The organism is Lysinibacillus sp. BSL11, from assembly GCF_052928325.1.
The window spans coordinates 230,687-281,395 of record NZ_JAVGCX010000003.1 but is presented as its reverse complement, the minus strand read 5'-3'; the positions used below and the strand labels follow the sequence as shown (position 1 = coordinate 281,395).

Annotated in this window: 56 protein-coding genes and 1 pseudogene; 26 read left to right on the top strand and 31 right to left on the bottom strand. The window is 37.3% G+C overall.

Annotated elements, in window-relative coordinates:
• Nucleotides 1–1,069 (bottom strand): aldehyde dehydrogenase family protein (locus RCJ95_RS05660; protein ID WP_446722011.1); only part of this gene is annotated, 1,069 nt, incomplete at its 3' end.
• A 145-nt stretch (nt 1,070–1,214) separates the two neighbouring features.
• Here RCJ95_RS05660 and RCJ95_RS05655 point away from each other — a divergent pair.
• Nucleotides 1,215–2,522: a sigma 54-interacting transcriptional regulator gene (locus RCJ95_RS05655; protein WP_221681303.1), complete on the top strand. Its 1,308-nt coding sequence runs from the start codon at nt 1,215–1,217 to the stop codon at nt 2,520–2,522.
• Between the two features lie 41 nt (nt 2,523–2,563).
• On the opposite strand, the gene yugI is transcribed toward RCJ95_RS05655, so the two are convergent.
• The 3 genes from yugI to RCJ95_RS05640 all read right to left on the bottom strand — a co-directional run bounded on the left by yugI (nt 2,564) and on the right by RCJ95_RS05640 (nt 5,197).
• On the bottom strand, nt 2,564–2,941 hold the full coding sequence (gene yugI, locus RCJ95_RS05650; RefSeq protein ID WP_004228409.1) for a S1 domain-containing post-transcriptional regulator GSP13: 378 nt from the start codon (nt 2,939–2,941) through the stop codon (nt 2,564–2,566).
• 83 nt (nt 2,942–3,024) lie between these two features.
• On the bottom strand, nt 3,025–4,656 hold the full coding sequence (locus RCJ95_RS05645; RefSeq protein ID WP_257520406.1) for a hypothetical protein: 1,632 nt from the start codon (nt 4,654–4,656) through the stop codon (nt 3,025–3,027).
• The gene (locus RCJ95_RS05640) at nt 4,649–5,197 is read right to left on the bottom strand and encodes an RNA polymerase sigma factor (protein WP_004228406.1); all 549 of its coding nucleotides are present in this window, start codon (nt 5,195–5,197) and stop codon (nt 4,649–4,651) included. The genes RCJ95_RS05645 and RCJ95_RS05640 overlap by 8 nt, the downstream gene beginning before the upstream one ends.
• Before the next feature lie 199 nt (nt 5,198–5,396).
• Between RCJ95_RS05640 and RCJ95_RS05635 the strand changes: the two genes are divergently transcribed.
• Nucleotides 5,397–6,737 carry a sodium-dependent transporter gene (locus tag RCJ95_RS05635; RefSeq protein ID WP_274770016.1) on the top strand — a complete coding sequence of 447 codons (1,341 nt, stop codon included), beginning with the start codon at nt 5,397–5,399 and terminating at the stop codon, nt 6,735–6,737.
• Between the two features lie 76 nt (nt 6,738–6,813).
• Here the strand turns inward: RCJ95_RS05635 and RCJ95_RS05630 are convergent, their stop codons facing one another.
• A complete protein-coding gene (locus tag RCJ95_RS05630; RefSeq protein ID WP_004228396.1) occupies nt 6,814–7,074 on the bottom strand; it encodes a DUF1871 family protein in 261 nt (86 codons plus the stop codon).
• A gap of 73 nt (nt 7,075–7,147) precedes the next feature.
• On the opposite strand from RCJ95_RS05630, the gene RCJ95_RS05625 reads away from it, so the two are divergent.
• Together RCJ95_RS05625 and RCJ95_RS05620 are read left to right on the top strand one after the other, a co-directional pair.
• On the top strand, nt 7,148–8,320 hold the full coding sequence (locus RCJ95_RS05625) for a MalY/PatB family protein (RefSeq protein WP_257520408.1): 1,173 nt from the start codon (nt 7,148–7,150) through the stop codon (nt 8,318–8,320).
• A gap of 109 nt (nt 8,321–8,429) precedes the next feature.
• Nucleotides 8,430–9,857 carry a hypothetical protein gene (locus RCJ95_RS05620; protein WP_446722010.1) on the top strand — a complete coding sequence of 476 codons (1,428 nt, stop codon included), beginning with the start codon at nt 8,430–8,432 and terminating at the stop codon, nt 9,855–9,857.
• A gap of 50 nt (nt 9,858–9,907) precedes the next feature.
• Here the strand turns inward: RCJ95_RS05620 and RCJ95_RS05615 are convergent, their stop codons facing one another.
• Nucleotides 9,908–10,120 (bottom strand): hypothetical protein, encoded by a 213-nt coding sequence (locus RCJ95_RS05615; RefSeq protein ID WP_004228391.1) that lies wholly within the window; start codon nt 10,118–10,120, stop codon nt 9,908–9,910.
• 22 nt (nt 10,121–10,142) lie between these two features.
• The gene (locus tag RCJ95_RS05610; protein WP_004228389.1) at nt 10,143–10,730 is read right to left on the bottom strand and encodes a peptidylprolyl isomerase; all 588 of its coding nucleotides are present in this window, start codon (nt 10,728–10,730) and stop codon (nt 10,143–10,145) included.
• A 237-nt stretch (nt 10,731–10,967) separates the two neighbouring features.
• Between RCJ95_RS05610 and RCJ95_RS05605 the strand changes: the two genes are divergently transcribed.
• Nucleotides 10,968–12,818, top strand: a complete 1,851-nt coding sequence (locus RCJ95_RS05605) for a transglycosylase domain-containing protein (protein WP_446722009.1) — start codon at nt 10,968–10,970, stop codon at nt 12,816–12,818.
• Nucleotides 12,819–13,124: 306 nt separating this feature from the next.
• Here the strand turns inward: RCJ95_RS05605 and RCJ95_RS05600 are convergent, their stop codons facing one another.
• Nucleotides 13,125–13,688 carry a DUF5366 family protein gene (locus RCJ95_RS05600; protein ID WP_004228386.1) on the bottom strand — a complete coding sequence of 188 codons (564 nt, stop codon included), beginning with the start codon at nt 13,686–13,688 and terminating at the stop codon, nt 13,125–13,127.
• A 155-nt stretch (nt 13,689–13,843) separates the two neighbouring features.
• Between RCJ95_RS05600 and RCJ95_RS05595 the strand changes: the two genes are divergently transcribed.
• Genes RCJ95_RS05595 through mnhG form a run of 7 tightly spaced genes read left to right on the top strand, consistent with a single transcriptional unit; the run spans nt 13,844 to nt 19,602 of the window.
• Nucleotides 13,844–16,258, top strand: coding sequence for a Na+/H+ antiporter subunit A (locus RCJ95_RS05595; RefSeq protein ID WP_274770024.1), 2,415 nt, complete (start codon nt 13,844–13,846; stop codon nt 16,256–16,258).
• Nucleotides 16,245–16,667: a Na(+)/H(+) antiporter subunit B gene (locus RCJ95_RS05590; protein ID WP_004228380.1), complete on the top strand. Its 423-nt coding sequence runs from the start codon at nt 16,245–16,247 to the stop codon at nt 16,665–16,667. Before RCJ95_RS05595 ends, RCJ95_RS05590 begins: the two co-directional genes overlap by 14 nt.
• The gene (locus RCJ95_RS05585; protein WP_004228379.1) at nt 16,667–17,008 is read left to right on the top strand and encodes a Na(+)/H(+) antiporter subunit C; all 342 of its coding nucleotides are present in this window, start codon (nt 16,667–16,669) and stop codon (nt 17,006–17,008) included. Before RCJ95_RS05590 ends, RCJ95_RS05585 begins: the two co-directional genes overlap by 1 nt.
• Nucleotides 17,001–18,488 carry a Na+/H+ antiporter subunit D gene (locus RCJ95_RS05580; RefSeq protein ID WP_274770028.1) on the top strand — a complete coding sequence of 496 codons (1,488 nt, stop codon included), beginning with the start codon at nt 17,001–17,003 and terminating at the stop codon, nt 18,486–18,488. Before RCJ95_RS05585 ends, RCJ95_RS05580 begins: the two co-directional genes overlap by 8 nt.
• Nucleotides 18,489–18,492: 4 nt before the next feature.
• On the top strand, nt 18,493–18,972 hold the full coding sequence (locus RCJ95_RS05575; protein WP_004228376.1) for a Na+/H+ antiporter subunit E: 480 nt from the start codon (nt 18,493–18,495) through the stop codon (nt 18,970–18,972).
• Nucleotides 18,969–19,250 carry a Na(+)/H(+) antiporter subunit F1 gene (locus RCJ95_RS05570; protein ID WP_004228375.1) on the top strand — a complete coding sequence of 94 codons (282 nt, stop codon included), beginning with the start codon at nt 18,969–18,971 and terminating at the stop codon, nt 19,248–19,250. Before RCJ95_RS05575 ends, RCJ95_RS05570 begins: the two co-directional genes overlap by 4 nt.
• Nucleotides 19,234–19,602, top strand: a complete 369-nt coding sequence (mnhG, locus tag RCJ95_RS05565; protein ID WP_004228373.1) for a monovalent cation/H(+) antiporter subunit G — start codon at nt 19,234–19,236, stop codon at nt 19,600–19,602. Before RCJ95_RS05570 ends, mnhG begins: the two co-directional genes overlap by 17 nt.
• Nucleotides 19,603–19,646: 44 nt before the next feature.
• Here mnhG and cysC read toward each other — a convergent pair whose 3' ends face one another.
• The 4 genes from cysC to RCJ95_RS05545 all read right to left on the bottom strand — a co-directional run bounded on the left by cysC (nt 19,647) and on the right by RCJ95_RS05545 (nt 23,225).
• Nucleotides 19,647–20,240, bottom strand: coding sequence for an adenylyl-sulfate kinase (cysC, locus tag RCJ95_RS05560; protein ID WP_004228371.1), 594 nt, complete (start codon nt 20,238–20,240; stop codon nt 19,647–19,649).
• On the bottom strand, nt 20,237–21,376 hold the full coding sequence (sat, locus tag RCJ95_RS05555) for a sulfate adenylyltransferase (RefSeq protein WP_446722008.1): 1,140 nt from the start codon (nt 21,374–21,376) through the stop codon (nt 20,237–20,239). Before sat ends, cysC begins: the two co-directional genes overlap by 4 nt.
• Nucleotides 21,377–21,446: 70 nt before the next feature.
• Nucleotides 21,447–22,511, bottom strand: coding sequence for an anion permease (locus tag RCJ95_RS05550; protein WP_446722007.1), 1,065 nt, complete (start codon nt 22,509–22,511; stop codon nt 21,447–21,449).
• A gap of 12 nt (nt 22,512–22,523) precedes the next feature.
• The gene (locus RCJ95_RS05545; RefSeq protein WP_274770037.1) at nt 22,524–23,225 is read right to left on the bottom strand and encodes a phosphoadenylyl-sulfate reductase; all 702 of its coding nucleotides are present in this window, start codon (nt 23,223–23,225) and stop codon (nt 22,524–22,526) included.
• Nucleotides 23,226–23,692: 467 nt separating this feature from the next.
• Between RCJ95_RS05545 and RCJ95_RS05540 the strand changes: the two genes are divergently transcribed.
• From RCJ95_RS05540 to RCJ95_RS05525, 4 genes are read left to right on the top strand one after another with little or no spacing between them, the layout of a single operon-like run.
• Nucleotides 23,693–24,745 carry a sulfate ABC transporter substrate-binding protein gene (locus tag RCJ95_RS05540; RefSeq protein ID WP_446722006.1) on the top strand — a complete coding sequence of 351 codons (1,053 nt, stop codon included), beginning with the start codon at nt 23,693–23,695 and terminating at the stop codon, nt 24,743–24,745.
• Between the two features lie 11 nt (nt 24,746–24,756).
• Complete coding sequence (cysT, locus tag RCJ95_RS05535; protein WP_257520413.1) at nt 24,757–25,590, top strand: sulfate ABC transporter permease subunit CysT; 834 nt, start codon at nt 24,757–24,759, stop codon at nt 25,588–25,590.
• A 10-nt stretch (nt 25,591–25,600) separates the two neighbouring features.
• Nucleotides 25,601–26,476 (top strand): sulfate ABC transporter permease subunit CysW, encoded by an 876-nt coding sequence (gene cysW, locus RCJ95_RS05530; protein WP_446722005.1) that lies wholly within the window; start codon nt 25,601–25,603, stop codon nt 26,474–26,476.
• Between the two features lie 15 nt (nt 26,477–26,491).
• Complete coding sequence (locus RCJ95_RS05525) at nt 26,492–27,562, top strand: sulfate/molybdate ABC transporter ATP-binding protein (RefSeq protein WP_446722004.1); 1,071 nt, start codon at nt 26,492–26,494, stop codon at nt 27,560–27,562.
• A gap of 44 nt (nt 27,563–27,606) precedes the next feature.
• On the opposite strand, the gene cysI is transcribed toward RCJ95_RS05525, so the two are convergent.
• From cysI to RCJ95_RS05490, 7 genes are all read right to left on the bottom strand, one after another.
• Nucleotides 27,607–29,322: an assimilatory sulfite reductase (NADPH) hemoprotein subunit gene (gene cysI, locus RCJ95_RS05520; protein ID WP_221681288.1), complete on the bottom strand. Its 1,716-nt coding sequence runs from the start codon at nt 29,320–29,322 to the stop codon at nt 27,607–27,609.
• Between the two features lie 123 nt (nt 29,323–29,445).
• On the bottom strand, nt 29,446–31,239 hold the full coding sequence (locus RCJ95_RS05515) for an assimilatory sulfite reductase (NADPH) flavoprotein subunit (protein WP_446722003.1): 1,794 nt from the start codon (nt 31,237–31,239) through the stop codon (nt 29,446–29,448).
• Nucleotides 31,240–31,282: 43 nt separating this feature from the next.
• A complete protein-coding gene (locus RCJ95_RS05510; protein ID WP_004228347.1) occupies nt 31,283–31,432 on the bottom strand; it encodes a YezD family protein in 150 nt (49 codons plus the stop codon).
• Nucleotides 31,432–32,172: a sirohydrochlorin chelatase gene (locus RCJ95_RS05505; protein ID WP_221681286.1), complete on the bottom strand. Its 741-nt coding sequence runs from the start codon at nt 32,170–32,172 to the stop codon at nt 31,432–31,434. The genes RCJ95_RS05510 and RCJ95_RS05505 overlap by 1 nt, the downstream gene beginning before the upstream one ends.
• Nucleotides 32,173–32,184: 12 nt before the next feature.
• The gene (gene cobA, locus RCJ95_RS05500) at nt 32,185–32,958 is read right to left on the bottom strand and encodes a uroporphyrinogen-III C-methyltransferase (RefSeq protein ID WP_221681285.1); all 774 of its coding nucleotides are present in this window, start codon (nt 32,956–32,958) and stop codon (nt 32,185–32,187) included.
• A 350-nt stretch (nt 32,959–33,308) separates the two neighbouring features.
• Nucleotides 33,309–33,512 (bottom strand): hypothetical protein, encoded by a 204-nt coding sequence (locus RCJ95_RS05495; protein ID WP_016991509.1) that lies wholly within the window; start codon nt 33,510–33,512, stop codon nt 33,309–33,311.
• 135 nt (nt 33,513–33,647) lie between these two features.
• Nucleotides 33,648–35,156 (bottom strand): leucyl aminopeptidase, encoded by a 1,509-nt coding sequence (locus RCJ95_RS05490; RefSeq protein WP_221681284.1) that lies wholly within the window; start codon nt 35,154–35,156, stop codon nt 33,648–33,650.
• A gap of 123 nt (nt 35,157–35,279) precedes the next feature.
• Between RCJ95_RS05490 and RCJ95_RS05485 the strand changes: the two genes are divergently transcribed.
• On the top strand, nt 35,280–35,762 hold the full coding sequence (locus RCJ95_RS05485; RefSeq protein ID WP_221681283.1) for a divergent PAP2 family protein: 483 nt from the start codon (nt 35,280–35,282) through the stop codon (nt 35,760–35,762).
• 90 nt (nt 35,763–35,852) lie between these two features.
• Here the strand turns inward: RCJ95_RS05485 and RCJ95_RS05480 are convergent, their stop codons facing one another.
• The 5 genes from RCJ95_RS05480 to RCJ95_RS05460 all read right to left on the bottom strand — a co-directional run bounded on the left by RCJ95_RS05480 (nt 35,853) and on the right by RCJ95_RS05460 (nt 41,362).
• Nucleotides 35,853–36,182, bottom strand: a complete 330-nt coding sequence (locus RCJ95_RS05480) for a YuiB family protein (protein ID WP_004228336.1) — start codon at nt 36,180–36,182, stop codon at nt 35,853–35,855.
• 244 nt (nt 36,183–36,426) lie between these two features.
• Nucleotides 36,427–38,220, bottom strand: a complete 1,794-nt coding sequence (locus RCJ95_RS05475) for a carbon starvation CstA family protein (RefSeq protein WP_221681282.1) — start codon at nt 38,218–38,220, stop codon at nt 36,427–36,429.
• Between the two features lie 117 nt (nt 38,221–38,337).
• The gene (locus RCJ95_RS05470; protein ID WP_446722002.1) at nt 38,338–39,081 is read right to left on the bottom strand and encodes a LytR/AlgR family response regulator transcription factor; all 744 of its coding nucleotides are present in this window, start codon (nt 39,079–39,081) and stop codon (nt 38,338–38,340) included.
• A 6-nt stretch (nt 39,082–39,087) separates the two neighbouring features.
• The gene (locus RCJ95_RS05465) at nt 39,088–40,839 is read right to left on the bottom strand and encodes a LytS/YhcK type 5TM receptor domain-containing protein (RefSeq protein ID WP_369578200.1); all 1,752 of its coding nucleotides are present in this window, start codon (nt 40,837–40,839) and stop codon (nt 39,088–39,090) included.
• 25 nt (nt 40,840–40,864) lie between these two features.
• Nucleotides 40,865–41,362, bottom strand: coding sequence for an NUDIX hydrolase (locus RCJ95_RS05460; protein ID WP_446722001.1), 498 nt, complete (start codon nt 41,360–41,362; stop codon nt 40,865–40,867).
• Between the two features lie 160 nt (nt 41,363–41,522).
• Here RCJ95_RS05460 and RCJ95_RS05455 point away from each other — a divergent pair, with 160 nt between their 5' ends.
• Entirely contained in the window at nt 41,523–42,074 is a 552-nt protein-coding gene (locus RCJ95_RS05455) for a hypothetical protein (RefSeq protein ID WP_221681278.1), read from the top strand.
• On the opposite strand, the gene RCJ95_RS05450 is transcribed toward RCJ95_RS05455, so the two are convergent.
• Entirely contained in the window at nt 42,033–42,251 is a 219-nt protein-coding gene (locus tag RCJ95_RS05450) for an NUDIX hydrolase (RefSeq protein WP_082431457.1), read from the bottom strand. The genes RCJ95_RS05455 and RCJ95_RS05450 overlap by 42 nt on opposite strands.
• A gap of 178 nt (nt 42,252–42,429) precedes the next feature.
• Between RCJ95_RS05450 and RCJ95_RS05445 the strand changes: the two are divergent.
• From RCJ95_RS05445 to RCJ95_RS05430, 4 genes and pseudogenes are all read left to right on the top strand, one after another.
• Nucleotides 42,430–42,916 (top strand): annotated as a pseudogene (locus RCJ95_RS05445) (GNAT family N-acetyltransferase).
• Between the two features lie 232 nt (nt 42,917–43,148).
• The gene (locus tag RCJ95_RS05440; RefSeq protein WP_221681277.1) at nt 43,149–43,535 is read left to right on the top strand and encodes a hypothetical protein; all 387 of its coding nucleotides are present in this window, start codon (nt 43,149–43,151) and stop codon (nt 43,533–43,535) included.
• Nucleotides 43,536–43,754: 219 nt separating this feature from the next.
• Nucleotides 43,755–44,159 (top strand): NUDIX hydrolase, encoded by a 405-nt coding sequence (locus RCJ95_RS05435; RefSeq protein ID WP_221681276.1) that lies wholly within the window; start codon nt 43,755–43,757, stop codon nt 44,157–44,159.
• Nucleotides 44,160–44,598: 439 nt separating this feature from the next.
• Complete coding sequence (locus RCJ95_RS05430; RefSeq protein WP_221681275.1) at nt 44,599–45,018, top strand: DUF3139 domain-containing protein; 420 nt, start codon at nt 44,599–44,601, stop codon at nt 45,016–45,018.
• Nucleotides 45,019–45,204: 186 nt separating this feature from the next.
• Here the strand turns inward: RCJ95_RS05430 and RCJ95_RS05425 are convergent, their stop codons facing one another.
• Nucleotides 45,205–45,579, bottom strand: coding sequence for a HesB/IscA family protein (locus tag RCJ95_RS05425; RefSeq protein ID WP_009371985.1), 375 nt, complete (start codon nt 45,577–45,579; stop codon nt 45,205–45,207).
• A 186-nt stretch (nt 45,580–45,765) separates the two neighbouring features.
• Between RCJ95_RS05425 and RCJ95_RS05420 the strand changes: the two genes are divergently transcribed.
• A complete protein-coding gene (locus RCJ95_RS05420; RefSeq protein WP_004228303.1) occupies nt 45,766–46,458 on the top strand; it encodes a DUF2225 domain-containing protein in 693 nt (230 codons plus the stop codon).
• Between the two features lie 47 nt (nt 46,459–46,505).
• Here the strand turns inward: RCJ95_RS05420 and RCJ95_RS05415 are convergent, their stop codons facing one another.
• Complete coding sequence (locus RCJ95_RS05415) at nt 46,506–46,742, bottom strand: NifU family protein (RefSeq protein WP_004228295.1); 237 nt, start codon at nt 46,740–46,742, stop codon at nt 46,506–46,508.
• Nucleotides 46,743–46,825: 83 nt separating this feature from the next.
• Here RCJ95_RS05415 and RCJ95_RS05410 point away from each other — a divergent pair, with 83 nt between their 5' ends.
• The gene (locus RCJ95_RS05410; RefSeq protein WP_004228290.1) at nt 46,826–47,161 is read left to right on the top strand and encodes a YuzD family protein; all 336 of its coding nucleotides are present in this window, start codon (nt 46,826–46,828) and stop codon (nt 47,159–47,161) included.
• A gap of 54 nt (nt 47,162–47,215) precedes the next feature.
• On the opposite strand, the gene RCJ95_RS05405 is transcribed toward RCJ95_RS05410, so the two are convergent.
• A complete protein-coding gene (locus RCJ95_RS05405; RefSeq protein ID WP_004228288.1) occupies nt 47,216–48,280 on the bottom strand; it encodes an NAD(P)/FAD-dependent oxidoreductase in 1,065 nt (354 codons plus the stop codon).
• Between the two features lie 269 nt (nt 48,281–48,549).
• On the opposite strand from RCJ95_RS05405, the gene RCJ95_RS05400 reads away from it, so the two are divergent.
• Nucleotides 48,550–48,786: a YuzB family protein gene (locus RCJ95_RS05400; RefSeq protein WP_004228286.1), complete on the top strand. Its 237-nt coding sequence runs from the start codon at nt 48,550–48,552 to the stop codon at nt 48,784–48,786.
• Nucleotides 48,787–48,865: 79 nt separating this feature from the next.
• Here the strand turns inward: RCJ95_RS05400 and RCJ95_RS05395 are convergent, their stop codons facing one another.
• Together RCJ95_RS05395 and RCJ95_RS05390 are read right to left on the bottom strand one after the other, a co-directional pair.
• The gene (locus tag RCJ95_RS05395; protein ID WP_048394415.1) at nt 48,866–49,618 is read right to left on the bottom strand and encodes a TIGR01457 family HAD-type hydrolase; all 753 of its coding nucleotides are present in this window, start codon (nt 49,616–49,618) and stop codon (nt 48,866–48,868) included.
• Nucleotides 49,615–50,067: a DUF86 domain-containing protein gene (locus tag RCJ95_RS05390; protein WP_009371987.1), complete on the bottom strand. Its 453-nt coding sequence runs from the start codon at nt 50,065–50,067 to the stop codon at nt 49,615–49,617. Before RCJ95_RS05390 ends, RCJ95_RS05395 begins: the two co-directional genes overlap by 4 nt.
• 88 nt (nt 50,068–50,155) lie before the next feature.
• Here RCJ95_RS05390 and RCJ95_RS05385 point away from each other — a divergent pair, with 88 nt between their 5' ends.
• Complete coding sequence (locus tag RCJ95_RS05385) at nt 50,156–50,422, top strand: DUF3055 domain-containing protein (RefSeq protein WP_009371988.1); 267 nt, start codon at nt 50,156–50,158, stop codon at nt 50,420–50,422.
• 83 nt (nt 50,423–50,505) lie between these two features.
• Here RCJ95_RS05385 and RCJ95_RS05380 read toward each other — a convergent pair whose 3' ends face one another.
• Entirely contained in the window at nt 50,506–50,700 is a 195-nt protein-coding gene (locus tag RCJ95_RS05380; protein WP_175400780.1) for a hypothetical protein, read from the bottom strand.
• Nucleotides 50,701–50,709 lie beyond the last annotated feature (9 nt).

The window sequence follows — 50,709 nt, the reverse complement described above, 5'->3', positions numbered from 1 at the left end:
AGTTGCTGTAATCAGTTGGGTCACCCACTGTTAAAGCGTTTGTTAACTCTTCTACGCGATTTACCACTTGCTCATATACATCTTCTACGATGACAGCACGAGAACATGCTGAACATTTTTGACCTGAAAAACCAAATGCTGATTTCACGATCGATTGTGCAGCTAATTCTAAATCTGCTTCTTTATCCACTACGATTGTATCTTTACCGCCCATTTCAGCGATGACACGTTTAATCCAAATTTGGCCTTCATTTAGCACAGATGCACGTTGGTTGATACGTAAGCCGACATCACGTGAACCTGTGAAGCTGATGAAGCGTGTTTTTGGATGATCGACTAAGTAGTCACCTACTTCAGCACCAGAACCTGGTACGAAGTTTACCGCACCTGCTGGAAGACCAGCTTCTTCTAATACTTCGATAAATTTATAGGCTATAACTGGCGTCGTGGAAGCTGGTTTTAATAACACTGTGTTCCCTGTTACTAAAGCAGCTACTGTTGTACCAGCCATGATTGCAAATGGGAAGTTCCAAGGAGAAATGACAATACCGATTCCTAATGGAATGTAGTCATAACGATTGTATTCACCTGGACGGCTTTCGACTGGCTGACCGTTTTTAATGCGTAGCATTTGGCGACCATAGTATTCCATGAAGTCGATTGCTTCTGCAGTATCTGCATCAGCCTCTGCCCATGGTTTCCCAGCTTCTTTTGTTAATAAAGCTGAGAATTCATGTTTACGACGGCGGATAATCGCTGCCGCTTTGAAAAGAACGTCTGCACGAATGGCTGGATCAACTTTTTTCCACGTTTTGAATGTTTCATCTGCCGCTTGCATCGCTTTTTCAGCTAAATCTTTGCTTGCTTTCGAAACGCGACCAATGACTTCTGTTTTCTTTGCAGGATTGTACGAAACGATTTTGTCTTCTGTTGTAATACGTTCGCCACCGATAATTAGTGGGTAGTCTTGACCTAAGTAACCTTCAACTTTATTTAAAGCCTCTACATAAGCATTGTAGTTTGCCTCTTGTGAAAAATCTGTGAATGGTTCGTGTTTGTATGGAATCATACTTAATCCTCCCTTGTGAGATGTGTTTGGGTATGCAAAAAACATTGACGCAAAATATCTTTGCGTATAAAATATTCTTACACTTATTATAATGCAAAATTTCGTTGCATATTTCAAGTAAAAAATTTTTGAGGTGCACTTTTTTATGAAAAATTCTGAACCTTTACTACCTTTTTATGAGTTTATTGCAACAAATGTATCCGTTGGTATTCATGCAGTAGACCTATCTGGCAAAACGATTATTTACAATACGAAAATGAAAGAAATTGAAGGATTTCATTTTGATGAACTTGCGGATCGTTCCATTATTGAAATGTTTTCCTTCCGTCAACATGAAAGTACGTTAATGCGTGTTTTACAAACAGGAAAAAAAGAAATGAATGTTAAACAATCCTACTGGAATAAAAATGGTCATGAAATTACAACAATTAATGATACTTTTCCACTTTTTGTTGAAGGCAAACTGATTGGAGCAATCGAATTTGCACGTGATATTACTTCACTGGAAAAGCTTGTTTATCAGCCCCTTCGTAGGTACGATGAACCATTAACATTTGATATGATTAAAGCTGATTCTGAATCAATGAAGCAGGTTATTGACAACGCTAAAAAAGCAGCTGCTGTAAAATTACCAGTATTATTAATTGGTGAATCTGGCACAGGGAAAGATTTAGTAGCAGAGGGAATTCACCACGCAGCTTCACCTGATCCTGATGCCTTTGTGACACTCGTTAGTCGCCGTTCAGCTCAATCGGTGCTTGATAAATTACAGCAATTATTAGAAGAAGATAAAGATTACACCTTCTTCTTCGAACGTATAGATTTTTTAAGCTTAGACATTCAAGAGCAACTTTTAGATATACTACATTCACTTCCACAGTCCAAATATATGCTAATTGGCAGTGTGGGCAGTGATCCCATTACATTGATTGCCGAAAAGAAGCTGTCAAAATCTCTATATTATTTCTTTGCAACAATGGCTATTACTATTCCCAATTTAACGGATCGAAAAGAAGACATTCTTCCATTTGTAGAAGATTATTTTAGTCGACATCGAGAACGATTTGCCTCACAAGTCACTGAACTTGCACCAGATGTACAGGAATTATTTTTACAATATGATTGGCCAGGAAATCTAAAAGAGCTTGAGCTACTATTGGATGAAATTGTTTCATTTATGACAACGGAATCCACTGTTACCTCAGATTTATTACCTTTACATTTCCGCTTCAAAGTGCAACAGCAAGATACAAATAATCGTGAACCAGAATTTTTTATGTTCCATCAAAATCACAATGTCATGCCACTCGATGCCTATTTGCGTGAAGCCGAATCATATTATGTGCAAAATGTCTTAAATTTATATGAGGGCAATATAACAAAGGCAGCAAATGCACTTGGTATGAGCAGACAAAACCTACAATATCGAATCCGTAAAATAAAAAAACAATAGAAAAAACGAGGATCCTTTCATTCGAAAGCATCCTCGTTTCTTTATTGACCAGATTGTTCAATCCAGTCCTGCAATTTATCTTTTAAGGAATTAAAACCATTGGCATCCGATTCATCTACACGGTCCTGCAATGATTTACGTGGTGGTGCATCTTTTTTTCTTACTGTTGCTGGGCGATCCTGTAGCGCTCTCATCGATAAACTAATTTTTTCGGCCTCTTCATCGATCTCAAGAATCTTGACTTCAACTTCTTGCCCAACAGCTAAAAATTCACTAACGTCCTTCACAAAGCCGTATGTGATTTCCGAAATATGCACAAGGCCTTGCGTATTGTCATCTAGTGCAACAAATGCACCGTATGGTTGAATACCTGTAACTTTTCCGGTCAACACGTCTCCTAATTCATATTTTTTTACCATAACCTTTGCCCACTTTCTCTTGTTTGCTACGTATATATCGCTTAAATTATAACATACGTGTAAAAACGGGGCAAAAAATCTCCTTATTCGGCAATGGCTGTAATGATGTAACGTTTTTCACCTTTTCCTGTAGTCACTGTACCTAATTGGAAGGTTAAGCGCTGGCCAATCATTTGAATGGATTCTGGTTTAACACCTACTTTAATGGTTGTTTGGGATGTATCTGTTGCATATAGAACTGTAAAATGTTGCATACCATCAAATTGAACCAATTTATCCACATCTACAGCTTGAGACACTAACTGTTTTACTGTTTCTTGATCGCCTTTTCCTTGTGCATATAAGAATAGGCTCACAACATTCATTGGGTTTAATGAATCTAGGATGGTATCATCTTTACTTGACACATACGCGTTGTATAAACCTTCCGTTTGGATAATCCAACGGTTATCAATTTGTAAACCTGTTGAACCATCATATATTTCTATATAGACTTCATTACTCAAATATGAAAGCTCCATCCTAATATCCTGTCTTGTTAGTTTGTCTATGGTTTTGGATGTTCCTTCTCTCTTAAATTCTTCGAGGATGAATTGTGCGGTCAAACGCATCGATTCCCCATACTTCCCATTAGCCGTATCATTTAATAGCTCTATATGTTCTGGTGAGTATCTAGTTTTGTCATCACCTTTCAAAAGTACAAGCCACGTATTTTCAAACTCTTTGTTTAAATTTCGCAATTGGAAATCGAGGTATGAATTTGATAAATCGTTAACTAATGTTCTTTCGTATAATTTTAAAATACGAGCAGATTCTTCTGCAGAAAAACGTAAATCCTCACCATTGAATAAAGAGCCTGTAGCCAAATATTTAAAATAACCTAATATATCAGGATGAAGACGGTCAATGGATACTGGTGCATCTTTCATAAAAATCGGATTCGTTCTAAAACTATAGTTTTGCCCATCATAAGACAACTCAAAATATTGTTTTTTTGCCGTTGCAATTAATTGATTTAGTTCTTTAGGATAATCTTTCTTTTTTTGTGACAGTACTTTATTATATTGGGAAAGTTCATTTGTATAATATTGCAAAACATCTTTTGTTGGGTAATATATGCTAAAGAAATATCTAGACTCGGCAAATGACATCGGATTTTCGTACGTTTCAATCCGCTCTATCAGCTCTCGAGGTGTTTGCAAACTGTCTAGTATCTCTTGCTCTAACTGTGTTAAATATTTAGGATCATAAGCCATTTTATTTAGTACTATTTTTTTATTTTTAGCTTTATCATTGTATTTATAATCAGCAGATACAACAAATGTTAGTTTCTTAAAATTTTCCTCAGGTATATTGAGCTCAAGGCGTGTTTTTTCACGTTTTTCATGATACTTCTTTTGAAATCTAGAAAACCAATCTTCATAGTTGCTTTCTATTTTTTCTTCATCTGAATGAACGAGTGCTGAAGGATGGAACATATAAGATGAAATTAGAATACCTACCAAAAGCACACTGGCAATACTCGCGATCCATACAGCCGATTTTTGCCATCTTGCAGAAGGCTTTCGAACTGGATTCATACTTTCTAGAGACTCCCTTACATTATCCTCAGCTTCAATTTGATGAAGAACACGTTGTGGATCAAGCTTTGGTTCCATTCGTTCATAGGATTTTTTCAGTAGTGCCATACGTTGGTCAAATTGCTTATCATCCATTTTCAACACTCCCATCTTGCATTAATGCTGCCTTTAGCTTTTCCTTTGCTCGTAATAATCGCACTTTCACCGTCGATAACGAAATATTTAAGACCTCAGCGATTTCTTCGTATTTTAATTCGTGGAAGTAATACAACACGAGAGGATAACGGTATTTTTCGTCAAGGACCTGAATAGCACGATGTAGATGCCTGTCCTCTTCAAACAAAAGAACATCCTCTTCAGCAGATGAATGAGTCTTTTGCTGTTGGGCTTGTAGCTTGTCCTCTTTAGCCTGCTGCCGTTGTTCCTTACGATAATAATCACGCGTAGCATTTAATGTGATTTTATAGAGCCACGTGGTAAATCGATCCTGTTTAAATTGGTGTAAAAAGCGATACAGTTTAACAAATACCTCCTGTGAAACATCAGCTAAATCATTTGTATGTACGCCACATTGAAAGGCAAACTTTTCAACGGTTTGCTGATGTATACGGATAAGCTCGATATAGGCATCTTTATCTCCTTGCTGAGCCCTTGCTATTAGTTCAACCTCCGTCATAGCTACCCCCCCTTTTAATAATGAAACGAAGCATTCTACCTAATTGTTACATAATTTAAATGTCCTTCCTCATATGTCATCTCTCTATATTTTTACTCCTTCAAATGTCTTTCTTGCTATCATCAATTTTCTGATATTTGCTTGTGTTATGAGAATATTGAGGTAAAATAATACTTTAGTATAAGGAGGATTTATTTTCGTGTCTTCGAGGGATCAATTTACAACAAAAATTGGGTTTATTTTAGCTGCCGCAGGAAGTGCTATAGGGTTAGGAGCCATTTGGAAATTCCCCTATATGGCGGGTACGAATGGCGGTAGTGTCTTTATTTTATTATTTATTTTATGTACTTTCTTTATTGGCTTACCCGTCCTCATTGCTGAGTTCATGATTGGTCGTCGAGGTCAAAAGGATGCTGTCACTTCCTTTAAGGAACAAGCGCCAGGAAAGCCATGGTATTTGATTGGCTGGGGCGGTATGGTAATCGCAGGTCTTATCTTATCATTCTACAGCGTTGTTGGTGGATGGATTTTAAGCTACTTGGGTCGTGCCTTTACATTTAAGCTAACGAATGCTGGCTCTGATATCAACTACGCTGATTTATTTGGCAATATTATTTCAAGCCCTTTTGAAGCAGTACTTGTACAGGGACTATTTATGTTATTAACAGTGGTCATTGTGTCAGCAGGTATTAAGGGTGGAATTGAAAAAGCCAGCACATGGATGATGCCTCTCCTCTTTATTTTCTTTATTGTCCTAGTTATTCGCTCTCTAACTTTAGACGGGGCTATGGAAGGCGTTAAATTTATGTTTGTACCTGATTGGTCCTATTTGAATGCTGAAACATTTTTAATGGCCTTAGGACAAGCTTTCTTCTCATTAAGTGTAGGTATTGCGGTTATGATTACATATGCTTCCTATTTATCTAAAACAGAGAAGATTGGTAACTCTGCGATTAATGTAGCATCTATGAATATTATTATCTCTTTACTTGCAGGACTTGTTATTTTCCCAGCAGTGTTTGCGCTTGGTTATACGCCTGATCAAGGGCCAGGCTTAGTATTCATTATTTTGCCAGCTGTATTCGAGCAGTTACCTCTTGGTGGCTTATTCTTAATAATCTTCTTCATTCTATTGCTTTTTGCTACAGTCACTTCTTCCATTTCCATGTTAGAAATAGTCGTGGCAATCGCAATTGGTGATAAAACAGAAAAACGCAGAAAAATTGCTTGGATTGGTGGAATCATTATTTTCATCTTTGGTATTCCAAGTGCCCTTTCATTTGGTATATTAGCAGATATAAAAATAGTAGATCGCTCTATTTTTGACTTTGTTGATTTTATGACTAATAGCATCGGTATGCCGATTGGAGCTATGTTGATTTCAATTTTTGCAGGTTATTATTATACAAGGGATATTTCACGTAAAGAATTAGCTGCGTCTAGCTTCTTGTTTAATATTTGGTACATTTTAATTCGCTACGTCTCCCCACTCGCCATTTTTATTATTTTCATCCAGGGGATTTTGCCTTTATTTAAATAAGTATTAGCCTCATGATACATTAAAAAAGAGGTTGTCCATTGACAACCCCTTTTTTATAAGGAATATGCAAAATATTTTAAATAATACATTTCGCTTCAAATTTAATGGCAATTAGTTTGTAAGAAATGGCTACACAATCTTCAAACGGTATCCATTGCTCAAACGAATGCTCATATGTTTCTTGAATAACTTTTGCAAGTGTTGATGGATCATCAATCCCTTGCAGTGCTGCAACTACATCTGCTGTTTCTGTATCATAATGGTCTGGACCTAAGTGGAATGGATCCCACTCCTCTAGCAGATGGACAGCTGCTTGATTCATTTTTATATTTTCCAAAATACTCACCTATTATCCTTTGATCATACTCGTATGATACCATAGTAAAAAAAAAAGAAAAGAGTGATTTTACTTGTCTATTTTTGATCAAACTATCAAACGTCGATGTACAAACTCTGTCAAATGGGACGCAATGGAAAAGGTTTATGGCCTAAACGATGCCTCAGATATCTTGCCAATGTGGGTAGCCGATATGGATTTTGCTGCTCCAATAGCCGTTTCAAAGGCTTTACAACAACATGCTGAACATACTATTTTTGGCTATAGTTATATGAGTGAAGAAGCGATTCAATCCATTATAGACTGGCAAAATACTCGCCATAACTGGCACATTGAGAAAGAAGCCATCCTATTCTGTAATGGTGTGGTGGCTGCATTAGCTAACAGCGTTGTTGCCCTAACTAACCCTGGTGACAAAGTACTCATTTCACCTCCAGTTTATCCGCCATTCTTTAACATACCAAAAAGTAATGGTCGTGAAGTTGTGAGCTGTCCATTAACAGAAAAAGACGGGTTGTTTGTCTATGATTTTGAAGCCTTCGAGCAGGCATTAGCTCAAGATGTGAAAGCTTACATACTATGTAACCCGCATAATCCAGGAGGCTATGTATGGGATGAAGCTACTTTAAAGGAAATTGTACGACTTTGTGCTAAATATGATGTCATTATTATCTCTGATGAAATCCATGCTGATTTAATGATCAATGGGGATAAACATATTCCTTTAGCTAAAGTTGCAGGTGATGAAATCAATCGCATTGTTACGTGTATGGCTCCTACAAAAACATTTAACTTAGCAGGAATTCAAGTTTCATATATGATCGTAACAGATAAGAAAAAACGCTTGAAGCTAGAGGCCATCAATATGGCAAGTGGTCAAGGCTCATTAAATACATTTGCCTCCGTTGCCCTTCATGCAGCATACACAGAAGGGGCTCCTTGGTTAGATGAATTACTCCCTTATATTTCTGCCAATATGGAATATGTGAAAGCTGAGTTAGAGCAGATTCCAGGTATTCGTGTTACGATTCCTCAATCCACTTATTTAATCTGGATTGATTACCGAGAGCTAGCGCTTGAAGAGAAGGAGATCATGAACCGCTTACTTGAAATCGGAAAGCTTGCTCTAGAACCAGGTACAAAATACGGAGAAGAAGGTCGTGGCTTCCTACGTATGAATGTTGCTTGTTCATTTGATACTGTGAAGGATGGAGTCGAGCGTTTTAAAAAGGTCTTTGCGCAATAAAATGGTTGAAAGGATATCTCTCCCTTGGAGATATCCTTTTTCTATGTTTAAAATCAAAATTTTGTGGAAAAGGTTCTTATCAATCGGATTTATAAAGAGGTGATTTTACATGGACATTGTCCCATTAACGATTAAACGTGCTTATATGACATTCCTATTTCCCTTCGCCTATTCCGAAAAAAATCGTCAAAAAATCAGTGATGTACTACTAAACGAGGGCTTTTCCTTTTTCACCTTAAAAAATACATCGCTTGAAGACGCTTTTTATGGTGATATGACGATTATACATGAGGAACTTGCCCAATTTTTCTATCCTTTTTTGGAGGATAAGTTATTTCCGAACGATATGAATAACCCTGACTTTATTCGTTTTTCGAAAGCTTTTTATACACAAGGCACCTTACATCTTCAAGAAAGTCAAATCAATTATGATTACGAAGTGATGAGTATTGATGTGACATTATGTCCTTTTGGGAATGGGATTATAACAGTAAGAACAAATATTATAGATCAATCACATGATCTAAGTGATATATTAAATTTTATTCACTATTTTAGAGTATTAGAGGCTAAACTAAGAGAGGAGAAAGGTGCAAGTCATCATTTTTCATTTGGTCATTGTTCTTCTACGAGTGAATTATTATTTAAGTATTTTATACCTTATTTAAAACCCTTTCTATTACATCAACAAGACCATAGCTATGAAGGCTTACCTTTCTTTGAAGATGAGCGAATGTTTGCCTCAGCTTATTTAATTGCAGAGGAAGAAGCTAAAATTATACCCGAGCATTTATTTCGATTAGGGCAAGTAGACGGTAGGACTCCTGCTGGCAAACCTTTTATTTCTAGCACTAATCCTCCATATATCTCTAATTATGTACAAGAGCATGCCCATACACGTTGGGCTCCTAACAGTTATATTATCACCTCATCACAAGCACAAATAACGATTACAAATAGGCCGTTTGCCAAATGTACACATAGTATTCAAGAATTTATGGGTACGCACTATTACAATTTGTTCATTCATTATTTTTATAAAATGATGCTTTTAAAGCTTTCCTATGAGTATAGTGAAATAAAGTGGGGCAAAGATAAACAGGTTGTCAATGAACTAATCGAGCTGATTACAAAATTTTCTGCACGCTATTATTTTGAAGAAGTCATCGTACGAACAGAAGGCAGAGAAATTGCTCAATTGTTACGAAAGTTCTTCCGTATAAATGAACATTATTTAGAAACGAAAGAAACATTGAATAGTTTGTATCGAACACAGGAAGATCAATCCGATAATCGAAGTAATAATTTACTATTTATTTTAACAGTCTTTACAGTGGTATCGGGCATTTATGGGATGAACTTAGTCATTGAAGGTTGGAAAGATAGCAGTGATTTCGATAGCATCGGTAGTTATACACTCTTTGAATGGGTAGCCTTTATTACTGCATTGAGTGGGATTGGCTTGTCACTTGTACTGGTTTGTTTCACTGCCGTCAAGGCCCTGCAAAATACTATCCGACGCTTTAAAAAAAATTGATACAATAAAAAAGAATCTGCTCGCCCTCTGTGGCAAGCGGATTCTTTTTCTTATATATTCTGTTGATTGTTTGTGTTTTTCTTTTCTGCTAAAATACGTGCTTCAATTTCTTTTGATTTTAATTCTTGTTTCTTAGAAATTTTTCTGAAAAGCGTAAACACGATAATACATAAAATAAGCATAATTAAAAATTCAAATGCTGCTGGAATATAACCTGATTTATCTTCTGGGAAATATAAAAATTGATACATAAAGTTCTGCATGTTCTACACGTCCTTATACGTATTATTCAAAGACTGTAATTGACTCAATTTTCACATCTTCTAATGGCTTGTCACGGAAATCTTTTTCCACATCTGCAATTTTATCCACAATGTCCATACCTTCTACTACATGACCGAATACTGTGTGTTTATGGTCTAACCAAGGTGTACCACCATTTTGAGCATAAGCTTCGATGATCTCTTCAGGGAAGCCCGCCCCTTGTAATTGACGAAGCATATCACTTGGAAGGTGCTTCATTTGTACAATAAAGAATTGAGAACCATTTGTGTTTGGACCTGCATTTGCCATTGAAAGCGCTCCACGTAGGTTAAACAATTGCTCTGAGAACTCATCTTCAAAGGAATTACCCCAAATTGATTCTCCGCCCATACCAGTACCAGTTGGGTCGCCACCTTGGATCATAAAGTCTTGAATAACACGGTGGAAAATAATGCCGTTATAGTAGCCTGATTTAGCATGACCTAAAAAATTCTCAACCGTTTTCGGTGCGTGCTCTGGGAATAATTTAATTTTGATAGCACCTAATGTTGTGTTCATTTCTACAAGCACTTCGCCTGCTTGTACGTCTGTTGTTAACTGTGGAAACATGGAAGTCTCTCCTTTAATGATAAATTTCAGTTTCAATGAAAAAGATGCCCTTGCACCTTTTCTGACCTCATTTTAGTCTAACATACTTCCTACTGGTTTTCTCCATCTAAGTATTGACGATTTTTGCACTTTTACTATCCATTTTTAAAACTATGTAAATAGGTCTGAGCGAGTATTTGGAATCAATCCAAAATATGTTATTCTGATGAAGGATTTATAGAAAGAGTGGAGGCACACATGAAAAAGGCTTTTGGTTTTTTTATTATAGTACTATCCCTTCCTGCTTTATGGTGGATTAGCACAAACATTAAAACAGAAATCAATATTGCACAAGCACATGAGGAACAAATGACTAATGCTATACATTTACCTGAGGTAGAGGCCCAGCTACCTGTTACCCTTATTGATCGAAATGGGCAAACATTTAGTGAGGAATATGTCGAATGGCGGCAGCCACTAAGTTTACAGGAAATTCCACAAATTGCCCAGGAAATATTCATTACCAGTGAGGATGCTGATTTTTATACGCATATTGGCTTTGATTTAAGTGCGATTATTCGTGCAGTTGTAGCCAATTCAAATAGCAACACAACCTCTCAAGGTGGTAGTACAATCACACAACAACTTGTTCGAATGCGTTATTTATCTGAAGAAAAAACATATGAACGAAAATTAACAGAGCTTTTTTATGCATACGAATTAGAAAAAGAATTTGATAAAGAAGCCATTTTAACGATGTACCTAAATGAGTCCTATTTCAGTAATCAAGTCTATGGCATTGGCGGAGCAGCCACCTATTATTTTCAAAAGCCACTCCAAGAATTATCCATAGCTGAAATAGCCTTCATTGCTGCTATCCCAAATAACCCTTCCCTTTATAATCCTTTAAAGAATTATGATCAAACTAAAGCAAGGCAAGAGCGTTTGTTAGATACCCTTGCAGCAAATGGGGCTATTACAGAGGAAGAGGTAAAAGACTATAAAGCTGATCCCATTACATTAAATGTGAAAGATAAAATTCAAAGTTATCCAATGTATAGCACTTATGTTCTTCAAGAGCTAAAATGGCTTATTGCAGAAAAAGAAGGTTATGCGGATCGACTAAGCTCTACAGATAATGAGGAAGAAAAGAAAAAAATTAAAGCACAATTAGACAATCGACTCAATACTTTATTTCAAAATGGACTCATCATTCACACAGCACTTGATCCTACTAAACAGCAGCATGATGAGGAAAAAATGTCAGCTATTTTAGGTACTAGCCCATTGCAAGCAGCAGGTGCAGCCATTGAAAACCAATCAAGAGAAATAGTCAGTCTGTATGCAGGAAAAAACTATGAAAAATTTGATTTCCATCGTGCATTCCAAGGAACACGTCAGCCAGGCTCAGCTTTTAAGCCTCTGGCAGTCTATGCACCATTCTTCGAAACAACATCTCATACACCTGATTCGATTGTCAATGGTGGGCGTTATTGTGTGGGCTCGTTTTGTCCACAAAACTATGGGGGCTATACGTATGGTGATGTGTCAATTCGTACTGCTTTTCGACATAGCTATAATACATCAGCACTTCGTCTCTTTCAAACCGTTGGCGTCGAGACAGCCTTTCATTACCTTAATCGCTTTCACTTCCGCTCGATTGTAGAGAAAGATTATAATTATGCCGCATCATTAGGAGGACTAACCTATGGTGTAACAGCATTAGAACTAGCAGATGCTTATACTAGTTTTATTGATGGCTCTTATGTACTTGCTCATAGTATTCGCAAAGTCACAGCAATAGATGGAACAGAGCTTTATAGTTGGGATTCACAGCGTGAACAAATTTGGTCTCCTAAAACAGTAAAATACATGCGTGAACTCCTTGCGGATGTTGTAGCAAACGGTACGGGTCAAGGTGTCTATAGTAACAGCAGCTACGTTGGTGCAAAAACAGGGACAACGAATGACTATCGTGACTACTGGCTTGCTGGACTCAATAATGAATATACTGCTGCTGTATGGCTAGGGTATGATAAACCTCAATCGATGCAGCAATTAGAAGAGTACAAAATTCATCATCAATTATTTAATGTGTTGCTTGAGTAGTGAAACATGCAAAAGGTAGTAGTCTCAATCGACTACTACCTTTTCAAAGTGTTAAAAAACAAAACCATCAATAAAATTTTTATGAAAGGTGTAAATGGTTTTCCGTTACAGGCTACTTGCTTTCCTGTGGGCGAGCACCGAGCCGCTTCCTCCGCTACCGCTCCGTACAGGGCCTCGGAGGAGACCCTGGAGCGAACGTAAGTGAGTGAAGCGGCTCATCGGACGCCCCTTGGAAAGGACGCTGGCATAACGGAAATCAACTCCTCGCTTTTTCTATTATTAAGAGCACTATTTTAATAGTATGTATTAATTTGCAAATGGCAAACTTGCCAAAATGCCATTATATAGCTTTAATACGACATAAACAATTAATGTTAAAAGAATCGTCCACATAAAAAGCTCAAAGATTAATAGTCCGATTGTGCCACCCATTGATATAAAATGGCTCATTTTATAAATCAGATAAATAAAGTAGGTAAATATCGTTATGACAAAAATACCTATTAAAACATAAATAAATTGGATGGCAAATGCAGAACACATAGCACCTACAAATAAAATAATATAGCCACCTCGAGCCTGACTAACTGTGGCTCCTTCGTTGTCCTTTGAAAAGAACAGCATTCCTACTTCATGAATAGTTTCGCCTACAAGTTTAAGAGCAGAAAATAACATAAAAAAAACAATGGCAAAGACGATAAGAAGAAATACACGTAATTCAAAATCTGATAAAAACTCTCGCATTCCTGAATACACACCGATGGCTTGAAAAATCTGCAAAGATTTACCAACAGCATACATCCCAAATGTCAAACTAAACAATAAAATTGTAATTAATGGTAGATAACCATAGATATATGGGTTCTTCATAAAAAATTTTTTTCCTCTATTTTTATTGATAACTTCCTATTTATAATATAACGAAAATTCTCCAATGACCGCAAGCTAAATCCCTATAGTACATATGCATTCTCAATTAAAGTACGTTATAATTGATTTACTTACCTGCATAAAGGAGGGTTTTTTTGTTACAAGTACTTTATATTTTTATTCCAATGCTTGTTGCAATATTAGTGCCATTATTATATAAACGCATGAATAATATTCACACAGGTTGGTTTGTTCTTGCTGTACCTGTTACGCTTGCTGTTATTTATGCAACATATATTGCTCAAGTTGCTAAAGGTGAGGTATTTACTGCAGAGCTACCTTGGATTCCATCGCTTAATATTTCCATCATCTCATATTTAGATGGACTTAGCTTATTATTCTCATTACTCATTACTGGAATTGGCTCGTTAGTAGTGCTTTACTCCATTTTTTACTTAGATAAACATAAAGAAAAATTACATAACTTTTATGTTTACTTACTGTTATTTATGTCAGCCATGCTGGGAGTAGTACAATCAGATCATTTAATTACACTCTATTTCTTCTGGGAGCTAACATCCATATCATCATTTTTACTCATCGGCTATTGGTATAATCGAGATGCCTCACGCTTCGGTGCATTAAAGTCTATGATGATTACAGTTGGCGGCGGCTTAATGATGCTAGGTGGCTTCGTTCTTCTTTATTTAATGGGAGGAACCTATTCCATTCGAGAATTGATTGTCATGGCACCAAATTTAGTAGATCAGCCTTTATTTACTTGGTCACTTGTCCTATTACTCTTGGGAGCATTTACAAAATCCGCGCAATTCCCATTCTACATTTGGTTACCAGATGCCATGGAGGCGCCAACACCAGTAAGTGCATACCTTCACTCAGCTACAATGGTTAAAGCAGGTATCTATTTAGTTGCACGATTTACGCCGATATTTGCAGCCTCTGAGCTTTGGGTCTGGCTTGTAACAGGTGTCGGTATCTTAACTTTATTCTGGGGTTCCTTCTTTGCAGTCAAGCAAACTGATTTAAAAGGTATTCTAGCATTCTCTACAGTCAGTCAGCTTGGGCTTATTATGTCACTACTTGGGGCAAGTGCTGTTGCTTTTCATGCAAATGGCTCAGTCGATACCATTAAGTTTGCTGCATTTGCTGCCATTTTCCACCTTATTAATCATGCAACATTTAAAGGCAGTCTCTTCATGATTGCGGGTATTGTTGATCATGAAACAGGAACTCGAGATATTCGTAAACTCGGTGGTTTAATGAGTATTATGCCAATTAGTTTTACTGTGGCTGCAATAGGAAGTTTATCAATGGCTGGTCTTCCACCATTTAATGGCTTCTTAAGTAAAGAAATGTTTTTAACAGCCATGCTTGCACTTCAAAAGTTTGAATTTTTCGGCTTTGAAACATGGGGAGCACTTTTCCCTATTGTTGCGTGGATTGCTAGTATTTTTACATTTATCTATAGCTTCTATTTTGTTTTCCGAACATTTAATGGAAATTACAAACCGGAGCAGTTACCTCATAAACCACATGAGGCGCCGATTGGTATGCTAATTTCTCCTATGCTTTTAGCGGCTTTAGTTGTGACAATCTTCTTTATTCCAAACTTTATAGGTAATACCTTTGTAAAACCAGCCGTTCAAGCGATACAGCCATTTTTGTATGATTCGCCTCAAGCTGTTGATATTCATGTATCTGCTTGGCATGGTAAGATCACTCCTGAGCTACTGATGACTATTGGAATTATAATAGTTGGCGTATTGTTATTTGTTGCCTTACCAAAATGGCAAGGGATGTATCAACGATTCCCACAAGCGTTAACATTAAACAATGCCTATGACAAAATCATGCAGGGATTAGATGTTGGCTTAAATCGTTTATCTAGACGCTATATGACAGGTTCTATGCGCCACTATTTACTCTATATGTTTAGCGGAATAACTATTATTGTTATCGGCTCTCTATTTGTGAAAGATGCATTTAATATTTCATTCCAAGGAGCCTCACCAATTAATCTATACGAAATTATCTTGATCATTGTCTTATTAATTGGTACTGGCATCACCATTTTGGCAAAATCACGATTAACGGCCATTATTGGGCTTGGTACTGTTGGCTATACAGTAGCCTTATTCTTTGTCATTTTTAACGCACCTGATTTAGCGTTGACACAGCTCGTTATAGAAACGATTTCAGTAGCACTATTTTTATTAGCATTTTACCATCTACCTAAGCTTGGTAAACGCGAGGAGCGAATGAGGTTCCAGTTAAATCGTGCCATTGTTTCCATTGCAGTTGGTGTGATGGTAACACTTGTTGCGTTATCAGCTCATTCCCAAAAACTAATTCCCTCTATTGCTAAGTACTACGAGGAAACCGTCTATTCATTAGCTGGTGGCGGAAATATTGTAAACGTAATTTTAGTAGACTATCGTGGTTTCGATACATTGTTTGAAATTACAGTACTCGGCATAGCTGGCATGGGCATCTTAGCTATGATTAAGTTACGTATGAATAGAAAGGAGAACACTCATGAAAACAAATGATGTGATAATACAATTTACAGCTAAAATTGTATTTTTCATTATTTTCTTCTTCTCCATTCATATTTTTTTAGCTGGTCACTATACGCCTGGTGGAGGCTTTGTTGGTGGTCTGTTAACATCAAGTGCACTTGTTCTTTTAGTGTTAGCCTATGATATCAACACAGTCCGCCATATTCTACCGATTAATTACACATATTTAACAGCCATTGGCTTACTATTAGCCCTTGCTACTGCGGCATACCCAATGTTTGTGGGCAAACCGTTTTTCACACATTTCTTTGATTATTTCGATTTACCGCTTCTAGGCAAACAGTCATTACACACGGCTATGCTTTTTGATAGCGGTGTCTATTTGGTTGTTGTCGGCGTTACGATGACCATTATTCAAACGATTGGAGAGGATGAATAATGGAAATAATTATGGCATTTGTGATCGGCTTTCTCTTTATGGCAGCGGTCTATTTAATCTTATCAAAAAGTTTATTGCGCATTATTATTGGAACAGGTCTGTTAAGTCATGGTGCTCATCTACTCATCTTAACAATGGGTGGTCTTGGTGGTGAAGCTCCACCTGTCTTAAACGAAGGAGCCAAAACATTTGCTGATCCTTTACCCCAAGCACTTATTTTAACTGCGATTGTTATAAGCTTTGGGGTGACAGCATTCTTCCTTGTACTTGCCTACCGTTCCTATCAAGAGCTTAACACGGATGATATTAGCTTAATGAGAGGAAGTGATGAGGATGAATAACTTCCTACTATTACCCATAATCATCCCGTTTTTCTTCGGTATGATTTTAATGTTTGGACAAAAAAATCTAACTTATCAGCGATCATTTTCATTACTTGGGATTGGACTAGCCCTCCTCTCTGCCCTTTCACTGCTTTTAAAAGTGAAGGAAGATGGTATTCAAAAGGTCACATTTGGAAATTGGCCTGTTCCTTACGGTATTACAATGGTATCTGATATGGTGTCTGCATTGCTCGTTACAACGACATTGCTTATTGCGCTATTTGTTGTTTGGTATGGCTTCGGTTCTATTACTAAGGAACGCGAACGCTTCTTTTATTACCCTGGTATTATGTTTATTTTAACTGGGGTCAATGGTGCCTTTACAACAGGCGATATTTTTAACTTATTTGTGTTCTTTGAAGTATTGTTAATGGCTTCCTATTTGCTTATCGTTTTAGGTGGTGAGAAGGGGCAACTGAAAGGGTCTATTAAATATATTTTAATTAATGTTATTTCTTCGGCCTTATTTGTTATAACCGTTGCCTATTTATATTCTGTAGTAGGGACATTAAATATGGCTGATATTGCGGTAAAAATTGCTGAAATTAATCAACCAGGAATTATTACTGTTATTGCCGTACTATTTTTAATGGTATTTGGACTAAAAGCAGCTATTTTCCCATTATACTTTTGGCTTCCTACTTCGTATGCAGCAGCCCCGATCCCTGTCTTAACTCTATTTGGCGCTCTGCTCACAAAGGTTGGGGTATATGCCATTACACGTACCTATACACTATTTTTTGTACATGATTTATCCTATACACATGATTTACTAATGGCATTAGCTATTGCAACAATTGTGGCTGGTTGTATTGGAGCACTCGCTTATTTCGATGTAAAGCTCATTATTATCTATAACATTGTCATTGCAGTAGGTGTCATTTTATTTGGTGTCTCTCAAATGAATGAGGCTTCTTTAAAAGGAGCTATGTTTTATTTAATACACGATATGCTGATTAAGGCAGCACTCTTTATGTTAATCGGCATTATCATCTATATTACTGGTACATCTGACTTGCGTAAAATGGGTGGGCTTATGAAAAAATACCCTGCACTGGGTTGGTGTTATTTAATAGCAGCTTTTGGCTTAGCTGGAATTCCACCACTTAGTGGGTTTGTTGGAAAGCTGTTAATTGTTCAGGGAGGCTTTGAGGCTGGAAGTATGTGGAGCAGTATTTTCATTTTAGCATCTTCACTGCTTGTTTTACTATCCGTGATTCGTATTTTCCTCTATGCCTTTTGGGGTGAGGAAAAAGAAACACAAGGTACCGTCGACAAATCTACCTATAAAATGCTATTTATGCCTACTGCGTTGCTAGTACTTATTACTGTCGCATATGGTGTGGGTTCTGAATGGATTACGCCATTTATGGATGATGCTGCAAAACTATTAAATGATCCATCTATCTATATAGATGCTGTGATGAAGGAGGATTAGCACTATGGCATTTCAAATGATTTTAAATTTTGTACTTGCCTTTGTCTGGATGTTCCTTTCCTCTAATTACACAGCAACTGGTTTTATCATAGGATTCATTATGGGAATAATCTTACTCTTTCTCATGCGGAGGTTTTTCAAGTCGCGTCTTTATGTCTATCGATTATGGGCCATTCTAAAATTAACTTTGTTGTTCTTAAAAGAGTTAATTTTAGCAAATGTTCAAGTATTGAAAGTAGTATTAAAGCCAAAGTTGGACATGCAACCTGCCTTTTTTGCTTATCCAACTGTTCTAACACAGGACTGGGAAATCACTTTATTATCAAGCCTTATTACTCTAACACCAGGAACAGTCGTAGTGCATGTATCAGACGATGCGAAAACATTGTATGTACATGCAATTGATATTAATGATGCAGATGAAGCCATTGCTTCCATTCGAGATTCATTTGAGAAAGCGATTTTGGAGGTGAGTAAATCATGACAACATTTATTATTGCTGTAATCGTAGTGATTTGCTTATCGATGATAGCGGTCATTTATCGAATGGTAAAAGGTCCTTCCGCATCCGATCGTGTTGTAGCTTTGGATTCACTTGGGGTTTCACTCATTTCCCTAATCGGACTATTTTCGATTTTAGTGGAAACAAGCTTCTTTCTTGAAATCATTTTATTGCTAGCAATTTTATCGTTTATCGGTACGATGGCCTTCTCTAAATTTATAGAGAAAGGAGATATCATCAAACGTGACAATTCTCGCTAATAGTTTAGTTATCTTTTTCATTACTGTTGGAGTACTCTTTATTGTCGTGACAGCTATCGGACTTGTCCGTTTACCTGATTTGTATACACGTGCCCATGCCGCTTCAAAAAGTGCAACACTTGGCGTCATGTGTGTACTGATCGGTGTATTCTTTCACTTTTGGCTGATTGAAGATCATTTCAACCCTCGTATTTTACTGGGGATACTCTTCCTCTTTATCACTGGTCCTGTTGGCGGACACATTATGACGCGTTCTTCCTATATTGCTGGTGTTAAGCCATGGAAAGGTACTGTACGTGATGAACTAGGTCCTGAAATTGACAGAATGAAAAAGGAACAAGGTGTAAAATAAATATAAAAATCTGCCCGATTACAAAATCGAGCAGATTTTTTTAGTTAAATATATCCCTTGGCAGTTAAAATATTTGTCAGTTGCTCCACACATTCTTCTATAGAATGCTGTTCTGTATCCAAAATAACTTCTGGGTTAATTGGTTCTTCATATGGAGCGCTAATCCCTGTAAAATTAGCAATTTCAGCATTCCTTGCTTTTTTATACAAACCTTTAGGATCTCTTTTTTCACATGTTTCTACTGAACACTTTACATAGACCTCTAAAAATTCACCATCCTCTACAAGTTCACGAACTACCTGACGATCTTCTCGATAAGGTGAAATAAAAGCTGTTAGTACAATTTGACCGCTCTCTATAAATAGCTTTGAGACTTCACCTATTCGACGAATATTTTCTTTGCGCCCTGCTTCATCGAATCCTAAGTCACTATTTAAGCCATGACGCACATTATCACCATCTAATACGAAGGCTTGATTGCTCCTTTCAAATAATCGACGGGCAAAAGCATTGGCCACTGATGATTTCCCTGAAGCAGATAAACCCGTAAACCATAAAATAAAGCTTTGATGTTTATTTTTTGAACGGCGTTCCTCTTTTGTAATGGAGGCTTCATGCCAAACAATGTTTGAACTCATTTCACTACCTCCTTACTCATGCCTTTAATTAAAATGTCTACGACTTCTTTACGACTGAATGTACTTGGTGGTACTTCTCCATTTCGTAGCATCTCACGTACCTTCGTTCCTGATAGAATGACATGGGCAGAGCTATCATGTGGACATGTCTTTGTCGTAGCCATGCCTTCACATTGCTGACAATAAAAGCTATGCTCAAATTTTAGTGGGACAATTCCTAATTCATCTTCAGTAAACTGTTCAAAAATCTTTTGTGCATCATATGTGCCATAATAATCACCAACACCTGCATGATCACGACCAACAATAAAATGAGTACAGCCATAATTTTTTCTAACAAGTGCATGGAAAATAGCTTCCTTTGGTCCTGCATACCGCATAGCGGCTGGAAAAATACCTAATTGTACACGACTTTCAGGATAATAGTTTTTTAATAAAACCTCATAGCTCTCCATACGTATAGCAGCTGATACATCATCTGACTTTGTTTCACCAACAAGTGGATTTAGAAATAACCCATCAATCGTTTCAAGTGCTGCCTTTTGAATATATTCATGCGCCCTATGGACTGGATTACGTGTTTGGAAGCCAACAATGGTTTTCCATCCCTTGTCAGCAAATAATTGTCGTGTTTCTATTGGGTCAAATGAATAAGCAGGGAACTTTTGTGTAAGACGTTTAATTAACGTAATTTTTCCTCCAACATAAATGGCAGGACGATCAAAAAGCCTTTGAACGCCCGGATGTGCTAAATCCTCTGTTCCATAGACAAGTAAAGCCTCTTTTCGTTTATTCGGCTCATAAATATCTGCTACTTCAATAACGCCATATACTTCATCACCATAAACCAGCTTTACCTCGTCACCAGGCTGTAAAATGGACGCTTTCTCTTTTGAAACAGGTAATGTAATCGGAATACTCCATACTACACCTGATGCTAAACGACTTTGTGCCACGACTGACTCATAATCTATTTGTGTTAAAAAACCTTCAATTGGGCTATAACCCCCTATAGCAATTAGCTCTAAATCACTCAACGAAATCGCATCCAACTCAATTTCCTTATGAATAGATGTGATTTCTTTTTCTGGATTAAATGCTTGCACAAGTAGCCCACCATGTGGTTGTAGACTCATTAAAATCTCCTCCTAATTCTAGTTAAATACTAAGTTTTATAGTCAAGAGCTAGTGATGGCATGATTCAATTTAAATGCCTTCCCCTGCATCATAGATAGACTGCTCTTCTTCACGCATCGTACGCATCAGACTAATAACCCCTAGCGTCCCAACAATAATGCTGCCATTTAAAATAATGGTATAAAGGTCTTTTTCTAAAAATAACTGCACTAAAAAATAAGAAATGACTAATGAAAAGATGGGTGATACAACCCAAATACGTATAATTTTTTTCACAATATGCTTATGGAAGATTTGCTTTCCGTTTTTCGCCATCCCCATCCCAATGATGGATGAAGAAGTGACTTGTGTTAAGGGTACTGGAAGCCCAAAAATTGAGCTTACGCCAACAAGCAATGCACCTGTACTTGAAATGAGAATGCCCTCAACCTTTTGAAAGCGCACTATTTTTTTACCGTTTGTTTCAAGCACTCGTTTACCAAGTAGCATAGCACCTATTGCGACAAATGCACCGCCAAGCACAATGCCTGTTGTCACATCCATCATTCCTGCTCCCACCAACGGTCCAACTGCATTGGCAACATTATTCATACCCGCTGAAAATGCTTCAAAAAATCCTGCTAATATGAGAAGAACAGTTAAAATTGGCCGATCTTTCAGCAGCCCTCTGTTTTGTAACTTATATAATAACTTTCCACATACAAGAGCAATGACAAAGGCAACAAGCGGTACAATCACCCAAAATGATATAATGACAAGCAGCGAATTGACGAATAAAACTTTATAGGCAATTCCTACACCCACGACAGCACCCACTGTTACTTCACTCGTTGATAAGGGAATGCCTAAAAGATTGGCGAAAAATAACGAGCTTGTCGCAGAAATCAAGATAATGATGACAACCTTTACCGTAATATATTCCTGGGGCATAATGCCTGAGCTTATCGTTTTGACTACCTCTCCTCCGCCTAATACAGCTCCACTGTATACGCCTATCGCGCATAAAAGCAATGCTTGCCACGCTTTTGTGATGGCACCTGCCCCATAAGCAACACCCATTGAGGCTGCTGCTCCGCTTGCCCCTATGTTCATCGCAAAAAATAAGCTAATAGCTATTGCAAAATATTCAAGCATGGCAGAACTCCTTTATTCATGTAACCCGCACTCGGTTTTACCAGAACCTTGCCATCTACCTGAACGTAAATCCTCCATTGTAAATGCTGGTTTCGTACAATGCTCACAGCCGATGCTTGGATAGCCTTGATCGTGTAACGGATTATATGGCAAACTGTGCTTTGAAACATAGCGCCAGACATCCTTCCAAGTCCAATGAATCAATGGACAAACTTTAATCGATTTAAATTTATCGTCACGATTTAGAAAGTTTGTTTGTTGACGTGTTGGTGATTGCTCACGACGTAAGCCTGATATCCAAGCCTTTTTACCTGATAAGGCTTCGTGTAAAGGTTTTATCTTACGAATATCACAGCACTTATTTGGGTTGGACTTCCATAGCTCGTCACCATGTTGTGTAGCTTGTTGCTCTAGTGTAAGGGCTGGCTTTTTCATGACAATGTTGAGTTGTGGATATTTTTCTTTGACTTTATGAATGGTTTCATATGTTTCTTTAAAGTGTACATCTGTATCCAAAAAAACAATCGTAGCGTTAGGCTTTACCTTTGAAATGAGATCAATTAAGACAATGCCCTCAATACCAAAGCTACATGCATAGACGATTTCATCTCCATATTCTTGATAGCTCCACTGTAAAACCTCTAGTGCAGCCTTATACAAATCATCAACCTGAAAATCAATGATCGGTTCTTGCCAATTTTCGTAAGTTAACATCGAATCCCCCTCATAGCAAAAAAGGCGTTCTAACAAAAGACATAGGAAAAAACAGGTCTTTGTTAAAACGCCTCTAGTTTGACTAGCCAGCTCTATATTTAATGATTGTTCACTAGTAGTTGCTACCTCGTATCACAATCATTCTACTTATTACCAAATATATACTAAAGTACACCAAGCAGTCAACTAGGTTTTTTTAATATCTTTTCCTTACACCCATTTTTTTTGTTCCTTGCCGCATATGATGAATGGTATCTAGGGACACTTCCATTAATTTTCAAAATAAATAATCTTTTTTATAATTCCTTGTTGACTAATAGGAAATATATGTTTAATGTATTACTAAAGCTTTGACCTAAATAAAAAAACGCTGATCAGAGGATCTGAAGGCCATCTACCCAATGTTGTCATGTCATTGTGGGTGATGGCTTTTTGCATTCTTAAGACAGAAAAGGGGCGGATTAACTATGAGAAAAAAGAGCTATGTTCTCCAATCATTAGCCTTTTTAATTATTCTAACACTTAGTTTAACTGGCTGTGGAAGTGCTAACTCAGATGAAAAAGCAAGCGGCCAGGAAGACAAGAAGTCTGTAGAGCTACTAAATGTATCCTATGATCCAACACGGGAGCTTTACGATGAGTTCAACAAAGATTTTATAAAAAAATGGAAGGATGATACTGGCCAAGACGTCACAATCAATCAATCACATGGTGGATCTGGCAAACAGGGACGTGCAGTTATAGATGGTCTTGAAGCCGACGTTGTGACACTCGCACTGGCTTACGATATTGATGAAATTGCTCAAACACGTGAGCTGCTGAATAAAGATTGGCAAACCGAATTTGATCATAATTCGACGCCCTATACATCTACAATTGTTTTTTTAGTTCGCCAGGGCAATCCAAAAAACATACAAGATTGGGATGATTTGATTCAAGATGATGTATCTGTCATTACACCTAATCCCAAAACATCTGGAGGTGCACGTTGGAACTACTTAGCTGCTTGGGCTTATGCCGGAAAGTTATATAACAATGATGAGACAAAAATAAAAGAATTTATGACATCACTTTACAGCAATGTAGAAGTACTTGATTCTGGCGCTCGTGGAGCTACAACAACATTCGTAGAACGTAAAATTGGAGATGTCTTAATTGCGTGGGAAAATGAAGCATATCTCTCTCTCAATGAATTAGGTAAGGATGAATTTGAAATCATCACGCCTTCATTAAGTATTTTAGCAGAGCCACCAGTTGCAGTTGTAGACAAAATCGTAGATAAAAAAGGGACACGTGAAGTCGCTGAAGCTTACTTACAGCATTTATATAGTGATACAGGGCAAGAAATTGCGGCGAAAAATTATTATCGCCCACGTAGTGAAACGATTCTAGCAAAATATAAAGATCAATTCCCTCAGCTTGAACTTGTTTCCATTGATGATTTTGGTGGTTGGTCACAAGCACAAGCAAACCATTTTAAAGACGGTGGTACCTTTGATGAAATATACGTACCACAATAAGGAGCGTTTTGATGAGCAGTTTAATCATTCCTAAAAAATCGCGTCGAATTATTCCAGGCTTTCATTTATCTCTTGGTTATACAATGCTTTACGTAAGTTTACTAGTGTTACTACCACTTTCAATGATTTTCATTCATACCATGTCCTTAAGCTGGTCAGCATTTATCGATATCATTACAGATCCCCGTGCTGTTGCTTCCTACAAAGTAAGCTTTAGCACTGCACTGATTGCAGGCTTACTAAATGTTTTTTTTGGTACGACTATTGCATGGGTTCTCGTTCGCTATCAATTCCCCTTTAAACGAATCATTGATGGGCTTGTAGACTTACCTTTTGCATTACCTACTGCTGTTGCTGGAATTGCTTTAACATCTCTTTATGCGCCAAATGGTTGGATTGGTCAATTTTTTAATTTTAAAATTGCTTTTACACCTCTTGGCATCATTATTGCTTTAACCTTTATCGGGCTACCCTTTGTTGTACGAACGGTCCAGCCCGTCTTACAAAATATCAGTGCTGAGGTTGAGGAAGCTTCGGCAAGCCTTGGAGCCAATCGTTTACAAACCTTCCGTAAAGTCATCTTACCAGAGCTAGTACCAGCTATTTTAACTGGCTTTTCCTTGGCCTTTGCGCGCGCTTTAGGTGAATATGGCTCGGTTGTTTTTATTGCAGGAAATATGCCGATGAAAACGGAAATTACGCCGTTAATTATTATGACAAAGCTTGAGCAATATGATTATGCAGGGGCAACTGCCATAGCTGTTGTCATGCTTGTGACATCCTTTATTTTGTTGTTCACCATTAACTTGATACAATGGCTAGCCAATCGTCGGTTTGTACATTAGGAGGTACTATATGGAACAATCAACTTTTATTCAGCAGGCTAGTACAGAAAAAAGTAAAGCAGCTACTCAGTCTGCTGCCTTACAGGAACCTCGTATTATTCGCTATATGTTAATATTTATTGCCTTAGCTTTTTTAGCTTTCTTTATCGTACTACCTTTAGTATCTATTTTTATTACAGCCTTTCAAAAAGGAGCCGACGTTTACTTTGCTGCGATTACACATCCAGATGCATTAGCTGCTATTAAGCTTACTTTAATCGTCGTAGCCATTACTGTACCCCTCAATGCAATCTTTGGCGTAATGGCTGCCTGGGCACTCACAAAGTTTAATTTTAAGGGGAAAAATCTATTACTTACTATGGTAGATTTACCTTTTGCAGTTTCACCTGTTATCGCAGGTTTAGTGTTTATTTTATTGTTTGGCTCACAGGGACTATTTGGTGATTGGTTGTTTGTACATGATATTAAAATTGTGTTTGCACTACCAGGCATTGTCCTTGCCACAATTTTCGTCACTTTGCCCTTTGTTGCACGTGAATTAATACCGCTGATGCAAACCCAAGGTACATCTGAGGAAGAAGCGTCCATTTCATTGGGGGCAAGTGGCTTTAAAACCTTTTGGTATGTCACATTACCCAATATTAAATGGGGACTATTCTATGGTTTGATTTTATGTAATGCACGAGCCATCGGAGAATTCGGGGCTGTGTCTGTTGTATCTGGTCATATTCGTGGCATGACAAATACGATGCCACTTCATATTGAAATTCTCTATAATGAATATCAATTTGCAGCAGCCTTTGCAGTTGCTTCCTTAATGAGCGTAATGGCCATCTTTACATTAATTGTGAAAGACATTATTGCTTGGAAATCAAGATCTAGTTAAAAGGAGATGGTCTCAATGAGTATACAAATTCAAAACGTATCCAAAAAATATGGGTCCTTTCAGGCACTAGAGGATATATCCGTACATATTCAGTCTGGGGAACTAGTAGCACTGCTCGGCCCTTCTGGATCAGGAAAAACCTCCTTATTACGTGTGATTGCTGGGCTTGAAACAACGGATGTTGGCAACATTTTATTTGATGGTCAATCCATCACAGATCGCCATCCAAAGGAACGTAATGTGGGCTTTGTCTTTCAACATTATGCGCTTTTTCGCCACATGACTGTCTTTGACAATGTAGCTTATGGCTTGAAGGTACGTCCTCGAAAAAGCAGACCTTCAAAACAACAAATCAAAGATAAAGTGATGAAATTATTGCAACTTGTGAAGCTTGAAAATTTCTCAGATCGGTTTCCAACACAGCTTTCGGGTGGGCAACGACAACGTGTCGCACTGGCAAGAGCGCTTGCCGTAGAGCCAAAGGTACTGTTACTAGATGAACCATTTGGAGCTCTCGATGCAAAAGTACGCAAGGAGTTACGTCGTTGGCTTCGAAAGTTACATGATGAATTTCATATTACAAGTATTTTTGTGACACATGACCAGGAGGAAGCTCTCGATGTTGCAGATCGTATTGTGGTCATGAACAATGGCAAAATCGAGCAAATTGGTAGTCCAGACGAGGTCTATACAAATCCCAAAAGTCCATTTGTCTATGACTTCTTGGGCAATGTCAATTTATTTAAAGGTCGCTTACATAATGGTAAGCTCATGCAGGGCGAAGTTGTACTTGATGTACCTGATGCCCTAACACATTCAGAGGACAATGCGATAGGCTATGTACGTCCACATGATATTCAGATTGAGAAAACAAGTATTCCAGGTACGGTTCCTGTTAAAATCAGCCACATTCATTTACTAGGCCCTATTGTCCAAATTGAGCTACGTCGTGAGGATCTTGATGAATTTTTAGAAGCGGAGTTATCAAAAGAACAATTTCATCTTCTTCAACTGAAGGTGGGCGATCAGGTATTTGTAAAGCCGAAACAATTAAAGGTGTTTATTCCTGAAGATTATTCTATATAAAAAAACCATGTAGCAAAGAAAAATTTGCTACATGGTTTTAATTTTTAATGAAATTCTCTTCCATCATAAACAGCTGTGACATACCCTGCACGAATGACAAAGTCTCCAAAATGCTCGCCCTCTAAACGTTCCTTTGAAAAATGCAGAAGAATTGGGCGTAGCTCTGCTAAAATTTCCTCTTCACCAATATTTTCACGATAGATTTTATTTAAGCGATTGCCTGTAAAACTTGCACCAAGGTACATATTGTATTTACCTGGCCCTTTGCCAATAAAGCCGATTTCACCCATTGCTGCACGTGAACAGCCATTTGGACAACCAGACATGCGAATAACAATTTCTGTTTCATTTAAGCCAGCCTCATCAATAATGGCATCAATTTTTGTTATAAGAGAAGGTAAATAGCGTTCTGCTTCTGCCATGGCTAAGCCACATGTCGGTAATGAGACACAGGCAATAGAATTGCGGCGTAAGGCAGAATAATGCGCACCATCTGTTAGCTTGTATTGTTCAATAAGCGTATTTATTTGTTTCTTTTTCTGGGGGGTTACATTGCTAATCATTAAATTTTGGTTCGGTGTTAAACGAAAATCACCCGTGTGCACCTTAGCTATTTCACGTAAGCCAGTTAACAACTGATAATCCTCAAAGTCTTTTATACGGCCATTTTGAATAAATAACGTATAATGCCAATGACCATCTGCCCCTTTTACCCAGCCAAATTCATCACCTGTACGCTCAAAAGTATAAGGACGAGCCTGCTGAATTTCCCAGCCTAGACGACGCGTTAATTCTTCTTGGAACCATTCAAGTCCTCTCGCATCAATTGTGTATTTAAATCGTGCATTTTTACGGACAGAGCGATTCCCATAATCACGCTGTATCGTGATTATTTTTTCTGCTGTTTCTAGTAATTTATCTGGCGTTATAAAGCCAATTTCACGAGCAAGCTGTGGATAGGTTTCATGATCACCATGTGTCATGCCCATGCCTCCACCGACCGCTACATTAAAACCAACAAGCTGATTGTCTTCAACGATGGCAATCAGTCCGATATCTTGTGAAAAAACATCTACATCATTACTTGGTGGAATTGCAATACCAATTTTAAATTTACGGGGCAAATATTGAGCTCCGTAAATCGGTTCAATTTCTACATCCTGACTATCTACTACCTTTTCTCCATCTAACCATAATTCATGATAAGCGCGTGTTCGCGGCAGTAAATGCTCACTTAGTTTCGCAGACCAATTATAAACCTCTTCATGTAATGCAGATTGGTTTGGATTGACATTACACATCACATTACGGTTCACATCTCCACATGCCGCAAGAGAATCCAATAACACCTCATTGATTTCCTTCATATATTTTTTAACATTCCATTTTAAAATGCCATGTACTTGAAATGCTTGACGTGTTGTTAATTTTAAAGAGCCATTGCCATACTTTCTAGCCATTTCATCCATCACAAGCCATTGTGCTGGGGTAGCGGCTCCACCCGGTGTTCGTACACGTACCATAAATTGATAGGCAGGTTCCAGCTTTTGTTTCTGACGTTCATTCCGAAGATCTCGATCGTCCTGTAAGTAACTGCCATGAAATTTCATAAGGCGATTATCGTCCTCTGGAATACCAGAGCTTAATGGATTGTTCATGGTACGTTCGAGTGTTCCACGTAGGTAATTACTTTCGGTTTTAATACGCTCTACATCACTTGGTTTCCCAGGCTGTGGAGGTAACACTATTTTTTCAGTCATTCTTTATCGCTCCTTTAATCCATTACACCTCAGCGTATTGGGCATACCTGAGGGTTTACTTGCTAACAAAGAGATCAACTCATTAATAAGGGAAGGATTTTTAGAAATTTGTGTTGAACTGCATTAATAAACGTCACGTTGGTAGCGTTTTTGCTGTTTTAATTCATTCACATAGGCTTTTGCTTCCTCTGGTGTTTTCTGTCCTTGCTGCTCAATGATTTGATGAATGGTTGCATCCACATCAGATGCCATTGATTTTTCGTCACCACATACATAAATGACAGCCCCCTGCTCCAGCCACTCATAAAAACTTGCGGCATTTTCTTGCAATTTATGTTGAACATAGATTTTTTTGTCTGTATCACGTGAAAAGGCTACATGCATGTGACTTAATGTGCCAGTAGCTAGCCAACGTTGCCAATCCGTTTGATAGAGGAAATCCGTAACAAAATGCTGATCACCAAAGATGAGCCAAGCTTTCCCCTCAATCCCTAACTCTTCTCGCTCCTCTAGAAAAGCTCGATATGGTGCAACACCTGTGCCTGCACCAATCATAATAATTGGCGTTTCATTATTCTCTGGCAATCTGAAATTCGGATTTTTATGAACATAGATTGGTAATGTATCACCTATTTGTATTCGTTCTGCCACACTTCCAGAGCAAACACCAAGGCGTTGTCTACCTGCTGTTTCATAGCTTACCTTACCAATCGTTAAATGAACCTCTTCGCTATTGGCCTTTTGGCTACTAGCAATAGAATAAAGTCGAGCTGGAATTTTACGCAGTAACTCTACAAACTGCTGTGCATTCCAAGTAAATGGTGTAAATTCCTCTACTAGGTCGAGCAAGTCTCTTCCTTTTGCATAGTCCTTCCATGCTTTTGGTTCTTCAAATAGCTTAGAAAATTCTTTATGCTCTGTATGAGCAGCAATTTTTTCGAGTAACGGCTTAGATAACACCGTAATTTCTAATTTTTTCTGTAGTGCATCTTTTATTGTTATTGTTTCATCAAAAACAGTCACTTCTGTCTCCGAATCAAATTGAAGTGCTGTCAGCAATGCATTGACTAATTGTTCATCGTTCTCTGGCAGAATGCCAATGCTATCGCCGGGTTCAAAATGGAAATTAGCTCCCTCAATCGATAATTCAAGATGACGTGTCTCTTTATTGGAGCCACGACCATTTAAATTTATATTTTCAAGTACTTCAGCGTAAAATGGATTTTTTCTTGAATATGTAGATTCTTCAAGTACTTGCGCCCCTTCGTTGTGTGCTGAAGTAGACGTTGCTGCAGTTGTGTGCTGAAGAAATTCCTGTTGAACCGCAGAGAACCACTGTGCAGCTGCGTCATCATAATCTACATCGCAATCTATACGAGGAACAATTCTTGTTGCACCTAATTGCGCAAATCGCTCATCGAAGTCCTTACCTGTCTTACAGAAAAATTCATAGGAGCTATCCCCTAAAGCAAGGACCGAATACTGTAGGTGTTCTAGTTTAGGCGCCCGTTTGCTATGCAAAAATTCATAGAATTGTATTGCTTGATCTGGGGGATCTCCCTCTCCATGTGTACTCACAATAAGTAATAGATTGGTGATCTTTTTTAAATTACTAGCTTTAAATTTCCCTAATGATGAGACAGTTACATCTACCTGCTGTTCTTTTAAAGCTGCTGCATACTTCTCAGCTAATCCTTGACTATTGCCTGTTTGGGAACCATATAAAATTGCTATTGTTTTTGTAATCGGTTGGGCTGCTGGTGGTGCCTGTTCAGCAATTGCATCAAGAGTTGCTTGGGGAGCACTTAAGTAACCGTTTAGCCAAAATTTTTGTTCAATTGTTAATTTAGGGAGAAGCTCGTTTAATAACTTCACCTGCTCTTCATTAAATGGACTGTTTATTACTTGTAATTTCAATCTTTGCCACCTCACGAATCATCATCATTTCATATTTTTAAATTTATCGAAGCCTTATTTTTTCTTTTTTCTCAATCTGAACCACATAGGAATTTTGAACAATCAATGTAATGGATCCGTGGTTCACAGTATTTAACATTTGGCGGACATTATCTAATGCTAGATTTACATTTTCAGTTCTTTTATCTACCATTACGAAACACCTTCCTCTTTAAAATGTAGTAATTCATCAATACGTTCCACTAATACTTTTTTCACATTGTCGTCATAGCCTAAGCTTTCACATAACAAAATGTTTTGACTGTCAAAGCCTTGTAATCGCTTGGCAATACTTTGTCTTAAAATGCCTGTAAATAATAAATAAGGGACAATAAAAATTTGCTGTTGCTTCCCTTTAACTTGCAGTAACCAGTCTTCAAAGGTTGGTCCCATTCCGTATAAGAAGCATGTATCAACGGCTTTATAGTGATATTTAGTACGTAGCCTTTTGGCAATTTTGGCTAAATCCCTCTTGACGGCTGGATCACTACTCCCGCGTCCTATGAGTAAAACACTCGCATTGCTGTTAGGTTTCAGTTTTTCTATTATCCTAGCCTGTAACGTGTCAATTAATCGTTCATGAATGCCAAGAGGCTCACCATATGTAAACTTTACATATGGATATAGTTTTTGAGCTTTTGCCATTTCTTTCGGAATATCATGCTTTGCGTGTTGAGCAGCTAGTAGGAGAATAGGCATTACGGCAATCGCTGTTGCTCCTTTACGAATACAGCTAGCAATGCCTTCTGCAATGGTTGGTGTTGCCAGCTCTAAAAAGCATATTTCCTGAATAGGTACTGTCACTTCTTGTTGAACGCCTTGAAGAAAGTTTACGGCCTGCTCTACACCCTCCTTTACACGACTGCCATGTGCAATATATAAAATAGCCTGCATAATCCCACAACCTTATCCCGTTATTTGGATTGGCTGTGCTGGGTTTTCCTCAAACCAATGAATGGTTTCTCTTAAGGTCACAACCTTCCCTACTAATATGATGCTAGGGTTTTGAATCTTTTCCACACACACGATTTCCTCAATTGTAGCTAAAGTACCCGTAACAGTTCTTTGCTTAGTAGAAACTGTTCCCCAGTGAATAACAGCCACAGGCGTTTTTTCATCACGGCCATATTTGAGTAATTGTTGACGGATATAAGGCAGATTACCAACACCCATATAAATGGCAATCGTATCAATCCCTTTTGCAAGACTTTCCCAACGGATAGCATCTTCTTTTCCGTCCTGCATATGCCCAGTAACCATAGCAAAGCTTGAGCCTAAATCACGATGTGTGACAGGAATACCTGCATATGCTGGAGCTGCTATACCTGACGTAATACCAGGCACAATTTCAAAGGGAATTTGATGCTTCGCTAGCACACCTGCCTCCTCTGCCCCTCTACCAAAAACAAATGGGTCTCCTCCTTTTAATCTTGTGACAACATATCCTTGTTGGGCATAATCAACAAGCGTTTGGTTGATTTGCTCCTGAATCATGGCATGTTGCTGAGGCAACTTCCCGCAAAAGATTAATTTAGCGTCTTTCTTGGCATAGGCTAATAGCTCTTTATTAATGAGTCTGTCATATAAAATGACATCTGCACATTCAATGCAACGTAATCCTTTAATCGTAAGGAGGTCAACATCTCCAGGACCTGCACCGACAATATACACTTTCCCCATTTCATCTCACTCCTTCTGTTAATTAGCCTTGTTGTCATGGCATTTCAGATTGATTAAACTTACTAATAATGGTCCTCGATTTTCTAAACCTGACACTTTGCTTTCAGTACAAAAACCTTTACTAAATTAAGATAAAGAAAAAAGGCTAATATTACCCTTAGGCACAAAAATGCCTATGAATAATAAAAGCCTCTAGTTTGCTAGTCAGCCACATATTTAATTCTTAGTAATATAATAAGAATAATAAATAATTTAGTATATTCTGTCAACACAAATTTGATACTTCGTTAGGCACAATAAAAACCAGTTGTCGATATCAAGATCGACAACTGGCTGATCTAATTATGTGCTTACCATGGTCTACGATATCGCGGACCTGGTCGAAAATATGGACCTGGTGGATATGGTCGATAGTTTGGATAATATGGATTGTAAGGATATTGATTAAATTGAGAGCCAAGGAAACTGCCTAAAAAACCACCAAAAAACGGTGCGCCAAATGGCCAAATAAAGCCTCCAAATCCTCCGCCTGGATAACCTCCGAAATTGCGCATATGCTACCTCCCCTTTTTACTCTATCGTATGAAGGAAGATACATCTATCATATGTAGAATGCCTATTCTAACGGGATTAGTGCGTAAATTACAAAAAATCAGCGAGAATAAACTCCCGCTGATTGACACAGTTTATTATTTTTCTTCCCCTAAACGTTGGACAAAATTCGCGAGTGTACGGACCATAACACCAGTACCACCCTTAGGTCCTAAATCATGTACAGCTACTGCATCTGATGTGCCTGCTATATCCAGGTGAATCCATGGTGTATCACCAACAAATTCGCCCACAAAACCGCCGCCGAAAATCATATGACCATCACGACCAGGTGAGTTATTTAAATCAGCTACATCTGATTTTCGAATTCGTTTTTTATCATTTTCTGTTAAAGGCATACGCCAAACAAATTCATCTGTCTCTTTTGCAGCTTCCATAAATGCTTCAAAAAATGCATCATCATTTGCAAGTGCACCTGTTTTATCCATACCTAGTGCAGTAATAACGCCTCCAGTTAAAGTAGCAACATCGATCAGTGAAGTAACCCCTTGCTGTTTAGCATATGTAGTTGCATCTGCCAGAACTAAACGCCCTTCTGCATCCGTATTTAATACTTCTACCGTTTTTCCACTGTACGTCGTAATCACATCATCTGGTTTAAACGCTGTATCCGACACCATATTATCTGTAGAACCGATAACGGCTACAACATTTTTATTTGGACGTAATTCGCCGATAATTTTCATCGCACCAAGTACAGCAGCAGCACCGCCCATATCACCTTTCATACCAACCATAGAATCCTTTGGTTTTAAAGAATAGCCGCCTGTATCATACGTTACACCCTTACCAACAAGACCAATCGGATCTTCAAAATCTTCAGTCGCTTTATATTTTAAGGTAATTAATCGTGGTTCTTCATAAGAGCCTTGGTTAACACATAATATACCACCCATACCTAATTCCTCTAATTGTGCTTTATCTAATATCTCTACTTCAAAATCGTATTCCACAGCTAGAGATTGTGCATAGTTAGCTAAATCCGTAGCTGTAAGTAGATTTGGAGGTAAATTAATTAAGCTACGAGCTTCATTGACAGCATCTGCATAAATCACACCTACCTCAAAGCTTGCCACCACTTCATCTAAATCCTCTGCTGTAGTCACAAGGTGAACAGCATCAATACGTTTATCTACTTCGTTTGAAGTTGTTTTATAATGTGGAACAGCATAATAGCCAAGGCCAATTCCTTCACCCGCTAAAAATGCTACATCTGCTGTTGAAATTGACTCTGTTGTAAATGATTCAAGCCAGATGGAATACTCTTTTACTTTTAAAGCTCTTAATTCTTTTCCTACTAAACCAAATGCTGCGCGAATATCACCTTCTGTTAGGTTTTTACGCTCATCTAAACCTACAAATACAATACGTTTCAGGTTGTTATGGTTTTTCACAAATGGTAATTTCGTTAGTTTCTTTAATTCAGTTGAGACGTCTCCTGCACTAATCCATGTATCAAGGGTTTCACCGTAAAAAGATGAAAAGCTTGCCCAGTCCTGCATTTGTTCACGATGTTTTGTGACTCCTACCACTAATAGTTCTGTAGAAATCGTTTCAAATGTTTTTGCTTCTTTTACAATATGCATGTAAATTCCTCCATTCCATATACTATTATAACGAAGTTTCTGAAAAGCGCGTAATATTTGCCTATATCTTCTTTTAGAAAATAATGAATGTTATAATAAAAGCAATTATTTGCGAAGGTTGTGATGAAATTGAGTTTACTCCAAAATACCCCATTACTAATTGCCCTCTTTGCGGTTCTCTTTGCACAGTTTGTTAAAATCCCCATTCATTTTTTAATGACCAGACAAGTAAAATGGGGACTTTTTACGTCAACAGGTGGAATGCCTAGTTCTCACTCTGCTTCTGTCACTGGATTGGCAACCTCAATTGCCTATGAGACGGGTTTGGAATCCCCCATTTTTGCGGTAGCCGCCATGTTTTCCATTATTGTGATGTATGATGCTAGTGGTGTTCGTTACCAAGCAGGGCAGCATGCAGCCATTTTAAATCAACTACGTAAGGATTTCCAAACATTGCTTCATGATTTAAAAAAATGGCCACAGATGGACGGACAAGAAAAATTGGAGGAATTAAAAACACTATTAGGCCATAAACGAAGTGAAGTATTTTTTGGGGCTCTCACGGGTATTTTTATCGCCATCATAACCTACGAGTTTTTTATCTAACAGACATAAACACATCCTCTAGAGGGAGGCTGTGTTTTTTTGTATAAAAAAAGTATTCCCCCTTCAGTTGAAGAAAGAATACTAAGCACGTTAGAACATTCGATAGCCACTTTTACGTAAATAAATCATCACGATACCCGCCACAATAGAACCCGCAAAGCCACCTGATAAAATAGCAATATCCACAAACTGAAGTGCCTGTAATTTATCAATTAATGCTGGGAATGCAGAGCCTGGCTTAAAAATATAATCTAAGAAGCTTACTTCATCTACAATAAAGATGACAACAATTGGATACACAATTGCCATTAACCATGTCATCCGTAACAGCATATTTAACAAGAATCCGATACCAAAAAACATGACGAAAAATAACAAAATAGAAATGATTAACTGTACTAATGAAACTGGACCATCCATGTATGTATAACCTCCGTTTTCCTCTCATTAGTTTACATGATTACGACACCGCTTTCAATGAACATATCCTTGTTTTCGCTTGTTCGTCATATTTGGGAAAATCATTAATCGATCATCTATGGTTGATCTTTAAATTTAGGGGTATTTGCTTCTTCCTCGGGTATTTGCTTCTCCTTCACCGTAGATGCTTTTTCATCAAAAAACTATTGAAGACAAATGCTTATCTTCAATAGTTTCAATGATTTTATGAAGTTGATTGAGCTACTAAAAACTTTGGTGATTTCCAAAGCTGTGCCCATTTTTTAAATGCTGTCAGCACAATTAAGAAGCCAAGCATTAGCATGATAACTGATAAAATCCCATTTAACATATTAAAACCTGCAGCGGCTGGATTCCAGTATACATTTTTAATCATCCAATAGCCTGCAACGTTGACCGTAATGTATAAATAAGCCAATGGGATAAAGCATGTCAATGCATAGATGCGTTTATCTGCGACCTTCAATACCATCGTTACTCCACATACTAGACCAATGGCTGCCATGAGCTGATTGGATACACCGAATAATACCCAGATAGAGCTAATATCCCCTGAATACAATAAATAGCCCCACATAAAGCAGGCAAGTGCACTAGCAAAAATTGTACCTGGTACCCAATTGGTACGCTTCAGTGGTTTATATACATTGCCACCAAAGTCCTGTATTAAATAACGAGCTACCCTTGTTCCAGCATCAATGGCTGTAAGAATGAAAACTGCCTCAAACATAATGACAAATTGATAGAAGTACGAAGATAACTCTGCGAACCAAGGAATACCTGTAAAGATATCTGTCATGCCCACTGCTAGCGTTACAGCACCTCCTGTTCGTCCTTCCAAGTCCATGCCGATACTTTGAGACAATGCTTGTAGATGAACGGGCTCCATCCCTAATGTAGCAAACACAGCTGGTGCTGAGTTAATCGCAAAATAGTCGGCTGGATGAAGAGCAGTAGCTGCGATTAAAGCCATCACACCTACTAGTGACTCTACTAACATAGCGCCAAAGCCTACAATACGAATATCCTCCCAACGATCAATCATCTTAGGCGTTGTTCCTGAGCCTACAAAAGCATGGAAGCCAGAAATGGCACCACAGGCAATTGTAATAGAGACAAACGGCCACACAGGACCGGCAATTACTGGTCCACCACCATGAATAAACTCTGTCAATGGAGGGAATTGAATAGCAGGATTAACAAAGAAAACGCCAATAATTAGTGCAATAAATACCCCAATCTTCATGAAACTACTTAAATAATCACGAGGTGCTAATAATAGCCACACAGGTAACGCAGCGGCGAAAAAGGCATAGATCGGTAAGATGATAGCTAATGTCTCCCGATCAAATGTTAAAAAGTCACCGAATGCTGTGCCTTGAATAAGCGGTCCGATAAATACCCCAATCATTAATAAAATAAAGCCTATAGTAGATGTAACAATTAAATTGCCTGTTTTACGATAGGCAATACCCACAAGCATGGCGATTGGTATCGTTATACCTACCGCAAACGTTCCCCATGGATTGCGCTCTAAAGCACCTAACACCACCATCGAAAGACCTGCCATTGTAATCGTAATAATGAATAGCATTGCAAGGCCTGTACAGAAACCTGCGATAGGGCCTAACTCCTCCTTCATCACTTCAGATAGGGATTTACCACCATGACGCATGGATGCAAATAAAACAACAGCATCATGAACTGCCCCACCAATTACTGCCCCGATTAATAGCCATAGAAGTCCAGGTAAATATCCAAACTGTGCGGCTAGGATTGGTCCAACTAAAGGTCCTGCTGCTGCAATCGCTGCAAAATGATGCCCAAAGGTTACCCATTTATTCGTCGGAACATAGTCTTTACCATCTTCCAAAGCGTGGGCTGGGGTGGGCGTATCATCTTTTATTTTGAGTACCTTCTTTGTAAAGAAAATGCCATACAAACGATAGCTGATCATCAAAATACAAATAGACCCTATCACTATTGTAATCGCATTCATGCAAACACCCCTTTTACTTTTTCCACATCATAGCAAAGGAATGTCCCTATTATTCTCAAAATAACTGAAATGTCAGAAATTAAAGTTGAAAGGTAGTATTTGTCCGTTGAAATGCAACTACCTCGATAGGTCAAAAATTTTCCGTACATCCTTCATATACAGCCTACTGACAGGAATGGCATGTCTGTTGTGCACGATTAAATTAAATTTCGAACTACTCCAAGGCTCAAGTTCCACAATATGCTCTAAATTGACAATATATGCACGATGGACACGTACAAAGCCTTTTAAGGTAAGTCTTTTTTCTAACGCAGCCAATGATTCGGAAGCAATAAAGCGCCCCTGCTCTGTCACAACAACCGTTTTACTATCCTCAGAGGTGCAATACAAAATATCCTGTATTTTCAGTAACAAAATTCGATCGTTTGCATAAACGGTTAATTTATCGAGCTTGTCCAGCTGCGACACCTTTAACTCCTCCAATGTTTTTGCCTGAGCAGCTCTTTTTTTAGCTAACAGTTTTTCCACGGCCGTTTGTACCCTTTGTGCCTCAAAGGGTTTCAATATATAATCGAATGCATTGACTTCAAATGCCTGCAAAGCATAGTCATCGTAAGCTGTAGCAAAAATAATTTCAGGTCTCTGCGCATTCAGTAATAATTGTTTAGCTAAGTCAAGTCCATTGTTAATGCCTAATTCAATATCTAAAAATATACAATCGACTTCTTCAAGCTGTGACGCTTTGCACAATTCCTCAAGATTTTCAGATTCACCACAAACATTCACTAATGCTGTTTGCTCTAATAAATAACGCAGTTCCGCACGTGCTAAGGGTTCATCATCCACAATATATACATTCAAATTCTTCTACTCCCATCTAGTCGCCTTTAACGGCAGTTGAATCATAATTTTTGTGCCCACATCTAACGTACTTGTTATATAAAAATCAGCCTCCGAACCGTAAATTTCATGAATTCGCTGATAAATATTCCATAAAGCCGTGCCTGTCCCTTGTTCCGATTCCATAATACGTTTACCTAGTTGTTTCACCTGTTCTTTCCTCATGCCACACCCATTATCCTCGGTCAACAGCAGTAGCTTATCATTCACGCGTTGTACTTTGACATAAATTTTGCCTTCTTTACGATTTTTAAAGGCATGATAAATAGCATTCTCGACAAGAGGCTGTAAGGTAAATGGAGGAATTTGCACATCAAAGAGTGTTTCATCCATGATAAATTCAACTTCGTAACGATTTGGAAACCGTGTTTGCTCAATAGATAAATAAGCTTCAACATGATCAATTTCATTTTTTAATGGAATAAGCATTTGTCGTGCGCCCTGCAAATTGCTTCTAAAAAATGTACTAAGCTTGATTAATAACGCTCTTGCCTCATCTGCATCTGTCCGAATCAAGCTTGAAATAGTATTTAGACTATTAAAGAAGAAATGTGGATGAACTTGTGCTTGTAATGCCTTGATTTCAGCATCCTTTAATAATTTTCGCTGTTGCTCAATTTCAGCATATTCAAGCTGTGAGGAAAATAGTCTACTCAAACCCTCTGCTAGCTCCTTCTTCACCCCTGTCAAAGAATCTGCTTTAGTGAAATAAAGCTTTAAGCTTCCAACTGTTCGATGCTGTACCTTCAAGGGCAAGACAATGGCAGCACTTAATGGGCAGCTAGCGTGTGGACATTGAATTTCTTTTTCAGATGTAGCCATTAAAATTTTGCCTTCCTCTAATACTCGTTTTGTCAAAGCTGTCATAATTTCTCGATGAATTAAATGATGATCCTCACCAACGCCAACATGTGCAAGCACCCCATTTTTATCGGTAATAGCGACCGCATCTACTTTTATTTCTCTTTTAATAATTTCTGCAACCGTTTGACATGATTCTTCATTCAAGCCCTTACGAAAATGCTCAATTGTTTGTTGGGCAATTGAAAAAGCTTGATGGGTTTGTAACGCCTTTGTTCGCTCCTCTTCATCAATAAACGTTTTAATAATCATGAAAAATATAAATATCCCAAAGGCATTCATTAAAATCATCGGCATTGCAATTAATGAGACTAACTGCAAGGCCTGCTCAAATGGCTTCGCAACTACTAAAATCACCAGCATTTGAATTGTTTCCGCACAGATGCCGATGATGACTGCTTTCTTATAGGAAAAAGTTTGACGTATTTTAAAGCGTTTACTTAAACCACCTGTAATAAAGCCAGCTAGAATCGTTGAAATACCGCAGGCTATTGCTGTAAAACCACCAAGTGTAATTCGGTGAATACCTGCAATAATTCCTACACATACACCAACAAGTGGTCCACCAAAAATTCCTGCAATGGCGACACCAATTAATCTCGTATTAGCAATGGCCTCCTCCGCATTGATCATACTATGTATCATCTGATTTAAAGGATGGATTGTCCCACTTTCAATTTTAATCCCTGTATAACTGCTGATAATACATAGGCTACTAAAGATAATGATGAGCCATATTTTCTCTTTCGTTCCTTGCTCCTGAAACAGCTTTTCTCGAAAGAGTCGCCATCTTGACATTAAAAAGGCAAACACAATGATCAGCCCAACTCGCTCTAACATAAATAAAAACAGCTCCATCAAAGGTCACCTCCTAAAGGTCATATTATTTTTTAAAGAATAAACGATAAGAGGTATAACCAAAAATATCACCTGGATTAATCCCTTCTATCGCCTCTAGTTGATGTCTTTCAAATTGATTGGAAGTCATTTCCTTTAACATAACAGATGTTGATTCATCTTGGGCTAGCTCATTAGGGTACAACCATTTAGCTTCTAAAATTTCATTTTCCTGAATACATACCTGCTGCTGCTCATCTAGCATTCGACAATAAAAAATGGCCATATTATCACTGATGTCATCACGGATAACACCTGTTCTAAATCCAATTAAGCCTGAGACTCTACAATCGATGCCTGTTTCTTCTTTGATTTCACGAATAACTGCTTCATCTACCGTTTCTCCTGCATTAACAAAACCTGCTGGCAATGACCAACGCCCCTTCAAACCACTATAAGCCTTCTTTACAACCAACCATTGCCCAAGCTCATTAACTGTAACACCTGATACACCTAACCATATTTTCCCTCGATCTTTTCTCATAACCCTCACCTCTATCTACCTATTATACCTGCTCACTTTCTATGGAATGAAGCATTTATTCTGAATTTTACGACCGATTTTATAATATGTATGTAACCCCTTTTTTGTAAATATGTTACACTTAAAATAACTATAAATTCTTATTTAGGAGGTGAATTTTATGTTAAATGCATTCTCACCACGAGCAAAGTACTTTATAGCAGCACTTATGTTAGCGATATTAACTCCTTTTCTAGGCTTTTTTATGCCCTTAACTATATCCCATACATTTTATTTTAATAAAGATAATGTCGTACTGATTACTCCTCCTAGCAACTTTATTATGCTTTTAATAGCCTTCGGATTGATAGTATTAGCTTTGATTGTCCTCGGATTAAAAAGAAATCCATATATTTACGTCATTTCGTCTGCAATCACCTTAAGCAGCTTCGTATTAGGTTATTATTCTTTTTCAAGCTATAGCGCGATACAAAAGGATCAAATCGTTTTTCAACAGTATCACCATCAAACTATTTACAAATGGCAAGATATACATGAGGTTATCTATGAATATGAAATAGGTACAGTGGGAACATATTACTTTCAAACAACAAACAATGAAAAATTTGTAATCATGGAAAACGGACAATTTGGCCTCGACGAAAAAAGAGCAATTTATCAGCTAGCAATGCTAAATGGGGCAAAATTTACTGAGCGTGAAAAGTCTATTTAGCTTAATGGAAAAACGCCTTTTCTTAGAACCTAATACACATTTATCCTCTTTCATCTCTCGAATAGCCGCTTCTTTAAACGTTTCTTCCTTTTCTACACACCCCCCTGGCAACTCCCAACCTCTAGTAGAATCTTTCTTTAAAAGTACTTTATTTTGATGATCTATTATACTGCACACAGTTGTATGATTCTCATCTTCTCAATTGTTTAGAAAAGTCATTTCCTCTGATAAATAATTACCATATTGCTCCCCTTATTCATTATAACCTGTTACAATTCAGAATAGATTTAATATTCTGTTCTTAAAATCTTATTCTCACTTTCTATAGGAAGGAGACTAAAATGATCATTAAAATATGAAAGACTTTAATAAATGCAACGAGGGTTTCAAGGTCTTTGGAAGAATTATACCGACCTATGAAAATAATGTTTGGACCTATACAGAAGAAATATTTTCTATACCATACTAAAAAAATATGAAGATGATGAAATAACATTAGTTATGTTGAAGATAAGGGGAAAGCTGTATTTTTTATAACGTTGATCACAACTGTTTTGGAAAAATTAAGCTCCGCTCGAATTGGAATGGATATGGACTTATTGAAGACATTGCTGTTGGAACAGCTTATAGGAAAAATGGTGTTGGAACAGCATTAATCGACCGATGGAATGGGCAAAGGTGAATAACATGTGTGGCCTGATGCTTGAAACACAAGATATTAATGTATCAGCTTGTAATTTTTATGCAAAAAAAATTTTGTTATAGGCACAGTTGATACGATGCTCTATTCAAACTTCCCTTCAGCTAATGAAATAGCGATTTTTTGGTATTATAAATTTTAAATATTCTGTCGTCATGAACAAAGAGGCTCGATAGTTATGTTGTTCTTTTCAAGTATTATACAAACGTTTTTTTCTTCTATTTATCCCATAAAAAATAGCTCGAATGTAACTAACCACCCTGGAATTTAAACAAATTTTATATTTTTCTTAAGAGAATTTTCTACCAAAGCATAGAGTAAACCTACAATTGGTGAAGAATTTTGGTGTCATTTAATTTAATGAGGTGATTTTTTTGAAACCACAAGATTCTCTTTTTTTAATTTTGATTGCAGTGATTATTTCAATACCTGTCGCTTTATTATTTATAGTTTTTCGAAAAAGAAAAAAGATTGCACGAACTATCGTTAGTATAATTGTCAGTAGTTATATTGTTTTTGTCGCAATCTATCCTACTATACTTTCAAACCTTCATGCAAATCGATATGATGAATTAGAGGAATATTTACAGAACACATATCCAAATGAAGAGTTTATTATTTATTCAAGAAACTACGACGATGCCATTCAATTAGGTGATTATGATGTAAGTAATAAGTCTACACCAAAAATAGGAGTGACTTATCGTGTAACAAAAGATGGAGAAATATTTCAACTTGATAGCAAATGGTATAGTAAATAATGTTTTAAGAAATAGTATCTTGTACTTTCTATACGACCACAATTGAATTACGTTCCCAAACCAAAGTTAGATAACAAAACTTTGGTTTGGGAGCATTTCTTGTTCAAACGGGGGCTTTACTTAAAGATTGTTGAGTTGCATAAGCAGCTCTTTTTTTCTTATTGAGCTAACGTGGCAGTTTAGTTCAAGATAGATAATGATATGGTAGGTGGTGTTTCTATGAATCGATTTATTATTACATCAGGTGCGATAGTTCTTGATGAACATAAGAGGATTTTATTAAAAAAGGATCCTAATCGGGGTTGGGAGTTACCAGGTGGGATTGTAGAAGAAAATGAGAATATAAAGAGTGCAGTGATTAGAGAGGTTAAAGAAGAAACAGGAATAAACATTGATATTATTGGATTTTGTGGAGCCTCACAAGAGTTAGAAAGAAATATATGTAATATGTGGTGGTTAGGAACACCTATAAATGGACGTTTAAAAACAAGCAAAGAAAGTTTAGAGGTTGGTTTTTTTAGCATTGAAGAGGCACTAAAACTGATAAGAAATGATGACTTTAAAGAGGAACTTTTAATATGTTTAGATAAAAATAATCATCCATTTTTTATTACATTTAAATAGACTTTTTATTACGCTAACGAGGGGCTTTAGTTCAATAAGATTAGGACTTGTGTTTATGATTGATTTACATATATGCAAGTCCTTTTGTTATGCCCCTAGGCTTACTCCTGTAATGCTTCACAAATGGCATTGTAGCACCAATAAACTAACACTCTTCTACTCTACTATCAACCCCTATAGGCTGTTAAATGTAGATAGAATTATAATTACCAATTGACTAAACACTGAAATAGTGTAAAATTACACAAAAAGAGATACTTTAGTTGGTAAATTGAGCAAATGGTTTGTAGCTTCAATTTCACTCGGAATAATAGGGGGTATTTTCATTTTTCAATAAGCGAAACAAAGTCTATCACATATCAATCAAGGACTTGTGCGTAAATAATGATTATTCCGTTATTAAAGAGAAGGAAAAAAACAATTTTTAGGGGGATGTAAGATGAATAAAAAAAAGATATTAATTATAACTAGTACCCTAATCGCTGTTATTGTCTTTGCACTGCCAACAGGTTTTATTTATGTTCTAAACAACGGTAATCCATATACAAAATACATTGCTAATAAGTATGTTCCAGAATATTTAGAAGAGAAGGGATATATAGACGAAGAAATTGAAGAATCACATTTTGTTGAACCCAAGCACTTAATAAATAAAGATTTTTATCACGGACATTATATGGTTATTTTTAAAGATGAACCTAATACAACCTATTATTACGGAATAACTAAAAAGGGAAAACAAGTTCAGCAATTTTGCGAAAAAGACAGACTTTCATTAGATGGTGTTACTGAAATATTTGAGGGTGAGACAAAATATAGTGAAAAGGAATGTAAAAATTCTCTTGATAATAGAGATTAATTTGCTTTGGACTATTAAAAAAGCCTCCTTAATTCGTAATGTTTTGCAACATACAAATCAAAAAGGCTTGGTATTCACAACCCTAAATACGCTAATTTAGAGTTGTGTTTACATATAATCGGGATTGTGACACTCAGATTTTCACTGCAATTTACAATCCTTGTTCTACATTTATATTACGTTGAATTACTCACAAACCTCAGGTGTACCTTCACGCTTTGCTGTTTTGAAAGATGTACCGCAGCCACATGATGCAATGGCATTTGGATTATCGATTGTGAAGCCACCGCCCATTAGCGATTGTTTATAGTCAATTTTTGTTCCCATCAAAATCGGCGCATCTTCACGGGAAACAAGAATTGTTAAACCATGCTGTACATCTTCAAAATCATCCTCTTTTTTCTCTTTATCAAAATGCATGCCATAGGATAGCCCGCTACAGCCGCCACCATTCACCACTACACGTAAAAAAGAACCTTGTTCTTCATTATGCTCCATCATTTCATTAATATGAAAGCCAGCAGCCTGTGTCACTTCTATAATTTGCTTTGTACTTGTCATCCCAATCACCTTCCTTCTTACGTATTATCATAACAATTTTGACCATTGTATGACAAACATTCAGCTTCATGTCGATTTTAAGTTATAATTCTCATATTTTTCACATTAATAGTATTTTTTATTCATGTTAATAAAAACATCATTGGTATAATAGTTACAACGAATTCTTGGCAGGGGGTAATATATATGGAGATTTCACCATATTACGAGAAAAAGATTCAATGTTTAAATTGCAAAAAAGAATTTCCCACATTAAAAGTGCGTTCAAAATTTATTAAAGTAGATCATACAGAAACAGATTTTCAACCTATTTATGCAGATGAAGTGAATGCTCTTTATTACAATGTTTTTGTATGTGAGCATTGTGGCTTTTCCTTTACAGAAGATTTTACAAAATATTTTGCACCAGGTATCCAAGATCATATACGTACACAAATTACAGAAAAATGGGTGCATCATGATTTCAAGGGTGAACGTACTGTATTTCAAGCCATTCAAGCCTATAAGTTAGCGTTTCTTTGTGGCACGATTAAAAAAGAAAAAAATGTAGCGATTGCTGGACTAACTTTACGTCTTGCATGGCTTTATCGTTCCTTAAACAATAGTGGACAAGAAGAGCGCTTTATGAAATTAGCACGTGATTATTATATGGAATCTTATTCAACCGAGGACTACAGCTCCACACAAATGTCAGCCGTCCGAATTATGTATATGATTGCTGAATTATCTAGACGTATTGGAGATATTGAAAATGCGACACGCTTCTTTTCTAGAGTCATTGAAAAACAAAGTGTCGGTGGTGAGGCAAAAATTATAGATATGGCGAAAGAACAGTGGGCCATTATTCGTGAAGAAAAAGAACATGCGCGTCATATATAGGGAGATAAAAAAGTTCTAGCTTAACAGCTAGAACTTTTTAGAAAGGCTTAGAATACTTGCTCTACTTCTACAATACCTGGTACTTCTTCTAATAATGCTCGTTCAATACCAGCTTTTAATGTAATCGTAGAACTTGGGCAACTGCCACAAGCACCTAATAAACGTAATTTCACAACGCCATCCTCAACATCTACTAATTCACAGTCTCCACCGTCACGTAGTAAGAATGGACGTAATTTATCTAATACCTCTTGAACTTGGTCGTTAATTGTTGCTTCTGCCATTTATCTCGACTCCTTTCCTTATAATGATTATAATGTTAGCAACAGAAAAAATCCAATATTGAATCACAAGGAGAGAAAATACTATGCCATCAACAAAACCTATGATTGAAATTTATGGAACAGCTGTCATATGTGCTAGCTGTGTCAATGCCCCATCTTCCAAGGATACATATGAATGGCTACAAGCGGCCATCAATCGGAAATATCCAGATCAAGTATATGATATTCGCTATATCGATATTGAAGGGCCAATTGAGAATGAACGCGATCAAGAGTATGCATCACGTATTCAAGATGATGAATTTTTCTATCCCCTTGTCCTTATTAACAATGAGGTAGTTGGAGAGGGCTATGTCCAATTAAAGCCTGTATTTACAGCGCTTGAAAATTTAGGGTTTGTTCCAGACGAAACGGTTTAACAAAAATAAAGGGATTGTATCAAAATAATTTTTGAAACAATCCCTTTTAGCTAATTAATCATTTTGACGTTTGTAATACCATAATAATCCTGATTTCATTAAGCGAGCGATACGCCCCGTTACTGTTGTATCAGCTAAGTATACAAAGCCTTGTTTTTTACCAAGAGCCCCCATGAAGCCTTTTAATTTAATATCTGGCATCTTCTCTGGTAAATGTTCACCTTTCCAACGCATACGAAGTACTTTCACAATTTGCTCCGCTTGTTCCTCTGCTAATTGTGCTGTTGGGGCTAAATCTGATGAAGCACAATCTCCTACAACATAGACATGTTCATCATCCAGTAAATTAAAATACTGTGTGACAAGTGGACGGTCATGTTTATCTTTTTCAACATCCATATCACGAACAATTTTGACTGGCTGAACACCAGCAGTCCAAACCACTGCATCGAGTAAAATTTCATCATCATGGTTAAAAATTTTACCTGGCTCTACTCTTGTAATATTTGAATTGGCAACAACATCAACATTATGCTTAACAAACCAATCCTTTACATACTTACTTAGTTTTTCTGGAAAATCTTTCAATATACGTTGACCACGGTCAAATAGCTTGATTTTTAAATCTGAGCGACTTTCACGTAGCTCACTTGCAAGCTCGATTCCACTTAAGCCAGCCCCTATAATTCCAACTGTAGATCCAGCTGGTAACCCACAAAGTGCTTGGAATGTTGCACGTGATTTGCCCATTGTTTGAATGCTGTACGTATACTCTTCCGCACCTGGTACACCATGATATTTATCTTCACAGCCAAGCCCGATGACTAAATCATCATATTCTATACGTTGTCCGTCTTCAAGAATGACTACTTTTTCCGCACGATTAATTTCAACGACTTCTCCATATACGGCAGTTAAACGTTCATGCTCTGGGAAGCTTACACGAATTTCTTTATCTGTTGCTGTCCCTGCCGCCAATGCATAAAACTCTGTTTTTAAACTATGGAAAGGGGCTCTATCTACTATAACTACCTCTCTGTCTAATGGTAGGCTGTTTAATAGACGAAGCATGACACGCATATTGCCGTAGCCGCCACCTAAAAGTACTAATTTTCCCATAATAGTCTCCTTTTATATCTCTTTTAATAATTGTTCACAAAGTATCCACAAACGAGTATAACCGATTGTGAGAAGTTTCACAATATCAGAATGAAATTTTGTGAAAGATTTCACAAAATAAACGCAAACCTGTTCATTTCTATTGATTTTTAAGCCATTAATAACAAATTCCCTTTATCTTTTATTAAAAAACGTTTCTTTTCTCTTAAACATAAATAATTGACGAAAATCGTAAAACCGAGTAGCATTACTTTGGTGAGGTGACATGGATGAATCCAATGGTTGAATTTTGTATAAGTAATTTAGCAAATGGCTCTCAAGCAACTTATGAAGTACTCGAACGCGATCCAAACATCGACGTTTTGGAATATGGCTGCCTCAGTTATTGTACAAAGTGCTCAGAATCCTTTTATGCAATTGTAAACGGTGAATTAGTAGAAGCTGATTCTCCTGATGAATTAACGAAAGCCATTTATCAATTTATCGAAGAAAATCCTTTATGGTAGTTTTCTAAAATGCCTATATGAATAAATTTGAACAAATAAAAAGGATGTTATGCTGAAAATTAGCATAAACATCCTTTTATTACTTTAGTACGTCCACTACATATGTAGGTTGGCATTCTTTTTCGAGGACAGTCTTTGTAGGCGTCACCCCAGTATTCACATGAATGGTGTCACAGCCAAAACGAATACCACACATAATGTCCGTATCATAATTATCACCGATCATTACCATGTCTTCTTTCGCAATCCCATGCTCGGTAGCAATTACTTCCAGCATGGCTGGCGATGGCTTACCAATATAGATTGGTTCAACATCTGCAACTTCTCCTACCAAGCGTGCAAAAGAACCATTGCCTGGTAAGAACCCATATTCTGTTGGGAATTTAATATCCTGATTCGTGGCAATAAAGGTTGCTCCTTGCTGAACAAAAACCGTTGCCCTAGCTAGTGCCATATAATCAAGCGTACGATCAATCCCCATAACAAATACATCGGGCTCATCCTCAACAGGCACAATATTTTCATTGAGTAGTGCCTGACGAATACCATCTGTACCCATCATGGCTACTTTCTTGCTTGGAAAATGTAAGGCCACATACTTTGCTGTGACCAATGCACTTGAATAAATATGCTCTAATGGCGCGTTCACACCAATAGACAGTAAAGCTTCTTGCAGTTGTTCTCGCGTCTTCGAAGAATTATTCGTTACATAGAATGGCTCAATTCCTGCTTGCTGTAAACGATGAATAAAAGCTACCGCAGAAGGAATACCTTCCTTCCCACGGTAGACAGTTCCATCTAAATCAAAGCAATAGGCCTTATATTGTTTCATTGATGATCCTCTGGCAAAAATGCTGAAACAGGTCCTAATTCATTTGTTAAATAATTATGAACTGCTGGCGAGAACTGCTTTAAAGCTGTTAGATTAGCTGTTAGTACATGGATAACCTCTTGGATATCTACCTCTATAAACTCACGCACAAGCATTTTACGTAAGCCAACAACTGCTTTGTATGGTGCTTCCAAATCAGCAGCTACAACTTTTTCATCGACTAAAATATCAATAATATCCTCGTAGCTTCCTGGATCGCGCATAATGAAACCGTCAATCATTAAATTTCCTACATCCATCATTGACTCCATAATGTTGTGTCCAATTCGCTCGATAGCTAATTTCTTTATATCATTCTGAAGCCAGTTATCCTCTGTTTCCAAAATAGTTAATAGCCCATCTAAGTACTGTAAATTTTTTGTGATTTTATTACGATCTACAAAATACACAAGGAAAGCCTCCATTCAAATCTTTAAAAGTTGATAGTCTTTTCTCTTCTATAGTACCATAACTATAGGATTGGAAGGAGATTAAAAGATGGAACGTTTTTTTTTATATGATGATGTAGAAGATACGAAAACAAGATTTGTTAGTTTTGCTGGACAAAAGCTACGTTATGATTTAGCTATATTACAATCTGGCCGCTTCTTTGGAAAAGTGCTTGTCATGGATATCCAGTTCGGTCGCTTTGCTATTATTGGTCCTGATGATGTAGAAGAGCCTGGTTACTTAGAACATGTGTACAATCGCACAGAGGAAGAAACAATCGAATTACGGGAATACTTGCGTGAATTATTGAACTAACACCCAATTTATTGGGTGTTTTTTTATATTATATAAAAAAATTTCGCTAGCCATGGGCGATTGCGAAATCTTTTTACGTATTGTTATTTATTTAAAGTGGATGGATTATCTTTATTATGGGGCTTGTCTTTATTTTCATTATCATTTTGTTTTTTCGCTTGCTGATTTTGACCAATCACAGCTAAATCGTCTACACTAATATCAAAACCATACCCATATTCCTCTCGATCTAATGGCTTTTTATTGCGTTTTTCTTTTGCCAACATCATCACCTCCATTCATAAATT

Coding starts and splice junctions, on each gene's coding strand:
- RCJ95_RS05655 (WP_221681303.1), top strand. CDS start 1,215: ATGAAAAATTCTGAACCTTTACTACCTTTTTATGAGTTTATTGCAACA.
- yugI (WP_004228409.1), bottom strand. CDS start 2,941: ATGGTAAAAAAATATGAATTAGGAGACGTGTTGACCGGAAAAGTTACA.
- RCJ95_RS05645 (WP_257520406.1), bottom strand. CDS start 4,656: ATGGATGATAAGCAATTTGACCAACGTATGGCACTACTGAAAAAATCC.
- RCJ95_RS05640 (WP_004228406.1), bottom strand. CDS start 5,197: ATGACGGAGGTTGAACTAATAGCAAGGGCTCAGCAAGGAGATAAAGAT.
- RCJ95_RS05620 (WP_446722010.1), top strand. CDS start 8,430: ATGGACATTGTCCCATTAACGATTAAACGTGCTTATATGACATTCCTA.
- RCJ95_RS05615 (WP_004228391.1), bottom strand. CDS start 10,120: ATGCAGAACTTTATGTATCAATTTTTATATTTCCCAGAAGATAAATCA.
- RCJ95_RS05610 (WP_004228389.1), bottom strand. CDS start 10,730: ATGTTTCCACAGTTAACAACAGACGTACAAGCAGGCGAAGTGCTTGTA.
- RCJ95_RS05605 (WP_446722009.1), top strand. CDS start 10,968: ATGAAAAAGGCTTTTGGTTTTTTTATTATAGTACTATCCCTTCCTGCT.
- RCJ95_RS05600 (WP_004228386.1), bottom strand. CDS start 13,688: ATGAAGAACCCATATATCTATGGTTATCTACCATTAATTACAATTTTA.
- RCJ95_RS05590 (WP_004228380.1), top strand. CDS start 16,245: ATGAAAACAAATGATGTGATAATACAATTTACAGCTAAAATTGTATTT.
- RCJ95_RS05585 (WP_004228379.1), top strand. CDS start 16,667: ATGGAAATAATTATGGCATTTGTGATCGGCTTTCTCTTTATGGCAGCG.
- RCJ95_RS05580 (WP_274770028.1), top strand. CDS start 17,001: ATGAATAACTTCCTACTATTACCCATAATCATCCCGTTTTTCTTCGGT.
- RCJ95_RS05575 (WP_004228376.1), top strand. CDS start 18,493: ATGGCATTTCAAATGATTTTAAATTTTGTACTTGCCTTTGTCTGGATG.
- RCJ95_RS05570 (WP_004228375.1), top strand. CDS start 18,969: ATGACAACATTTATTATTGCTGTAATCGTAGTGATTTGCTTATCGATG.
- cysC (WP_004228371.1), bottom strand. CDS start 20,240: ATGAGTTCAAACATTGTTTGGCATGAAGCCTCCATTACAAAAGAGGAA.
- sat (WP_446722008.1), bottom strand. CDS start 21,376: ATGAGTCTACAACCACATGGTGGGCTACTTGTGCAAGCATTTAATCCA.
- RCJ95_RS05550 (WP_446722007.1), bottom strand. CDS start 22,511: ATGCTTGAATATTTTGCAATAGCTATTAGCTTATTTTTTGCGATGAAC.
- RCJ95_RS05545 (WP_274770037.1), bottom strand. CDS start 23,225: ATGTTAACTTACGAAAATTGGCAAGAACCGATCATTGATTTTCAGGTT.
- RCJ95_RS05540 (WP_446722006.1), top strand. CDS start 23,693: ATGAGAAAAAAGAGCTATGTTCTCCAATCATTAGCCTTTTTAATTATT.
- cysT (WP_257520413.1), top strand. CDS start 24,757: ATGAGCAGTTTAATCATTCCTAAAAAATCGCGTCGAATTATTCCAGGC.
- cysW (WP_446722005.1), top strand. CDS start 25,601: ATGGAACAATCAACTTTTATTCAGCAGGCTAGTACAGAAAAAAGTAAA.
- RCJ95_RS05525 (WP_446722004.1), top strand. CDS start 26,492: ATGAGTATACAAATTCAAAACGTATCCAAAAAATATGGGTCCTTTCAG.
- cysI (WP_221681288.1), bottom strand. CDS start 29,322: ATGACTGAAAAAATAGTGTTACCTCCACAGCCTGGGAAACCAAGTGAT.
- RCJ95_RS05510 (WP_004228347.1), bottom strand. CDS start 31,432: ATGGTAGATAAAAGAACTGAAAATGTAAATCTAGCATTAGATAATGTC.
- RCJ95_RS05505 (WP_221681286.1), bottom strand. CDS start 32,172: ATGCAGGCTATTTTATATATTGCACATGGCAGTCGTGTAAAGGAGGGT.
- cobA (WP_221681285.1), bottom strand. CDS start 32,958: ATGGGGAAAGTGTATATTGTCGGTGCAGGTCCTGGAGATGTTGACCTC.
- RCJ95_RS05495 (WP_016991509.1), bottom strand. CDS start 33,512: ATGCGCAATTTCGGAGGTTATCCAGGCGGAGGATTTGGAGGCTTTATT.
- RCJ95_RS05490 (WP_221681284.1), bottom strand. CDS start 35,156: ATGCATATTGTAAAAGAAGCAAAAACATTTGAAACGATTTCTACAGAA.
- RCJ95_RS05485 (WP_221681283.1), top strand. CDS start 35,280: ATGAAATTGAGTTTACTCCAAAATACCCCATTACTAATTGCCCTCTTT.
- RCJ95_RS05480 (WP_004228336.1), bottom strand. CDS start 36,182: ATGGATGGTCCAGTTTCATTAGTACAGTTAATCATTTCTATTTTGTTA.
- RCJ95_RS05475 (WP_221681282.1), bottom strand. CDS start 38,220: ATGAATGCGATTACAATAGTGATAGGGTCTATTTGTATTTTGATGATC.
- RCJ95_RS05465 (WP_369578200.1), bottom strand. CDS start 40,839: ATGGAGCTGTTTTTATTTATGTTAGAGCGAGTTGGGCTGATCATTGTG.
- RCJ95_RS05460 (WP_446722001.1), bottom strand. CDS start 41,362: ATGAGAAAAGATCGAGGGAAAATATGGTTAGGTGTATCAGGTGTTACA.
- RCJ95_RS05455 (WP_221681278.1), top strand. CDS start 41,523: ATGTTAAATGCATTCTCACCACGAGCAAAGTACTTTATAGCAGCACTT.
- RCJ95_RS05435 (WP_221681276.1), top strand. CDS start 43,755: ATGAATCGATTTATTATTACATCAGGTGCGATAGTTCTTGATGAACAT.
- RCJ95_RS05430 (WP_221681275.1), top strand. CDS start 44,599: ATGAATAAAAAAAAGATATTAATTATAACTAGTACCCTAATCGCTGTT.
- RCJ95_RS05425 (WP_009371985.1), bottom strand. CDS start 45,579: ATGACAAGTACAAAGCAAATTATAGAAGTGACACAGGCTGCTGGCTTT.
- RCJ95_RS05420 (WP_004228303.1), top strand. CDS start 45,766: ATGGAGATTTCACCATATTACGAGAAAAAGATTCAATGTTTAAATTGC.
- RCJ95_RS05415 (WP_004228295.1), bottom strand. CDS start 46,742: ATGGCAGAAGCAACAATTAACGACCAAGTTCAAGAGGTATTAGATAAA.
- RCJ95_RS05410 (WP_004228290.1), top strand. CDS start 46,826: ATGCCATCAACAAAACCTATGATTGAAATTTATGGAACAGCTGTCATA.
- RCJ95_RS05405 (WP_004228288.1), bottom strand. CDS start 48,280: ATGGGAAAATTAGTACTTTTAGGTGGCGGCTACGGCAATATGCGTGTC.
- RCJ95_RS05400 (WP_004228286.1), top strand. CDS start 48,550: ATGAATCCAATGGTTGAATTTTGTATAAGTAATTTAGCAAATGGCTCT.
- RCJ95_RS05395 (WP_048394415.1), bottom strand. CDS start 49,618: ATGAAACAATATAAGGCCTATTGCTTTGATTTAGATGGAACTGTCTAC.
- RCJ95_RS05385 (WP_009371988.1), top strand. CDS start 50,156: ATGGAACGTTTTTTTTTATATGATGATGTAGAAGATACGAAAACAAGA.
- RCJ95_RS05380 (WP_175400780.1), bottom strand. CDS start 50,700: ATGGAGGTGATGATGTTGGCAAAAGAAAAACGCAATAAAAAGCCATTA.